This is a genomic window from Rhizobium ecuadorense (assembly GCF_001187535.1).
In the GTDB taxonomy this organism is placed as follows: domain Bacteria; phylum Pseudomonadota; class Alphaproteobacteria; order Rhizobiales; family Rhizobiaceae; genus Rhizobium; species Rhizobium ecuadorense.
On sequence record NZ_LFIO01001480.1, the window covers coordinates 1 to 56,066 of the forward strand.

General features: G+C 62.5%; 57 protein-coding genes, 1 pseudogene and 1 riboswitch (1 of these 59 running past the window's edge). Of the genes and pseudogenes, 27 read left to right on the forward strand and 31 right to left on the reverse strand.

Annotated features, from left to right (window positions below; all coding sequences use genetic code 11):
* Positions 1–120: 120 nt before the first annotated feature.
* From AF337_RS30680 to AF337_RS30715, 8 genes and pseudogenes are all read right to left on the reverse strand, one after another.
* Positions 121–684 carry a hypothetical protein gene (locus tag AF337_RS30680; protein ID WP_049735116.1) on the reverse strand — a complete coding sequence of 188 codons (564 nt, stop codon included), beginning with the start codon at positions 682–684 and terminating at the stop codon, positions 121–123.
* Between the two features lie 71 nt (positions 685–755).
* Entirely contained in the window at positions 756–1,520 is a 765-nt protein-coding gene (locus AF337_RS30685) for an ABC transporter ATP-binding protein (RefSeq protein ID WP_049735117.1), read from the reverse strand.
* Positions 1,517–2,557 (reverse strand): FecCD family ABC transporter permease, encoded by a 1,041-nt coding sequence (locus AF337_RS30690; RefSeq protein ID WP_049735118.1) that lies wholly within the window; start codon positions 2,555–2,557, stop codon positions 1,517–1,519. The genes AF337_RS30685 and AF337_RS30690 overlap by 4 nt, the downstream gene beginning before the upstream one ends.
* Positions 2,554–3,570 (reverse strand): ABC transporter substrate-binding protein, encoded by a 1,017-nt coding sequence (locus tag AF337_RS30695; protein ID WP_049735119.1) that lies wholly within the window; start codon positions 3,568–3,570, stop codon positions 2,554–2,556. The genes AF337_RS30690 and AF337_RS30695 overlap by 4 nt, the downstream gene beginning before the upstream one ends.
* Positions 3,571–3,744: 174 nt before the next feature.
* A riboswitch (cobalamin riboswitch) is annotated at positions 3,745–4,000 on the reverse strand.
* A 236-nt stretch (positions 4,001–4,236) separates the two neighbouring features.
* Positions 4,237–5,517 (reverse strand): bifunctional sulfur transferase/dioxygenase Blh, encoded by a 1,281-nt coding sequence (gene blh, locus AF337_RS30700; protein WP_049735120.1) that lies wholly within the window; start codon positions 5,515–5,517, stop codon positions 4,237–4,239.
* A gap of 169 nt (positions 5,518–5,686) precedes the next feature.
* Positions 5,687–5,899, reverse strand: a pseudogene (locus tag AF337_RS30705) (DsrE family protein); the annotation flags it as partial.
* Positions 5,900–6,138: 239 nt separating this feature from the next.
* Positions 6,139–7,851 (reverse strand): biosynthetic-type acetolactate synthase large subunit, encoded by a 1,713-nt coding sequence (gene ilvB / locus AF337_RS30710; RefSeq protein ID WP_244471347.1) that lies wholly within the window; start codon positions 7,849–7,851, stop codon positions 6,139–6,141.
* 344 nt (positions 7,852–8,195) lie between these two features.
* Entirely contained in the window at positions 8,196–8,663 is a 468-nt protein-coding gene (locus tag AF337_RS30715; RefSeq protein ID WP_049735121.1) for a hypothetical protein, read from the reverse strand.
* Between the two features lie 252 nt (positions 8,664–8,915).
* Here AF337_RS30715 and ftsZ point away from each other — a divergent pair, with 252 nt between their 5' ends.
* Positions 8,916–9,938, forward strand: coding sequence for a cell division protein FtsZ (ftsZ, locus tag AF337_RS30720; RefSeq protein WP_049735122.1), 1,023 nt, complete (start codon positions 8,916–8,918; stop codon positions 9,936–9,938).
* A 290-nt stretch (positions 9,939–10,228) separates the two neighbouring features.
* Positions 10,229–10,459 carry a hypothetical protein gene (locus tag AF337_RS30725; protein WP_244471345.1) on the forward strand — a complete coding sequence of 77 codons (231 nt, stop codon included), beginning with the start codon at positions 10,229–10,231 and terminating at the stop codon, positions 10,457–10,459.
* A 48-nt stretch (positions 10,460–10,507) separates the two neighbouring features.
* On the opposite strand, the gene AF337_RS30730 is transcribed toward AF337_RS30725, so the two are convergent.
* On the reverse strand, positions 10,508–10,825 hold the full coding sequence (locus tag AF337_RS30730) for a hypothetical protein (protein ID WP_010065491.1): 318 nt from the start codon (positions 10,823–10,825) through the stop codon (positions 10,508–10,510).
* Between AF337_RS30730 and AF337_RS45790 the strand changes: the two genes are divergently transcribed.
* A complete protein-coding gene (locus tag AF337_RS45790) occupies positions 10,824–11,051 on the forward strand; it encodes a hypothetical protein (protein ID WP_116429616.1) in 228 nt (75 codons plus the stop codon). The genes AF337_RS30730 and AF337_RS45790 overlap by 2 nt on opposite strands.
* A gap of 88 nt (positions 11,052–11,139) precedes the next feature.
* On the opposite strand, the gene AF337_RS30735 is transcribed toward AF337_RS45790, so the two are convergent.
* Positions 11,140–11,964: a helix-turn-helix transcriptional regulator gene (locus tag AF337_RS30735; RefSeq protein WP_049735125.1), complete on the reverse strand. Its 825-nt coding sequence runs from the start codon at positions 11,962–11,964 to the stop codon at positions 11,140–11,142.
* 91 nt (positions 11,965–12,055) lie between these two features.
* Here AF337_RS30735 and AF337_RS30740 point away from each other — a divergent pair, with 91 nt between their 5' ends.
* Positions 12,056–12,946 carry an SDR family oxidoreductase gene (locus tag AF337_RS30740; RefSeq protein WP_049735126.1) on the forward strand — a complete coding sequence of 297 codons (891 nt, stop codon included), beginning with the start codon at positions 12,056–12,058 and terminating at the stop codon, positions 12,944–12,946.
* 72 nt (positions 12,947–13,018) lie between these two features.
* Here the strand turns inward: AF337_RS30740 and AF337_RS30745 are convergent, their stop codons facing one another.
* Positions 13,019–13,228, reverse strand: coding sequence for a hypothetical protein (locus AF337_RS30745; protein WP_049735127.1), 210 nt, complete (start codon positions 13,226–13,228; stop codon positions 13,019–13,021).
* Between the two features lies 1 nt (position 13,229).
* Positions 13,230–13,430, reverse strand: a complete 201-nt coding sequence (locus AF337_RS30750; RefSeq protein WP_049735128.1) for a hypothetical protein — start codon at positions 13,428–13,430, stop codon at positions 13,230–13,232.
* A gap of 124 nt (positions 13,431–13,554) precedes the next feature.
* Here AF337_RS30750 and AF337_RS43840 point away from each other — a divergent pair, with 124 nt between their 5' ends.
* Positions 13,555–13,728, forward strand: a complete 174-nt coding sequence (locus tag AF337_RS43840) for a hypothetical protein (protein ID WP_167347820.1) — start codon at positions 13,555–13,557, stop codon at positions 13,726–13,728.
* A 167-nt stretch (positions 13,729–13,895) separates the two neighbouring features.
* On the opposite strand, the gene AF337_RS30755 is transcribed toward AF337_RS43840, so the two are convergent.
* The 3 genes from AF337_RS30755 to AF337_RS30765 all read right to left on the reverse strand — a co-directional run bounded on the left by AF337_RS30755 (position 13,896) and on the right by AF337_RS30765 (position 15,606).
* Positions 13,896–14,339: an SRPBCC family protein gene (locus tag AF337_RS30755; RefSeq protein WP_049735129.1), complete on the reverse strand. Its 444-nt coding sequence runs from the start codon at positions 14,337–14,339 to the stop codon at positions 13,896–13,898.
* 116 nt (positions 14,340–14,455) lie between these two features.
* Positions 14,456–14,869 carry a GFA family protein gene (locus AF337_RS30760; RefSeq protein ID WP_049735130.1) on the reverse strand — a complete coding sequence of 138 codons (414 nt, stop codon included), beginning with the start codon at positions 14,867–14,869 and terminating at the stop codon, positions 14,456–14,458.
* Positions 14,870–14,913: 44 nt separating this feature from the next.
* Complete coding sequence (locus AF337_RS30765) at positions 14,914–15,606, reverse strand: type 1 glutamine amidotransferase domain-containing protein (protein ID WP_049735131.1); 693 nt, start codon at positions 15,604–15,606, stop codon at positions 14,914–14,916.
* A 224-nt stretch (positions 15,607–15,830) separates the two neighbouring features.
* Here AF337_RS30765 and AF337_RS30770 point away from each other — a divergent pair, with 224 nt between their 5' ends.
* The 13 genes from AF337_RS30770 (at position 15,831) to AF337_RS30830 (ending at position 29,402) form a co-directional block, all read left to right on the forward strand.
* Positions 15,831–16,832, forward strand: a complete 1,002-nt coding sequence (locus tag AF337_RS30770) for a LacI family DNA-binding transcriptional regulator (RefSeq protein ID WP_049735132.1) — start codon at positions 15,831–15,833, stop codon at positions 16,830–16,832.
* Between the two features lie 109 nt (positions 16,833–16,941).
* A complete protein-coding gene (locus AF337_RS30775; protein WP_049735133.1) occupies positions 16,942–17,976 on the forward strand; it encodes a sterol desaturase family protein in 1,035 nt (344 codons plus the stop codon).
* Positions 17,973–18,284 carry a MocE family 2Fe-2S type ferredoxin gene (locus AF337_RS30780; RefSeq protein WP_049735134.1) on the forward strand — a complete coding sequence of 104 codons (312 nt, stop codon included), beginning with the start codon at positions 17,973–17,975 and terminating at the stop codon, positions 18,282–18,284. The genes AF337_RS30775 and AF337_RS30780 overlap by 4 nt, the downstream gene beginning before the upstream one ends.
* 72 nt (positions 18,285–18,356) lie before the next feature.
* The gene (locus AF337_RS30785) at positions 18,357–19,301 is read left to right on the forward strand and encodes a substrate-binding domain-containing protein (RefSeq protein ID WP_049735135.1); all 945 of its coding nucleotides are present in this window, start codon (positions 18,357–18,359) and stop codon (positions 19,299–19,301) included.
* Positions 19,302–19,360: 59 nt separating this feature from the next.
* Positions 19,361–20,566, forward strand: a complete 1,206-nt coding sequence (locus AF337_RS30790) for an NAD(P)/FAD-dependent oxidoreductase (RefSeq protein ID WP_049735136.1) — start codon at positions 19,361–19,363, stop codon at positions 20,564–20,566.
* A complete protein-coding gene (locus AF337_RS30795; RefSeq protein WP_049735137.1) occupies positions 20,563–21,396 on the forward strand; it encodes a sugar phosphate isomerase/epimerase family protein in 834 nt (277 codons plus the stop codon). Before AF337_RS30790 ends, AF337_RS30795 begins: the two co-directional genes overlap by 4 nt.
* A gap of 198 nt (positions 21,397–21,594) precedes the next feature.
* Entirely contained in the window at positions 21,595–23,247 is a 1,653-nt protein-coding gene (locus AF337_RS30800) for a putative bifunctional diguanylate cyclase/phosphodiesterase (RefSeq protein WP_049735138.1), read from the forward strand.
* Between the two features lie 45 nt (positions 23,248–23,292).
* Positions 23,293–23,784 (forward strand): hypothetical protein, encoded by a 492-nt coding sequence (locus AF337_RS30805; protein WP_049735139.1) that lies wholly within the window; start codon positions 23,293–23,295, stop codon positions 23,782–23,784.
* The gene (locus AF337_RS30810) at positions 23,781–24,953 is read left to right on the forward strand and encodes a methyltransferase domain-containing protein (RefSeq protein WP_049735140.1); all 1,173 of its coding nucleotides are present in this window, start codon (positions 23,781–23,783) and stop codon (positions 24,951–24,953) included. The genes AF337_RS30805 and AF337_RS30810 overlap by 4 nt, the downstream gene beginning before the upstream one ends.
* On the forward strand, positions 24,953–27,307 hold the full coding sequence (locus tag AF337_RS30815; RefSeq protein WP_152971249.1) for a SpoIIE family protein phosphatase: 2,355 nt from the start codon (positions 24,953–24,955) through the stop codon (positions 27,305–27,307). The genes AF337_RS30810 and AF337_RS30815 overlap by 1 nt, the downstream gene beginning before the upstream one ends.
* 3 nt (positions 27,308–27,310) lie before the next feature.
* The gene (locus AF337_RS30820) at positions 27,311–27,871 is read left to right on the forward strand and encodes a slr1658 superfamily regulator (RefSeq protein WP_049735142.1); all 561 of its coding nucleotides are present in this window, start codon (positions 27,311–27,313) and stop codon (positions 27,869–27,871) included.
* 7 nt (positions 27,872–27,878) lie between these two features.
* Positions 27,879–28,217: a slr1659 superfamily regulator gene (locus tag AF337_RS30825; RefSeq protein WP_049735143.1), complete on the forward strand. Its 339-nt coding sequence runs from the start codon at positions 27,879–27,881 to the stop codon at positions 28,215–28,217.
* A 528-nt stretch (positions 28,218–28,745) separates the two neighbouring features.
* On the forward strand, positions 28,746–29,402 hold the full coding sequence (locus tag AF337_RS30830) for a hypothetical protein (protein ID WP_049735144.1): 657 nt from the start codon (positions 28,746–28,748) through the stop codon (positions 29,400–29,402).
* A 271-nt stretch (positions 29,403–29,673) separates the two neighbouring features.
* Here AF337_RS30830 and AF337_RS30835 read toward each other — a convergent pair whose 3' ends face one another.
* Positions 29,674–32,457, reverse strand: a complete 2,784-nt coding sequence (locus AF337_RS30835; protein WP_049735145.1) for a bifunctional diguanylate cyclase/phosphodiesterase — start codon at positions 32,455–32,457, stop codon at positions 29,674–29,676.
* Positions 32,458–33,009: 552 nt separating this feature from the next.
* Between AF337_RS30835 and AF337_RS46140 the strand changes: the two genes are divergently transcribed.
* On the forward strand, positions 33,010–33,138 hold the full coding sequence (locus AF337_RS46140; RefSeq protein WP_280138877.1) for a hypothetical protein: 129 nt from the start codon (positions 33,010–33,012) through the stop codon (positions 33,136–33,138).
* A complete protein-coding gene (locus AF337_RS30840; RefSeq protein WP_082336892.1) occupies positions 33,120–33,815 on the forward strand; it encodes a class I SAM-dependent methyltransferase in 696 nt (231 codons plus the stop codon). Before AF337_RS46140 ends, AF337_RS30840 begins: the two co-directional genes overlap by 19 nt.
* A 187-nt stretch (positions 33,816–34,002) precedes the next feature.
* Here AF337_RS30840 and AF337_RS30845 read toward each other — a convergent pair whose 3' ends face one another.
* Positions 34,003–34,503, reverse strand: a complete 501-nt coding sequence (locus AF337_RS30845; RefSeq protein WP_049735146.1) for a GFA family protein — start codon at positions 34,501–34,503, stop codon at positions 34,003–34,005.
* 134 nt (positions 34,504–34,637) lie between these two features.
* Entirely contained in the window at positions 34,638–35,534 is an 897-nt protein-coding gene (locus AF337_RS30850) for a LysR family transcriptional regulator (protein ID WP_049735147.1), read from the reverse strand.
* 230 nt (positions 35,535–35,764) lie between these two features.
* Between AF337_RS30850 and AF337_RS30855 the strand changes: the two genes are divergently transcribed.
* Positions 35,765–36,961 carry an MFS transporter gene (locus AF337_RS30855; RefSeq protein ID WP_049735148.1) on the forward strand — a complete coding sequence of 399 codons (1,197 nt, stop codon included), beginning with the start codon at positions 35,765–35,767 and terminating at the stop codon, positions 36,959–36,961.
* A 274-nt stretch (positions 36,962–37,235) separates the two neighbouring features.
* Here the strand turns inward: AF337_RS30855 and AF337_RS30860 are convergent, their stop codons facing one another.
* The 5 genes from AF337_RS30860 to AF337_RS30880 all read right to left on the reverse strand — a co-directional run bounded on the left by AF337_RS30860 (position 37,236) and on the right by AF337_RS30880 (position 43,775).
* Positions 37,236–39,368, reverse strand: a complete 2,133-nt coding sequence (locus tag AF337_RS30860) for a beta-galactosidase (RefSeq protein ID WP_049735149.1) — start codon at positions 39,366–39,368, stop codon at positions 37,236–37,238.
* 13 nt (positions 39,369–39,381) lie between these two features.
* On the reverse strand, positions 39,382–40,527 hold the full coding sequence (locus tag AF337_RS30865) for an ABC transporter ATP-binding protein (RefSeq protein ID WP_049735150.1): 1,146 nt from the start codon (positions 40,525–40,527) through the stop codon (positions 39,382–39,384).
* Positions 40,528–40,564: 37 nt separating this feature from the next.
* On the reverse strand, positions 40,565–41,416 hold the full coding sequence (locus tag AF337_RS30870) for a carbohydrate ABC transporter permease (RefSeq protein ID WP_049735151.1): 852 nt from the start codon (positions 41,414–41,416) through the stop codon (positions 40,565–40,567).
* Positions 41,416–42,300 carry a carbohydrate ABC transporter permease gene (locus AF337_RS30875; protein ID WP_049735152.1) on the reverse strand — a complete coding sequence of 295 codons (885 nt, stop codon included), beginning with the start codon at positions 42,298–42,300 and terminating at the stop codon, positions 41,416–41,418. Before AF337_RS30875 ends, AF337_RS30870 begins: the two co-directional genes overlap by 1 nt.
* Positions 42,301–42,500: 200 nt before the next feature.
* Positions 42,501–43,775: an ABC transporter substrate-binding protein gene (locus tag AF337_RS30880; RefSeq protein WP_049735153.1), complete on the reverse strand. Its 1,275-nt coding sequence runs from the start codon at positions 43,773–43,775 to the stop codon at positions 42,501–42,503.
* A 193-nt stretch (positions 43,776–43,968) separates the two neighbouring features.
* Between AF337_RS30880 and AF337_RS30885 the strand changes: the two genes are divergently transcribed.
* Positions 43,969–45,180, forward strand: coding sequence for an ROK family protein (locus AF337_RS30885; RefSeq protein ID WP_049735154.1), 1,212 nt, complete (start codon positions 43,969–43,971; stop codon positions 45,178–45,180).
* A gap of 179 nt (positions 45,181–45,359) precedes the next feature.
* Complete coding sequence (locus AF337_RS30890; RefSeq protein ID WP_049735155.1) at positions 45,360–45,746, forward strand: cupin domain-containing protein; 387 nt, start codon at positions 45,360–45,362, stop codon at positions 45,744–45,746.
* An 83-nt stretch (positions 45,747–45,829) separates the two neighbouring features.
* Here the strand turns inward: AF337_RS30890 and AF337_RS30895 are convergent, their stop codons facing one another.
* On the reverse strand, positions 45,830–46,279 hold the full coding sequence (locus AF337_RS30895) for a DUF4168 domain-containing protein (RefSeq protein ID WP_049735156.1): 450 nt from the start codon (positions 46,277–46,279) through the stop codon (positions 45,830–45,832).
* A gap of 301 nt (positions 46,280–46,580) precedes the next feature.
* On the opposite strand from AF337_RS30895, the gene AF337_RS30900 reads away from it, so the two are divergent.
* On the forward strand, positions 46,581–46,916 hold the full coding sequence (locus AF337_RS30900) for an antibiotic biosynthesis monooxygenase family protein (protein WP_049735157.1): 336 nt from the start codon (positions 46,581–46,583) through the stop codon (positions 46,914–46,916).
* Positions 46,917–46,970: 54 nt separating this feature from the next.
* Here AF337_RS30900 and AF337_RS30905 read toward each other — a convergent pair whose 3' ends face one another.
* Complete coding sequence (locus AF337_RS30905; protein ID WP_049735158.1) at positions 46,971–47,834, reverse strand: DMT family transporter; 864 nt, start codon at positions 47,832–47,834, stop codon at positions 46,971–46,973.
* A 90-nt stretch (positions 47,835–47,924) separates the two neighbouring features.
* Between AF337_RS30905 and AF337_RS30910 the strand changes: the two genes are divergently transcribed.
* On the forward strand, positions 47,925–49,337 hold the full coding sequence (locus tag AF337_RS30910) for an aminotransferase-like domain-containing protein (RefSeq protein ID WP_049735159.1): 1,413 nt from the start codon (positions 47,925–47,927) through the stop codon (positions 49,335–49,337).
* 150 nt (positions 49,338–49,487) lie between these two features.
* Here AF337_RS30910 and AF337_RS30915 read toward each other — a convergent pair whose 3' ends face one another.
* The 4 genes from AF337_RS30915 to AF337_RS30930 all read right to left on the reverse strand — a co-directional run bounded on the left by AF337_RS30915 (position 49,488) and on the right by AF337_RS30930 (position 53,733).
* Positions 49,488–49,889, reverse strand: coding sequence for a response regulator (locus AF337_RS30915; protein WP_049735160.1), 402 nt, complete (start codon positions 49,887–49,889; stop codon positions 49,488–49,490).
* Between the two features lie 10 nt (positions 49,890–49,899).
* Complete coding sequence (locus tag AF337_RS30920; protein ID WP_244471346.1) at positions 49,900–51,645, reverse strand: sensor histidine kinase; 1,746 nt, start codon at positions 51,643–51,645, stop codon at positions 49,900–49,902.
* A 190-nt stretch (positions 51,646–51,835) separates the two neighbouring features.
* The gene (locus AF337_RS30925; RefSeq protein WP_049735161.1) at positions 51,836–52,468 is read right to left on the reverse strand and encodes a Vgb family protein; all 633 of its coding nucleotides are present in this window, start codon (positions 52,466–52,468) and stop codon (positions 51,836–51,838) included.
* A 44-nt stretch (positions 52,469–52,512) separates the two neighbouring features.
* A complete protein-coding gene (locus AF337_RS30930; RefSeq protein WP_049735162.1) occupies positions 52,513–53,733 on the reverse strand; it encodes a hypothetical protein in 1,221 nt (406 codons plus the stop codon).
* A gap of 119 nt (positions 53,734–53,852) precedes the next feature.
* Between AF337_RS30930 and AF337_RS30935 the strand changes: the two genes are divergently transcribed.
* Complete coding sequence (locus AF337_RS30935) at positions 53,853–54,650, forward strand: DUF899 domain-containing protein (RefSeq protein ID WP_049735163.1); 798 nt, start codon at positions 53,853–53,855, stop codon at positions 54,648–54,650.
* Positions 54,651–54,655: 5 nt separating this feature from the next.
* Complete coding sequence (locus AF337_RS30940) at positions 54,656–55,012, forward strand: hypothetical protein (protein ID WP_049735164.1); 357 nt, start codon at positions 54,656–54,658, stop codon at positions 55,010–55,012.
* A 188-nt stretch (positions 55,013–55,200) separates the two neighbouring features.
* Here the strand turns inward: AF337_RS30940 and AF337_RS30945 are convergent, their stop codons facing one another.
* Together AF337_RS30945 and AF337_RS30950 are read right to left on the reverse strand one after the other, a co-directional pair.
* Positions 55,201–55,842, reverse strand: coding sequence for a metallophosphoesterase family protein (locus AF337_RS30945; protein WP_049735165.1), 642 nt, complete (start codon positions 55,840–55,842; stop codon positions 55,201–55,203).
* 183 nt (positions 55,843–56,025) lie between these two features.
* Positions 56,026–56,066, reverse strand: partial view of an ADP-ribosylglycohydrolase family protein gene (locus tag AF337_RS30950; RefSeq protein ID WP_049735166.1) — the final stretch only. 913 nt of this gene lie beyond the right edge of the window; only the last 41 of its 954 coding nucleotides appear in the window; its start codon lies off the right edge, out of view; the stop codon is at positions 56,026–56,028.

A 56,066-nucleotide genomic window follows, 5' to 3' on the forward strand; every position in this document is an offset into this window, starting at 1 on the left:
TCGAAACTACAAAGCCATGATCGCTCTGGCCGCAACAATCCTATGGCTCAGATAAGTGTCCACAGCTCCTAGCCTACACCGCGCAGCGGTTTGGCAGGACGACGTGCATCAAGACAAAGGCTAAGGCAGCATCGGTCCCGGCTGACTTGCAACGAGCGCCCGGCTGGCCGCCGCGCTGGCATGGAGGCAGACAAGCCCGATCGCGGCCAGAGAATTGATCAGCAGGACATTCGCCACGACCGACGCCGAAAATGCGCCCTCACCCGACGGAAGCAGCGCCGTTGCGGCAAAGAGCACGCCTTCATAGGCAACGAAGCCGGCCATGAAGGCGCCAGCCATAGTGACGGTGAGGTCGGCCGCAAGACGAAGCACGCCGAGCGCTGCGGCCAGGGATGCGAATGCGGCAATGCCGATCGCCAGACCCCAGGCATAGCTGTCCCAAGTCTGGGGATAGCCGAGCACGACATACCCGACCATCTGGTTGGCGAGCCAAGCCAGCAGAACCGCCGTCACTGCCATCCGCCGGGGAAGAATGACCGCCGCTACCGCCGCCAGGGCCACGAAGGGCGTCACGCAGGCAAAAAGCAGGCTGAGAGCGACGCTCGCACTTGAAATGATGACGACCCAGGCGACCGCGAAACCGGGAACGACCGGGCGCAGGGGAAACTGATTTCGTTCGAGCATCTCGAAACTCCGTTCGACCGGGCGCAAGCGCCCTCGGAAATCATACGCCAGTCCAGGAAAAAGGCCATTCCTCAATCCAGGACGTATTGGATGTGGTGCCGGCCATGCACGGCCGATTTCTGGACATGGGCGCGAACGCCGAAAACCCGGCCGATCATATCCTCCGTCAGCACATCCTCTGGCGCGCCCGCGGCGACGACCTCGCCCTTCTGAAGCACCGCCAGGCTGTCGCAGAACATCGCCGCCAGGTTGAGATCGTGCAGCGCGACAATGCAGGTGATGCCGAGCTTCGAGATCAGCCGGAGGATGTCGAGCTGGTGCTGGATATCGAGATGATTGGTCGGCTCGTCGAGCAGCAGCTCACCCGGCGCCTGCGCCAGCGACCGCGCAATATGGACACGCTGACGCTCGCCGCCCGATAGCGTCTGCCAGAGCTGACCCGCCCGCTCTCGCATGGCGACCCGCAACAAGGCCTCGTCGACCGCGGCATCGTCCTCCGCGCCCCAGGGTGAGAGCAGCCCGCGATGCGGCGTGCGGCCGAGCCGCACCACGTCGCGCACGGTCAGCTGCGTCTCGGTCGTCGATTGCTGCTCGACGAAGGCGATGCGCCGCGCAAGGGCTGCGCGCGACAGTGAGGCGATATCGTCTTCGCCCAGCCGGATAACGCCGCTGCGGACCTTGCGCAGCCGGCAGATCAGCCTGAGCAGGCTCGATTTGCCGGAACCGTTCGGCCCGAGCAGGCCGAGCACCTTGCCCTTTGCCACCGTCAGGCTGACCCCGTTGACGATGATCGTGTCGCCGGCGGCGAAACTCACCGCGTCGATGGTAATGCTCATGCGCTCCTCCGCACGCGATAGAGGATGACGGCGAAGGCCGGCGCGCCGAAGAGCGCGGTGACGACGCCGATCGGCAGGACCTGCTGCGGGATGATGATGCGTGAGACGATATCGGCGCCGACCATGTAGATCGCGCCGCCGAGTGCCGTTGCCGGCAGCAGCCGCCGATGGCCCGGTCCGACGAGGAAGCGGGCGGCATGCGGAATGACCAGGCCGACGAAGCCGATCGAGCCGACCATGCTGACGACGCTTGCCGTCATCGCCGCCGTCAGGGCAAAGAGCAGGATCTGAACGCGGCGCACGGCAATGCCGAGCGAGGCGGCCGCATCCGTGCCGAAGGCGAAGGCATCGAGCGCCCGGACATGGGCCATGCAGACGAGGAAACCGGCAAGCGCGATCGGCACCGAGAGATAGACATCCGGCCAGCGCACGCCGCTGAGCGAGCCCAGCAGCCAGAACAACACGCCGCGCGCCTGCTCGGCATTGGCCGAGGTCGTGACGATATAGGAGGTGAGCGCATTGAAGAGCTGCGAACCGGCGACACCGCAGAGAATGATGCGCTCGCCGGTTCCGCCCGCCCCCGTGGCGAGAAAGCCGACCAGCAGAAAAGCGACGACCGCGCCGAGAAAGGCGCCGCCCGAAAGCCCGAGAACGCCGTAGCCGAAGCCGAGGATCATCACCGAGACCGCCCCGGTCGAAGCCCCGGCGGAAATGCCGAGCACATAGGGTTCGGCCAGCGGATTGCGCAGCAGCGCCTGCAGGATCGCGCCCGAGAGCGACAGCGAGGCGCCGGCGCTCGCCGCGACCAGCGCCCGGCTGAGGCGATAATCCCAGACGATGCCCTGATGGATGCGGCTGAGCTCGAAATCCGTGCCGAACAGCCGGTTCGACACCGTCTCCGCCGTGGTCGCCAGCGGAATGGCGATCTCGCCGATCGAAACGGCAAGGCTGATCATCAGCCCGAGAAGAAGGAAGGCGGCAATGGTGAGCGCGGCAAGCGCCCACCATCCCGGCTCTCTGGCCGTTGCTGCCGTCACTGGGTCAGGCCGAAGGACTTGATGCCCTTCGCCAGCGTCTCGATGCCGTCGATGGTGCGTATCGTCGGGTTCATCGATTGCGCGTCCATCATCACGAAGCGCCTGTTCTTCACCGCGTCCAGCTCCTTGGTGACGGGATCCTTCTCGAGGAAATCGATCTTCACCTCGGGATCGTCGGCGGCGTAGCGGCGCCGGTCCATGGTGGCGAGCACGATGACGGCGGGGTTCGCCTCAGAAATGGTTTCCCAGCCGACCAGCGGCCATTCCTCTTCGGTGGTGACGACATTCCTGGCGCCGATCGTCTTCAGGATATAGGCAGGCGCGCTGTTCTTGCCGGCAATGAAGGCGTCGCCATTGGCCTCCTTGCTGGAGAACCAGAAGACGACCGGCAGGTTCTTGCCCGCTGCGCCCGATATCGAAGCCACCGCATCGGCCTCGCGCTTCTTCAGCTCGGAGATCAGTGCATCGCCGCGCTCCTTCACGTCGAAAATTTCAGAGAGTTCGGCGATTTCACGATAGATCAGCTCCATCGTGAACAGTTCCCTGCGCACGCCGTCGCCGCCATCGGTGTTGACCTTGGCGACGCAATCGGCCGGCGCGAGATAGGTGTTGATGCCGACATCCTCGAACTGCTCGCGCTTGCCGACCGAGCCCTGCGCGCCGACATGCCATTCGAACTCGGCCGCCACCAGGTCGGGCTCTTGCCCGACGACGGATTCGAAGCTCGGATCATTGTCGGCGAGACGCTTTATCTTGCTGTTGGCCTCGGCATATTGCGGCAGCATGGGACCGACCCAGACGGCCGTGCCTGCGATCTTGTCGGCAAGGCCGAGCGAGAAGAGAATTTCGGTCATGCCCTGGCCGATCGAAACGATCTTCGACGGGGCCTTCTGGAACGTCACCTGCTCACCGCAATTGGTGATGGTCAAAGGATATTGAGTGGCGGCAAGGCTCGGTGCCGCAAGGCCGATCAGCCCGAAGGCAAATGTCATGGTGGCGAGAATCTGACGCATGAAAAACCTCGATTGAAGGGAAAAAGCACGGTTATGCCGCACGCGCGGCCGAAGGCACGCTGAGACGTGCGCTAACCGCAGGAGGCCCAATCGAGACGGATGTATGCCGGAATTCGGCGAAGGTTCAGAAGGTCAATCATGTCTGTTCCTTGTCCGGGCATCCCCGCCCGGTTGATTGGATCGTGATTGACGGCAGGTCTCCTGGCTTGCGGATATCCATCGGTTCATCCACCTTCCCGCGATATATCGCAGTGGCGAGGCCATAAGCCCTTCAGAGATGGCCGGTCGCTGGCCATAGCTGAGATGATCGACAATCCGCTTACAGTTGCGGGGGCAGCCACGGTCTCGGTCCCTACTGGGTCGTCCTCACCGTGTTCCCTATTAATCCCCTTGGAGTCATCTTCAGGGAACCGTCGCCCCCCAGTTACGTCGCCTGCCCGGGCGACGTCAATGATTATTGCGGGGGACGGGGTTTGGGTGGGTGAAAAATGGAGACTGAAAGGAGCATCCTCGCCTCCTCAGGATACGGCGCTCGTAAGCGTTGGCGCCGCCTTCTCAGTTCCCGCTGTCGTGGGCGCGGCATCTTCCGACCTCCCTCATGCTGAGGTGCGCAGCCCGAGAGGGCGGAGCCTCGAAGCACGCGCCGCAACGCTGCTCCCTGCGTCCCTACAACGCATCCAGCGGTATCTTCAGATACCGCCGGCCGTTCTCCTCGGGCTCGGGCAATCTGCCTCCCCGAATATTCACCTGCAGCGCGTGCAGCATCAGCTTCGGTTTCGGCAGCGTGCGGTCGCGCGCCTGGCGCAGCGCCACGAAGCCGGCCTCGTCGATGGCTGATATATGCGGATTACCGCTTTTCTGGGCGGCTATCGTGCTTTCCCAGCGCGGGTGACGGCCGCCAGGTTGATAGTCGTGGCCGGAAAAGAGCCGGGTCTCCTCGGGCAGCGACAGGATGGCCTGGATCGAGTGCCAGAGGGCGCTGGCGCTGCCGCCGGGAAAATCCGTGCGCGCCGTGCCGGAATCCGGTGTGAACACGGTGTCATGCACGAAGGCGGCGTCGCCGATCACATAGGTCACCGAGGCAAGGGTATGGCCGGGCGAGAACATCACGCGGGCTTTGAGCCCGCCGATCTCGAAGGTGTCGCCATCGGCAAACAACCGGTCCCATTGCGAGCCGTCGGTTTCGAGTGCCGGCCAGTTGTAGATCTCCTTCCAGAGCACCTGCACGTCAGTGACATGGGCGCCGATGGCCGTCGGCGCGCCGGTCTTTCCTTTGAGGTAATGCGCGGCGGAGAAATGATCGGCATGCGGATGCGTGTCGAGGATCCACTCGACCGTCAGCCCCTCGCTGTCGATATGCGCGAGGATGGCGTCGGCATTGGCCGTCCCCGTTGCACCCGACATCTCGTCGAAATCGAGCACCGGGTCGATGATGGCGCAGCGTTTCGTCACCGGGTCGGCAACGACATATTGCACACTGCAGGTGCGGGGCTCGAAGAAGGCCTTCACACGAGCCGGCTGCCCTGCCCGTTTTTCCAGCCAGCGGCACGCGCCGGCAAGATCGAAGCCGAGGTTTTGACCGAAGGCCTCGACCTCCTTGGGCTGCATCCGCCCGTCGAGCACCTCTCCCAGCGCATAGAGCGTCAGCGCCCGTGTGCCGCTCTTGCAATGAGCGACGACCGGCCCCTTCGCCTGCGTCATCGCCAGCTGAAAGGCGCGGATATCGGCCTCTGTGATCTCGGCCCCTTTCACCGGCACGAAGCTGTAGGCGAGCCCCGCGGCGGCAGCGGAAGCCTTTTCCGCCGCATTGCCGGGCTGCCCCGGCTCCTCGCCATCCGGCCGGGCATTGATGACGCCGGCAAAGCCGTCTGCCGCAAAAGCGGCAAAGCCGGCGGCATCGGGCTGCCCCGCCACCGATATCAGCTCATTGACCCTCACGGATGTCATCGAAGCCCCCGCGCCGCCTGCATCGGCAGTATCGCATGTATATCAATACAATCTCACAAGTATATTGCCGAGCGCAAGAATAGTCGCTTCACACTTCTGCGCGCCTGCTGCGGGCCGGCAAATGCAGAGGCAAGACACTCCCGATCCTCGCCCGGCCCGGCGCAGCCAGTCAAAACGACAGCGTCGCTGCCCCCTGTTTGATTTCCGCATGCATGGCGCTGGCGCCGACGATGACGACGCCGTCGAGCATGTCTTCCTGCGTATAACCGCGCGAGGTGACGCAGGGCGGGCAGGCCCAGATCGTGCCGCCGCGCTGCTGGAAATTCTCGATCAACGTCGACAGCGGATCGAGCGGCGGCACATGCGTCATCCGCTGGCCGCCCGCCGTTGCCCCCGTCGAGGCTCCCGCCTTTGGCGCCTGCGCACCTCAGATGAGGGCTGATCGGTGTACCGTGTCGCTGGGTAGGTTGACGTTGTGCCATGCCGGTGGGCTCTGGCCCGCCGTTCGGCTCTCCGGTGCGTCGCGCCGCGACCTCCCTCCATCCTCCTCCTGAGGTGTCCCGCAGGGGCCTCGAAGGACGAGGGTGGCCACTGACAGTTCATCTGGCGACGGATACCGGCTTAAGCGCCGAGCCACCCGCCCTCGTCCATCGAGGCTCCGGCCTTTGGTCTGCGCACCTCAGAATGAGGGCTGATCGGTGTGTCGCTAGGGTAGGTTGACGGCGTACCATGCCAGTGAGCATTGTCGGCGACGCGGCAGTCGAACAGAACAGGCATGTTCACCTCGATCATCTCCCGGATCGCATCGTCGAGTTCGGCCGGCCTCTCGCAGCGAATGCCGTGTCCACCATAGGCTTCGGCAAGTTTGACGAAATCCGGGTTTCCGTGCTGCCGCTGCGTTCCCTGATTGCCGCCGTTGAGAATGAAGATCTTGATCGGCGCATTGTGCTGCACGGCGGCCGACATTTCCTTCATCGTCATCTGCACGGAGACATCGCCGGCTATGTCGATAACGAGGCTGCCGGGATTGGCGATCTGCACGCCGAGCGCGGCGGGCAGCCCGTATCCCATCGTCCCCAGGCCGCCTGACGTCATCCAGTGGTTCGGCTGCTCGAAGTCGTAGTGCTGCGCCGCCCAGATCTGATGCCGGCCGACCTCCGTCGTGATGTAGGTATCCCGATCCTTCGTCAGTTCGTAAAGCCGCTCGATGGCATATTGCGGCATGATGACGTCGTCGCGCATCGCATAGGAAAACGATCGCCGTGCCCGCCAGCCCGCAATCGTGCTCCACCACCCGGCCAGTCCAGCCCGGTCAGGCGCCTGCGGTAGCGCCCGCCAGAGACGAACGAGTTCGGCAAGCACGCCGGCGGCATCGCCCCGGATACCGATATCGGCGCGCACGGTCTTGTTGAGCGAGGAAGCATCGATATCGATCTGAATCTTCCGGGAATTCGGTGAGAAACCATCGACGCCGGAGGCGAGCCCGCCTTCGAAGCGTGCCCCGATGCAGAGCATGAGGTCGCAGTCGTGCATTGCCATGTTGGCCTCATGGGAGCCGTGAAGCCCGGCCATCTTCAGCCAGTTCGGGCTGGAAGCCGGATAGGCGCCAAGCCCCATCAGCGTCGCCGTGACGGGAAAGCCAGTGAGATCGACCAGCTCGTGCAGCTGCTTTACCGCTTCGGGGCCGGAATTGATGACGCCGCCGCCCACGCAGATAACCGGCCTGCGTGCCGTCGCCATCAGACCGATGGCAGCCTCGATCTCCCTGATGGCGCCGCGGCCGTCCGGCTGGCAGCTCGGTCTCGGGACGACAGCCTCTGGCGGTGTATAATTTCCGCTGGCAAACAGCACGTCCTTCGGCATGTCGACCAGAACGGGCCCGGGCCGGCCTGATCCGGCGATGCGAAAGGCCTCGTGGATAACAGCCGCGAGGTCATTGACATCGCCGACCAGCCGATTGTGTTTCGTGCAGGCTCGGGTGATGCCGACGGTATCGCATTCCTGAAACGCGTCGGACCCGATCAGCGTCGTCGGCACCTGGCCGGACAGGCAGACGAGCGGCACGGAATCCATCAAGGCATCCTGAAGAGGAGTGATCGCATTGGTGACGCCGGGTCCCGAGGTCACCAGCATGACGCCGACCTTGCCCGTCGAGCGGGCATAGCCCTCCGCGGCATGGCCGGCTCCCTGTTCGTGGCGAACCAGAATGTGCCTGATGTCTTCCTGCTGGAAAAGCTCGTCATAGATCGGCAGCACGGCAGCGCCGGGATAGCCGAATATATGCTTGACGCCATTGTCTCTCAGCGCCTGGAGAACGATTTCCGCACCGGTCATATGCGCGCGCGGGGTGTCGATGGAATGACGGGATCTCATGGTTCCGTTCCTTGATCAGTGTGACGAAGTTTGGAAAGTCCGACGAGGCGCGCCCGGATTCAGGGCATAAAAAAAGGCCCCGTCAGGAGCCTGCTTACCGCGCATGGGTGCTTTCGCCGGATGGTTACACCATCCTGCCCATGCGCCCGATCACCACTGCAAGAACCATTGCGATTTTCATGGCGTCACAGCTAAAGGCAAATGGGCGCCTCGTCAATGTTTCCGAAGGAGACGAAACCGCCCGCGCGAGAATGCGGGCGATCGCATCATCGTCCAACATCTCGGCTATGCCGGAATGTCCAAGGTCAATCCTCCCCCTGCAGGCGGTCCATGACCTGGAGCAGCAGGTCGGCGCAGGCCTTCATCGGTTCGTCCTCGGCGCATTTCAGATCAATCCGGGTGTCCCCGTCCTCGATCCGGAAATGGGCGGCCTTGGACGGCGGCGGCGGGCGATGACCGTGGAAACCACGGAAGCCCCTATCGCCACGGAAGCCCCTGTCGTCGCGGAAGCCCCTATCGTAGCGAAAACCCATGTCGCCCCTCGATCTATGCCACCGGTCATCGGGGCGATCGCTTGGCCGCGCATCCGGCTCGACCGTCATCCGCTCGTCATCACCGGAGGCAGACGGGTTCGGTGGCGGCGGTGGCGGTGGCGAGGCCGGATCGGCCGCGGCAGGCGGAGTCTCGGCGGCTGGCGGGGCCGGCGGCTGTTGGGCGAAGGCGGTGCCGGCCAGTGCGGCAAGAGCAAGGCCCGAGAGGAGAAGTCTTTGCATGGAAATGTTCCTTTACCGGAAATAACAAGCATGTCTGTAAACACCGCAGCGCGGCTTTGGTTCATGCCCGATCGGCTCGTGAGCGAAATCCCCAAAGGCCATGGCCACGATCCCGACGATGGGGGCAATCACAGGAGTGTCGCCACGAGACGTCTTTCGCCTCGCCTCTGCCTTCTTGGACGGCTATCCTGTGCGCCGATTCGCTATCCGCAACGAGGGCGTGGCGTGAACGAAGCATCAAAGGAGAGCGCGATGACGGACGCCAAGAGCGGCATTTCGGGACTGCGGCCGCACATTACTGTGATTGGCGTCGGCGGTGGTGGTGGCAATGCGATCAACAATATGATCGCGGAAAACCTGGCAGGCGTCGAATTCGTCGCCGCAAATACCGATGCTCAGGTGCTCGCCACATCCAAGGCGACGCGCCGCATCCAGCTCGGCGCCAATGTGACCGAGGGTCTCGGCGCCGGCTCCCTGCCGGAGGTCGGTCATGCGGCGGCTGAAGAATCGATCGATGAGATCATGGATCACCTGGCCGGCTCGCACATGTGCTTCGTCACCGCCGGCATGGGCGGCGGAACGGGCACGGGCGCAGCACCCGTCATCGCCCGCGCCGCGCGTGCCGCCGGCATCCTGACGGTCGGCGTCGTCACCAAACCCTTTACCTTCGAAGGCAACCGCCGCATGCGAATGGCGGAAATCGGCATCGAGGCGCTTCGCCAGGCAGCCGATACGGTCATCGTCATCCCCAACCAGAACCTCTTCCGCATCGCCGATGCGAAAACTACTTTCGCCGATGCCTTCATGACCGCCGACCGCGTGCTCTATGCCGGCGTTGGCTGCATCACCGATCTGATCGTCAAGGAAGGCCTGATCAACCTCGATTTCGCCGACGTGAAATCGGTCATGCGCGGCATGGGCCGCGCCATGATGGGCACTGGCGAAGCCTCCGGTGAAAGCCGCGCGATGAAGGCCGCGGAAGCGGCAATTGCCAACCCGCTTCTCGACGACATCTCGATGAAGGGCGCCAGGGGCGTGCTGATCTCGATCTCCGGCGGCTCGGATATGACGCTGTTCGAAGTCGACGAGGCGGCAAGCCGGATTCGCGACGAAGTGCAGGACGACGCCGATATCGTCGTCGGAGCCATCTTCGACCGCAGCCTCGACGGCAGGTTCCGCGTCTCGGTCGTGGCGACCGGCCTGGAAGGCGGCGCCGTGCCCGCCTCCGCTTCTCAACCAGCCGCAGAGCAGATCCAGACGCGCACGCTGCAATAACCGCAGCCGTATCGTGGCTAAACGTCTGACCGGCTGAAACCCGGTCGGACGAAGAGTATGTCCGAGACATCCCAAACACGGAGATTTCGATGGTCTACCTGTTTGGGATGTAGAGAGCATGCGCTGCGGCATCATAGACAACGTTCGAGATGAATCGTCTCCGCTTGAGAGAGCCTCGAAGGACGAGGCAGGCGTGCCGGCGCTCAGCGCCTGCAAGAAGCGGCGTCAGAACGCTGATAGCCAAGAACTGGCACATCGACGACGACTGCCGCCATATCGACTACCCCGCCATGAATATCGTCGCGCAGCCCAAGCATGGACGCCTCGAAATCGTCCACGAACCACTCTTCCCCAAGCTCGACGGAAAAGTGTCGAAATGCGAAACGGTCAAGGTTAACGGCGTCGTTGGCTACTACACATCCGATCCCGGCTACACCGGCACCGACCGGCTCGTCATCCGCTCCCCCTACGAAGAAGGAAAGACGGAAGAAGGCGTGCTGAGCGTGAAGGTGCTGAGATAACTGCCGGTCACGGGTCTGCACCGAGCACGGCAATCTCGGTCAGCGCGCCTACTCTTGGCCGTCCTTCGGACCCTTCGCGTATTCACAGATCGACGTAGAATAGAACGTCTGGCCGGCAAATTCGTGCTTTGACAAGCCGAATTCGAACACGCCGAATTTCTTGTCACGATAATAAAACGCTGACGTAAGGAATTCACTCAACCGTCCGCAGTCTCCCATGCCGGCGCCGGTATAAACCGATAGAGTTTTGCCCTTGAAGGTTCCCTTCACCACCTTGTCGACCTCAAAGTCGCCGCGCGTCACCCGTAGCGGCTCGCGGTCGGATGGAGAATCCGGTAGCTCGACGCCAAAGGTCACGAGCTTCATGCGGCCTTTCACGATCAAGTCCGCTTCCGCAAACTTCTCCTTCGCAGACGATCGTCCGCAACTACAGGCAGATGCTGCCGAAGCCGACAACACCATGAAAACCGAAGCGGCGACCAAGGCCGCGGCACGATATGACCTCATTGAATCCCCCACCCGCGCGGCTCAAATCCTTGCGCGCGTCGGTCCACAGCATGACGGCAGGTTTGTCCGGATTGAGGCGATATGATCGGTTGGCACAGCTAATAGGTGAAAAATTCCCGGCCGCGATAGCCATGAATAGATTCAAGCAGGCAGACAAAGAACCGAATAGATCCTCATCCCACCACCCGCCTGATCTTCTCCGCATCCTCCGCCGTCGCCGGATTATACACCACCATGCTGAGGTCCGGCCGGCCGTCCACCTGAAATGCCGAATATTCGAAGGAGAGCAGCCCGAGTATCGGGTGCCTGATGTGTTTGGCGCCCTCACCGTGGGTGCGCACGTCGTTGTCGCGCCACATGGCCAGGAATTCCGGGCTTTTCCGGCAGAGTTCGTCGACCAGGGGCTCGACCTCGGCGGCCGCACCGGCGCGAGCCGCGTCCACCCGGAAGGCGGCAACGACGAAGCGGGCGACGCTTTCCCAATCATATTGAGTGGCGCGCACGCGCGGATCGAGGAAGATGAAGCGCAGCACATTGCGCTCTTCCGGCGGCAGTGCGCCGTAATCGGTGAGCAGCACAGTCGCCGCGCGATTCCAGGCGACAACATCCCAGATGGCGTTGCGGATCAGCGCCGGGCTCGGGTCCAGCGCATCGAGCACGCCCTGCAGCCTGGGCGTCACCCCCTCTTGTCTGCGGTAGCGCACTTCGGGCGGCCGGCCGAGGCCGATGAGGAATAGATGCTCGCGCTCGACATCGGTCAGCATCAGCGCCCGCGAGATCCGCTCGAGCACATCTGATGACGGCGCCCCGCCGCGCCCCTGCTCCAGCCAGGTGTACCAGGTGGGGCTGATATTGGCGCGGCTCGCCACCTCCTCGCGGCGCAGCCCCGGTGTGCGGCGACGCTCGCCGGCAAAGCCGAGGGCGGCCGGGTCGAGCTTGGCGCGGCGGCCTTTGAGATAGGCGCCCAGCCGGTTTTCGGAGGTGACGAATTCACTCATCCTGTTAGCCATTATACCATGATAAGATCACTACTTTACCATGATAGCGCCTTGCCCGATATCTGTCTCCAGCCAAAACGGAGATATCGACATGCGCATATTCGTCACCGGGGCCACCGGCTGGGTCGGCTCTGCCGTCGTCAACGAATTGATCGCCGCCGGCCATCAGGTGCTCGGCCTCACCCGCTCGGACAAGGGTGCTGAAGAGCTGGCGGCCGCCGGCGCTGTCGTCCATCGCGGCTCGCTCGAGGATCTGGAAAGCTTGAAGCGCGGCGCGGCCGAGGCCGACGGCGTCATCCATACCGGCTTCAACCATGATTTCTCGAAATTCGCCGAAAACTGCGCCCTCGACCGGCGCGCCATCGAGGCGCTCGGCGAATCCCTTCGGGGTTCCGGCCGTCCGCTGCTGGTCACATCAGGCCTCGGCCATGCGCCGGGCCGCGTCGGCACCGAGAAGGACCCGCCCATGCCGACCTCTGAGACCTACCCCCGCGCTTCCGAAATCACCGCTATATCGCTTGTCGCGCGAGGCGTGCGCGCCTCCACGGTCCGCCTTCCGCCGTCGGTGCACGGCCATGGCGACCACGGCTTCGTGCCGATCCTGATCGATTTCGCCCGGCGAACAGGTGTTTCTGCCTATATCGGCGAAGGGCAGAACCGCTGGCCGGCCGTACATCGGCTCGATGCCGCCCGCCTCTACCGCCTGGCGCTGGAACACGGCGCCGTGGGCGGCCCTTTCCTGGCGGTCGCCGAAGAGGGCGTACCGTTCAGGGAGATCGCCGAGGTGATCGGGCGGCGGCTCGATGTTCCGGTGGTCTCGAAGTCGCGCGAAGAAGCGGCAGAGCATTTCGGCTGGTTCGCCATGTTCGCTGGCTTCGACGTGCCAACGTCGAGCGAGCGCACCCGCGCACTCCTCGGTTGGCAGCCGGCCCAGCCCGGCCTGCTGGCCGATATCGACCATCCGGCCTATTTCGGCGGGTGAGGCTCAGATGCCGGCGCCCGTGGTTGATTAATGTAGGGAGCAAGGCTGGGAACGCCCTCTGGCGACTTCGATCTACCGCATCCGGCCTTCATTCATATCGGCGGGATCGTAGTTGATGTCCCAATCCTTCTCCGGCTTCTTCGTGCCGGGCAGGCCCTTGTTCACGGTCGCATCTTCGGAACCGGTGATGACGGTCGGTTTTGCGCTGGCCACGCCAGTGCTTTTCCTGTCGGCCCGGGATTTGGCGAACTGGCCGGCGGCGTCTTTTTCGGGGTTGGCCATCTCATTCGCCCTTCTGCTTCATCGCGTCACCGATAGTCTGCGTTTCGGGATCGCGGTTGTTTTCGTCGTGCGCGTCGCGGTTTCTGTCCGGATCGTCCTTGGCTTTCAGGTAGCCGCGCGGGGTATTTCCCTTCGGCCCTTCCCAGCGGGGGGATTGGTCGGTGGTGCCGGGGGCGCCGTCCTTGGGGGTCGTCATGCCCATCGTCGTTTCTCCTTGGTTGAGTAGGAAAAACCGGGAAAGGCGGCAAGTGTTCCCGCAGAAAATATGGAACAGCGTCGTCCCCCATCGGTTTTCCGAGGTCGCAACCTCAAACAGGGAGCCGAAAATGAGCAAGACCAACGTCCGTGAAATTCAAAAACGCGCCGAACAGCAGGTCAGAAACACCAGCGCCGGCGGCCACCTCGGCGGCACCTATTTCGGTCAGCAGCCCGACGGCAAAACCGCCTCGGACAGCAGCAACGACAGCGCCAAAGCCAGGCCCAACGACGGGAGCAATTAAGCGGCGCATATGCGTCCTCTGTCCCATTATCAGGGTCGGAGCATCTCCAAATACCTGTTGGGCCCCCACCTCCCTCCATCATTGGATGGTCGCGCACCCGCCTCGCCCTTCGGCCCCCTTTCGCGGGGCGCCTCGGGGTGAGGCTCTCTTGGGTGGCGGCGCCAGCCCTATTGCTGGATATCGGGTTCCACCACCCTCGCGAGGTTTTTCAGCGACTCCTGCCAGCCGAGATAACAGGCTTCGGGCGGGATGACGTCGGGCACGCCTGCCTGGACGATATCCACCTCGGTGCCGACCGAGACCTTTTTCAGCGTCACGGTGACTTCCATTTCCCCCGGAAGATTGGGGTCGTCGAATTTGTCGGTATAGCGAACGAGTTCGCCCGGGACGAGTTCGCGGAATTCGCCGCCGAAGGCATGGCTGCTGCCGGTGGTGAAGTTGCGGAAGGACATTCTGAACGTGCCGCCGACAACAGGCTCAAGATGGTGCACGGTGCAGAGGAAGCCGTTCGGCGGCAGCCACTTGGCAAGCGCATCCGCTTCGATGAATGCGCGATAGACCTTCTCCGGGCTGGTCGCGAGAACGCGGTGCAGGCGTATGGTGTTCGGCATGGTCGTGATCCTTTTGAATGGATGGAATGGACGAGCTAAGGACGGATCGGGTTTGACCGATCCGACATGGGAACGATCTTTTCTTCAGGAAAAATCGCTCGGAGCCGGATCGCCCGTCAGCTCGGCATGCCTTCGAACTGCGGAAGATGGAGCGGCGTCGCCCAAGCAAGCCGCCGTTTGATAAACATCTCGACCCCCGGCTGTATCAACTCGGGCCGATCCAGGCTGCCAAGGGTGACGAAGACGAGGCCGGGGAAGCTCTCCAGATTGCTGCTGAACAACCTCGCGCCGCAATCCGGGCAGAAATTGCGGTCGAGGCCCTTGCCGGAATCGGCGATATAATGAAACGCCTTCGGACTGCCGGCAGTCAGGGTGAAATCGTCCTGCGGCACGGCAAAGAAGGTCGCGGCCTCGCCGCCCGAGGCTTTCTTGCAATCCAGACAATGGCAGTCTGCGACGAAGGTCGGATCTGTGTCGAAGCCGAACTGCACCGCACCGCAAGCACATTTTCCCGTATATTTCCTGCTCATGCCGGGGGTCCTTCAGCTGTTTCAAGATCTGCGATCGGTGCACGTCAGGCAGCGGCCTGCTCGCCCAGCGCATGCAGCAGCAGGCGGGCGGCCTGCTTCGATGAGGCTGGGTTCTGCCCGGTGATCAACTGATCGTCCTGGACGACGTGGACGGCCCAGTCTTCCGTCGCAGAAAACTTCGCCCCCTGCTCCTTCAGCACGTCTTCGAGCAGATAGGGCACGACCTCGACGAGCTGCACGGCCGCCTCCTCGGAATTGGTAAAGCCGGTCACCGTCCGCCCCTTGGCGATCGGCCCACCGTCCGCCGCCTTGACCTTGGTCAGGATTCCCGGCGCGTGACAGACGAGCGCCAGCGGCTTTCCCGCGGCGAGCGTCTCCTCGATCAGCGCGTGCGCATTGCGGTCGTTCGTCAGGTCCCAGAGCGGCCCGTGGCCGCCGGGGAAAAACACGGTGTCATAATCCGCCTGGTCGACGTCGGACAGCCTCAACGTGTTGGCGAGCGCAGCCGTCGCGGCCGGGTCTCGTTCAAATCGCCTCGTATCTTCCGTCTGGAACGCCGGCTCGTTGCTCTTCGGATCGAGCGGAGGCTGGCCGCCTTTTGGCGATGCGAGCGCGATCTCGGCGCCGGCGTCGCGGAAGACGAAATAAGGGGCAGCGAGTTCCTCGAGCCAGAAGCCCGTTTTCCTGCCGGTATGTCCCAGTTGATCATGCGATGTGAGAACCATGAGAATTTTCATTTTGCCCAGCTCCTTCGGTCCGGCCGGAGGACAAAACCTTCCGCGTCCGGTTTACGGTGAAATCTGCCTGCAATCTCATGTTGAACTCAAGAAATCATAGATCGGCCGCCGCCGCGAGACAAGTCGGAGCTCTCCAAATACCAACTGTGAGATTTGAGGCGAAGATGTATGAAGAGAAGATCTGACGCGCAGAGATCAACGAAGGCGCGCAAGGGATCTGGAACGTGAGCAAGCCGAATTATCGGGACATCGCCCGCCATGCCGGTGTGGGAACCGCGACGGTCGAGCGGGTGCTGAACGGGCGTGGGGGTGTTCGCCCCGAACTGGTGGAGAAGGTCATATCCGCCGCGCGTCGCCTGGATTACCCGCGCAAGCTTCCCGAGACCCATCGCGGCCTCCTCAGGATAGAAGTGCTGATGGTTCGCCCGGAAACGAGTTTCTACCGTCGTCTTTCCCATGCTTTCGAGAGAATTGCGGCCACCCTCGATCCTTTGGTCGTCGTACATCGCAGCTTCACCGACGAAATGAACGCCGAGGCAATCGCGCGACGTATCCTGTCCACCGACCTTTCCCGCGCCGGGCTGATCCTGGCGGTGCCGAGCAGCCCGGTGATCGGCGCCGCGGTGGAAAAGGTCAATGCGCAAGGCCTGCCGGTCGTCCATGTCGTCACCCGCGCCTCCGAGCGCGTCGGAGAATTCATCGGCATCGACAATGTTGCCGCCGGCCGGACGGCGGCACTCTATATCAGCCGGATGGCGCCGCGGAGCGGGCCTGTCGTGGCAATCTGCCATCCCATCTATCAGGTGCATCGCGATCGGATCCGCGGCTTTTCGGCCTATTTCCAGGACTATCCCGGCGCCTCCAGTTTCGAATGGCTGGGATTTGGCGGCGATGAGGAGCGGCCGAGCGCCGAGCTCCTGTGGGCGGCACTGGAAATCTATCCCGGCCTTGCCGGGCTCTACAATGCCGGCGGCGCCAACGCCGCGCTGATCGAGGTGCTTCGCCGGCATCCGCGCGGCCGCGACGTCTTTTTCGTCGGGCACGAATTGACCGATTACACCCGGGCGGCGCTGCAGGACGGCATCATGGATGTGGTGCTGGATCAGGCGCCGGAGGCGCAGGCGCGGCGCGCGCTCGATCTCGTTCTGAACAGGATAGGCTTGACCGATATCAAACCGGACCAGGCACCGATCCGTTTCATCACCATCACCAAGGAAGCGCTTTGATCTAATCAGATCAAGGAAGGCTTCGGCATTCGCCAGCGCCCCTGCTAATTTCCCGCCAGCAGAGATGTGGGCGACGCGGAGACATCCGGCGCGCCGTAAGGAGATGCCAATGGATGATCTGAAATTCGGCAAGCGCAACAAGCGCGGCGACTGGGCGCCGGACCAGCCGGCCGAGACCGCGCCGCTTTTCGCCTTTCCGCCGCGGCTGACGGCGGTCCTCAAATGGCTGCCGCATTATTTCCTTCCCTGGAATGCGATTTTTGCCGCCTCGGCCGTCGCTTATTGGGCCTGGGTCATTCCGCCCGTGGAGACGATGACATCGCCGCGCCTTGGCTGGATCGCCTGGCTCTATGCGATAAACGCCATCGCGGTCTTCCTGTTCTACGGCGCCTTCGAACTGCATCTCTACGTGTTGAAGCGGCAGCAAAACCGCTTCAAGTACAATGGCAAGTTCCCGGCCGACCACAAGAGCACCGCCTTCTGGTTCGGAAGCCAGAACCTCGACAATATCCTGCGCACCTTCCTGTCAGGCGTGACTATCTGGACCGCCGTCGAAGTCGGCATGCTCTGGGCCTATGCCAATGGCTACGCGCCGTGGCTGAGTTTTGCGGAAAATCCATGGACGCTGGCGCTCGTCGCGCTCGTGGTGCCGATCATTCACGAGTTCCATTTCTTCTGCATACACCGGCTGATCCATACGCCCTTGCTGTACAAATGGGTGCACTCGGTCCACCACAATTCGGTGAACCCGTCGCCCTGGTCGTCGCTGTCGATGCATCCGATCGAGCACCTGCTCTATTTCGGCACGGCGTTCTACCATCTGTTCCTGCCCTCCAACCCGATCATCATGCTCTACCAGCTGCATTATGCAGGTTTCGGGGCCATTCCCGGCCATGTCGGCTTCGACAAGGTCGAGATCGGTAAGGAGAGGCTGGTCGATAGCCACGCCTATGCGCATTACCTCCACCACAAATATTTCGAGGTGAACTACGGCGACGCGCTGATCCCGCTCGATAAATGGTTCGGCACCTGGCACGACGGCTCGCCCGAAGGCGAGGCGCAGATGCAGGAGCGCTACCGCCAGCGGAAGGAAAAACTGGCGGCCCGCAAGGCCCGCCTGGAAGTCGGGGGCGCTGCCGAATGACCTGGGTTTCAGCTGGCAAACTCGACGACATCGAACAGGAAGGCGCCATCCGCTTCGACCATGGCGGGCGCACCTATGCGATCTACCGTGGCCCGGACGACAGCGTCTATTGCACCGCCGGGCTCTGCACCCACGAGGCGATCCATCTCGCCGACGGACTGGTCATGGATTTCGAGGTGGAATGTCCGAAGCATTCGGGCGCCTTCGACTATCGCACCGGCGAGGCCCTCAGGCTTCCCGCCTGCGAAAACCTGAAAACCTATAGGGCCGAAGTGGTCGATGGGGAGGTTCGCGTGGCTCTGATCTGAGCCCGCGACATAGGCCGGCCTGAACGGCCTCCGGAACGGATCGGGCGGCCCGGCGCCCTTTGGGAGGATGAGATGAAATCAATCTGTGTGGCGGCCGTCCTGGCCGCCCTGACGACGACTGCTGCCTCGGCCGAGACGATCGGCGTGTCGATGCAGAGTTTCGACAATAATTTTCAGACGCTGCTGCGCGAGGGGCTTCAGGCAAGGGCGTCGAAGCTCACCGGCGTCAACCTTCAGATCGAGGACGCGCAGACCGACGTTTCCAAACAGCGCAGCCAGGTGGACAATTTCATCGCTTCGGGCGTCGACGCGATCATCATGACGCTCGCCGATACCTCGGCCGCCACCGGCATCAGCGAGGCGGCCCGAAAGGCGGGCATTCCGCTCGTCTATCTCAATCTCGAACCGGAAAATATCGCCAAGCTGCCGGAGAAGCAGGCCTATGTCGGGTCGAAGGAAACCGACTCCGGAAGGCTCGGCGCCGAGGCCGCCTGTGAGCTCCTGAAGAAAAACGGCAAGGCGAACAACGCGCAGGCCTATATCCTGATGGGCGATCTGGCGCATCAGGCATCGCGCGACCGCACTTCGTCGGTCAAGGCGACGCTGGCGGCAGGCGATTGCAAGGGCGTGACCATCGCCGACGAGCAGACCGCCGCCTGGACGCGCACCAATGCAATGGATCTGACCACCAACTGGCTCACCGCGGGCCGGCCGATCGACGTGATCTTCGCCAATAATGACGAGATGGCGCTTGGCGCGATCCAGGCGCTCAAGGCATGCGGCGTGTCGATGGACGATGTGATCGTCGTCGGCATCGATGCAACACAGGATGCTCTGGCCGCCATGGCCGCGGGCGATCTCGATGTGACGGTGTTCCAGAACGCCAAGCAACAGGCGGCCAGCGCCGTCGATGCGGCCGTCGCGCTCGCGCACGGCAACAGCGTCGACAAGGAGGTCTGGGTGCCGTTCAAATTGGTCACGCCCAAGAACATGACCGAATACGCCAGGAAGAACTGATCCTCCCCGGCCGGCGTCTCCTCCTCACGAGCGCCGGCCGCCTTTTCCACGGAGAAACCATGGACGGTATGGTCATCATCGGCGCCGGCGAATCCGGCACCCGCGCGGCCTTCGCGCTACGCGAGGCAGGCTATTCCGGACCGGTCACGCTGGTCGGGGCCGAGCCCCACCTGCCCTATGAACGGCCGCCTTTGTCGAAGACCGTGAACGGTGCGGTACAGATGAAGCCGATCTGCGCGGCAGAAGCGCTTGATGCGGCCGGCATCACCTATCTCAAGGGCTTATCCGCAGCCAAGCTGGATACCGGCGCCGGAACGGTTGGTTTGAGCGACGGGCGGGCGCTGCACTACGAAAGGCTGCTTCTGGCCACCGGCGCGCGGCCGAGACGGCTCACATGTCCCGGCGCAGCGCGTGCGCTCGACCTCCGCACCCACACTGAGGCCGAAGCGATCTTTTCCCGGGTTGCTCCGGGCCGGAGCGTGGCGATCATCGGCGCCGGTCTGATCGGGATGGAACTTGCATCGGTCCTTCGCGGAAAGGACGTTTCGGTCAACGTGATCGAAGCCGCACCGAGACCTTTGGGCCGCGCCGTCCCTGCCCGCTTTGCCGAAAAGCTGCACGCCAGGCATGCTGCCGAAGGTGTGCGCTTTCACCTTGACCGGGGCGTGGCGGCGATCAGCGACGACGGCGTCACCCTGACCGATGGCAGCCTGGTGCATGCCGATCTCGTCGTCAGCGCCATCGGGGTCCTGCCTGATATCGCTTTGGCGCAAGCAGCCGGACTGGCCACCGGCAACGGCATTCTGACGGACGCCTGTCTTCGCACCAGTGCGCCGAACATCTTTGCCTCAGGCGATTGCGCGGCGGTGGCTGAGCCCGGCGGAGGACATGTTCGCTATGAAAGCTGGCGGAACGCCAGGACGCAGGCCGAGACCGCGGCTCGGAACATGGCCGGAGCCGCCGAGACCTTCGGCGCCCTCCCCTGGTTCTGGTCCGACCAGTATGATCTTGGCTTGCAGGTGGCGGGGCTGCCGCGGCCCGCCCATCGGATCGTCCTGCGTTCGGCCGCGGAGGGTGAACTGGAATTTTATCTCGATAACGGACGCCTCGCGGCGGCCGCGGGCCTGGGCAACGGCAATGGCCTGGCCAAAGACATCAAGCTCGCCGAGATGCTGATTGCCGCAGGCATCAGCCCCAGCCTCACGGAACTGGCCGACCCGAGTGTGAACCTCAAAACCCTGCTGAAGAGCGCAAGGGCCGCGTGATGCAGAAGCTGCTGATCTTCCAGTCGCTCTGGGCCATGGAGCGCCGGCACACGGATGGGTTCGAGCGCACACTCGACGAGAACATCGCGATGATCTCCGAGGCCGGCTTCGACGGCATCAGCGCGCATTACACCAACCGCCCGGATGTCGTTGCCCTCAACGAGGCCATCCGGGGCACCGGCTTGAAGATCGAGGCGGTCTGCTTCCCTCGCTGCGTCGAGGATCTACGTCTGCCGCTGGAACTGGCCGCGGAATTTCCGGTCAGCCACATCAATCTGCAACCCGATATCCGCCCGCGGCGCATCGATGCCTGCCTGCCGCTTCTCGACGGCTGGATGCGGCTCGCTGAAGATGCCGGCATTCCCGCGTTCATCGAAACGCATCGCGACAGGATGACCGCGGACCTGTTCTTTACGCTGGATCTGCTGGATCAGCGTCCCGAACTCCCGTTGCTGGCCGACCTGTCGCATTTCCTGGTCGGCCGCGAATTCGCCTTTCCGGTCGATGAGGAGAATCACGCGCTGATTCGGCGCATCCTGCATAACGCCCAGGCATTTCACGGCCGGGTTGGCTCGCGCGAGCAGGTGCAGATCGAGATCTCCTTCCCGCATCACCGGCCATGGGTCGATCTCTTCCTCGAGTGGTGGGAGTATGGTTTTCGCCACTGGCGATCGCGCGCCGCCGATGATGCCGAGCTTGTTTTTACCTGCGAGCTCGGTCCCAAACCCTATGCGATCACGGGCAGGGATAACAACGACCAGACCGACCGGTGGGCAGAGGCGCTGGCGCTTCGGCAGATGGTGCTCGCGCTGTGGGCTGCCACGGCCTGAATTCGCTGACACCAGCCTCCCAATCGTGCAATTCCCCCTTTTGGATCAGTGTAGTGCGCCCTACATCGTAAGCGTGTGGGCAGCGGTTTGGGATTGTTAATCAGGCATGCCTAATGTAAATCTTGACGTGCACAAGTTGTGCGTCGATTTATTTGCTACGATATCTGGTTCTGACGTCCGACTGGGAGAGGCTCGAAGATGCGGAAAATTCGTGCGGCCAGCTCGGCCCTCGGACAAACACAGGCAGAAGCTTCGAGTTCGATCGACCGGCTTTTGTTCTTTGACCGCGACTTCAATCCCGTCGAGAATTTGCTGGGCAACGAGCTGCCTGCATCCGTCAAACCGGCAGCGTCCCTTTGGGAACACTTTCCACAGCTGGACAAATCGGCGATCACGCTCGCTTTCCGCTCACTGGATGACAGTGCCCAGCCGTTGCGGATATCGGGCGATCTGGGCGGGCCCGCGTCGCACGGGCTGACGATCTATCGGATCGGAGAGCTGTTTGCCGTGGTTCGCTCCGAAGAGCTTGTTGACGACGAACGTGCGACCCTTCTGCATCTGGCGACCCACGACCCTCTGACGGGACTGCCGAACCGACGCCAGTTCAGCGACGACCTTGCTGTGCTGCTGCAGGAGGCCGCAAGCTCGAACGAGACCCTGTCGCTGATGCAGCTCGACCTTGACGATTTCAAGCCCGTCAACGACACGCTCGGGCATCCGGCCGGTGACACGCTTCTTCAATCTGCCGCAAGGCGTATTCAAGACTGCCTGAGCAGCGATGACAGAGCCTATCGCCTGGCTGGCGACGAATTCACCGTCATTTCCAGGGGACCGGGACATCCGGCCAAAGCGCACCGGTTGGCGGACGCTTTGGTCGCGGCATTCAAAAAGCCCTTCACGATCGACGGCATTGCCCTCTTTGTCGGCACCAGCATCGGCATATCCACATCTCCTCCGGACGGGACAAGTCCTGAGGCGCTTATGAAGGCGTCCGACCTCGCGCTCTATGCCGCCAAGCAAGAAGGGCGCGGCCGGGCAAAAGCCTTCGATCCCGCAATGCTTGAATTACTGGAGCAACGCGAATTGCTGCGCCGCAGCCTCCGCATGGCCTTGGACCAACAGCAATTCTTCGTCGAGTACCAACCCCTTGCCGAAGGCGGCTGCATCGTCGGGTTCGAAGCGCTGCTGAGATGGCACCACCCGCTGCTTGGAAAAATTCCACCGGCGGCATTCATTCCGATGGCCGAGGCCGATGGAATGATGCCTGACATCGGCGCATGGGTTTTGGAGCAGGCATGCCGCGAAGCGATGAAGTGGCCTGAGAATTACATCGTGGCCGTCAATGTCTCGGCGGCGGAATTCTTGACGAGCGGCCTCACCGATCGCATTTCGCAGACGCTGGACCTGGTCGGACTTCCGCCCGAGCGTCTGGAGCTTGAGATCACCGAAAGCGTGCTGCTCGAGCGGACCGTCAACAACATCGATACCCTGAATACACTCAACGTGCTGGGGATACGGATCTCGCTGGATGATTTCGGGACCGAATATTCTTCGCTGAGCTACCTCAAGACATTCCCTTTCGACACGATCAAAATCGACAAATATTTCATCACCGATCTGGAAAGCGATCCGAAAAGCCAGACGATCGTCCGCTGCATCGTCAACCTCGCACATGGTCTCGACATGCAGGTGACGGCCGAAGGGGTCGAGACGCCGGCTCAGGCCGAATGGCTGCACAGCGTGGGCTGCGACAGGCTTCAGGGCTATCTGGTAAGCAGGCCGCTTCCGGTCGAGGCGATCGGCGAGTTTATCACCCGGGCTGAGACATCCGTGAGCCACGCGCTGGTATAGCAAACGACCGATTTTCGCCGTGCTTTTTGACTGATGGAGGCTGTATTGGAAGAGGAAGCATCTGGCTTCGATGACCATGCATTGGCGCCGATGGTGTCGCTGGAACTGAATGTTGCGATGTTCAAGTCTCAATGGCAGTTTTGCGACAGGATTACCGAATATCTCGCCGACATTCTCGGCCAGGGTCACAGCGATCCGGCTCGATATTCGAATTTTCTTTCCGTCGCGGCCAACGAGCTCATTGAACTTGCTTTCCGTTCGACCGATGAGCCGGGAAGGATAAGTTTCAGCCTCTATCGGAGCGCGACGTCCAACCGGCTGCGAATTGCCTTTGCCCGCGAGGACCGCGAGAGCACCGGTCTGCGGTCAAGTGAACGCCAGTCTCGCCTCAGCGCCGGATCCGACCTGAAGCCCGATGGGGCGATTTTGCTCAGCGATCTGGCAACCATATTCCGCGCCGCTATCCGAATTGAGAAGAACGGCGCCCAAGGGATTCAAATCATCGCGGATTTCCCCTCCGCCGAGGATTTCCAATGAATGTGCTTCCGCTGCCCTTCACCGTCCATTTTGATCCGACAAATCAGGAGCTGCTGCTGTCCGGCAAGATGCGGCCCGAAAGTGCAAACGAGATTGGCGACGCCCTCAAGCTGGTGCGGCAAAGCTTGGAAAAATACAGCGGCGTCATCTACCTGAACGTCAAACGTCTGACGCACATCAACATGACCGCTTTCTCAGCCCTGTCCGATATTCTGACGGCACACTGCCGGACCAGGCCGGAGCGGAAGATTGTCATCATTACGTCGAGCGTCGTCGCCTGGTCGACTTCGCTGTTCCAGACCCTGGCGGCATCGCAGCCGAACCTGGCGGTTGAAGTCTACGATTCGGCTTTTTATCCGGGCCAGAGCTTTGTCGAGGATGAGAGTTTCATTCCCATTCTGCGCACCCAGACGAAAATGACATGGAGGCACGAACGCGAGTTACTGCCGCGCCACGGACTGCGCAACGGTCTTATCATGGCGGATATCTGTTGCGGAATTGGTGATTTCGCCGCCCTGGTTCAACGGGAATTCAAACCGGAACGGCTTGTGGCGCTTGATCATTCCGTGCGCAGCCTCGACTATGCCCGCAAGGTCGCTGCCGACTTCGACCTGCAGGGGATAGAGTACACCTATGGCGACGCCTCCCAGATGCTGCTTCGGGACAATCAGTTCGACTTCGTCACCTGCCGGCATTCGCTGCAGATTTTCAACCGTCCCGAGATGCTGCTGCGCGAGCTTTACCGCATCTGCAAGCCCGGCGGCCGGGTCTACATCACCAACGAAAAAAATTCGCATTGCCTGGGCGAGCCGCATGCGGAAACGATCAAATGGACCTACGAGGAGGTCGCCAAACTGTTCAAGCACTTCGACATGGATGTCGAGATGGGGCCGAAAAGCCGCCATCTCCTTGCCGATGCGGGATTCGACAATATCAAGGTCGATTGCTTCATGGTGACGAACCTCGATGGGGATCCTCAGGATTTCGCCGACATCATCGAAGCCTGGGAAAATGTCTATGCCGGCGAGATGGCGGTGCGGCGCGGCGACTCCGTGGATTTTATCCGCAGGTTCCGGCAAGGATTCAAGGATCACGTCTTTGCCGCCCTTCACCCCAAAGGTTATGCAGGCTGGCCGATCTGGGCAGCTTCCGGGCGAAAGCCACTGTGATGGACGCGAGATCACCGAAGACCCCGGCAGGAATAGGCTTTCGGGCAAAGTTCATCCTGGTCGTCGGCGGAGCAGTCCTCTTCGACCTGCTGGTCAGCGGCGGGCTGGCGCTTTGGAACGTTCAGAGGCTGTCGCGCGACGCAACGCTCGAGGTCGGCCAGGGTCTTGAAGCGGCAAGCCAGGAATATATCCGCACCTATGCTGACTCGACCGCGGCACAGGTGAGTTTGCTGCTGCGGCAGGTTCATAGCGACGTCAGCACGCTGGCAGGCGTGCTCCAGGCGCAGATCGACGATCCCGCGCGCAATTCGGACGTCGGCGCGGCAATCGCCCGCACATCGCCCGGCAGCGTCAGCCTTTCCTACGATCAGCAGGGCAAGTGGTCTCAGAACGCTCCGGGCTCGGTCTCGGTCGTGAGCGTCTGGGGTTACCTGCTCGGACAAGACCAGAAGCCAAGACCCGACGTCGAGAACGATATTCGCACCAGCGCGGTTCTGGATCTTGTTGCGCCGAGCCTGCTGCAGCACGGTGCCTCGAAGCTGCAGATGTATTACATCGGCTCGAAAGAACGGCCGATCTTCCGAACGGCGCCCTATACAGACCAGGCCCAGACCTTCGACCGCCTTTATCCGGGCCATAACGAGGCCAATTTCTGGGACTTCTTTTTCCCGGGACTTTACGAGTCCTGGCAGGGCTGGGCCAAGGATATGCAGACGCGGCCGGTCGCTGGCGACATCACCCAGACAGCGCCCTATACGGATGCCATTACCGGCAAGCTGATCGTCAGTTTCTTTCATCCGCTATGGACAGCCGACAGAAAGGATGTCGCAGGCACCGCCGGCGCCGATATCACGCTCGACCAGCTGGCGCAGACGGTCGAAAATGTCAAAGTGGCGCAATCCGGCTTTGGGTTTCTGGCAATGTCCGACGGCAATGTCGTCGCGATCAACAGCACCGGCGAACAAACGCTCGGCCTGCGTTCCGCCAGCGATGCGAGCGGAACCGGTGTGACCGGCCTCGAGCGCTCGCTGAAGGGAAGCTCTCAGCCTGCGATCGCCAAACTGGCGCTGGACCGCGAACAGGGCATTCAGCATTTGCTGTTGCAGCAGGACGGCAGCGAGGTCCCCTATATCGTCATCGTCAAGAAACTGCCTGCGACCAATCTCTGGTCCAGCGGCCCGGTTCGGCAGGAGGCGATGCTGCTCGGGGTTGTTGTGCCCGAGCGCGAAATCGATGCCTCGCTCTATGCCGCCCAGGCCAAGATCTCAGAGGCGACGAACCGGATCGTGCTCTACCAGATTCTGGCGATCCTGATGTCCCTCTTGATCGTGACGATCGCGGTATTTGCCGCCTCGAAACGAATAACCAGCGGAATCAGCGCATTGGCAGGTGCTGCCAAACGCATTCAAACGAAGGATTATTCGGTCAGGGTGGCCATCTCGAGCAGGGATGAAGTCGGCGAGGCCGGTGAAGCGTTCAATCGCATGGCCGAAGAGATCAGCTATCACACCGAAAATCTCGAGCAGCTGGTCGAAGAGCGAACCGCTCAAATTGAAGATGCCAAGGAAGAGATCTCGACGCTGAACGCCCAGCTGCAGCGAGAAAACAGACGTCTTGGAACGGAACTCGCGGTCGCAGAGCGAATCCAGCTGATGGTTCTTCCGCTCGATCAGGAACTCGAGGACTTTCAGGCGCTCGAGATCGCGGCCTATATGAGACCGGCTGAGGAAGTCGGCGGCGATTATTACGACGTCTTGAAGAACGGAAGCCGCTTGAAGATCGGCATCGGCGACGTCACCGGGCACGGGCTGGAAAGCGGCGTGCTGATGCTGATGGTTCAGTCCGTCGCCCGCGCCCTGCAGGAAGCCGGCAACACCGATGCCGTGCAATTTCTGACGAATCTGAACAGCGCCCTGTTTAAGAATATCGTCAGGACGAAAATCGATAAGCACCTCACTCTGGCGTTTCTTGACTACGACGGAAAAGAGATGATCCTGTCGGGACAACACGAGGAAGTTGTCGTCGTCAGGGCAAACGGCGAGGTCGAACGCATCGACACCATGGATCTGGGCATACCGATCGGGCTGGAGGCCGATATCTCAACCTTCATCAAAACCCGTCAAATCGCCTTCGAAAAGGGGGATCTCATCCTCCTGCATACCGATGGGGTAACCGAGGCCGAAAATGATGCCGGAGAATTGTTTGGCATGGAACGCCTGTGCCGCGAAGCCGTTCGCTTGAAGGATCTGAGCGCTGAGAAAATCGTTGCCGAAATTGTCGCGACGCTGATGCTCTTCATCGGATCGCAGAAGATTTACGACGACATCACGCTTCTCGCAGTCCGGCACAGGTGAGACATGAGGGCAACGGTATACGGCATTGAATCTCTGACAGAGATAAGCCTGGATTCGGGCACGCGCCTCACCTTGACCGATGGACCGCTTCAGCTTGGATGGAAGCACTCCGGAATGACGGCCGACTTCATAGCCGAGGTCATGGCCCTGCCCTTCTCACGGTCGAGAAAAGCCTACATGCAGGCGCATCATGACATCGGCTATCTCAGCAACGAGCTGATCGAAAACGCCGTCAAGTTTCGCCAGCCCGGCGAGATCCTCATCGAAGCCGGCATATCCGAGGGACGCTTTTTGATACGGGTAAGGAATACCATCGATGGCGCAACAGCCTCGCGCTTTCAGCAACTGCTGCATCGCCTGCAATCGAAGGATCCCGGGGAACTTCTCCTTGAGCAAATCGAAACCAACGCCATATCGTCTGCAAGCGGTTCGGGCTTGGGTTTGCTGACCCTTCTCAGCGACTACGACGCAAAAATGGCATGGGCATTCGAAGAAAATAATGCTGAACATATCATACTGACGACGACTGCAGCCGTGGCAATGCCGCCCTCCTCCAATCCGTGAGCGAAGAATGGAAATCAGCGACGAAAACTTCCGTGTATGGGCGGAACAAAACGAAGTCTATTTCGACGGCGTCTTCCGCCTGGCCGGACCGGACGCCTATGCGCCGATCTACTCATTGATAACAGGCCTGCTCCACGACGGGCACAAACAGGTGACGTTCAATCTGACCGGCCTCGAATTCCTCAATTCCTCCGGCATCAATCTCCTGGCCAAGCTGACCATCGAAGCCAGGAAAATGGGCGACCTGCTGCTCGTCGTCAAAGGCACGCACCAATATCCCTGGCAGGCGAAGTCGTTGCCGAACCTGAAGAAGCTGCATCCGCTTCTTGATTTGCGCTTGGCGTGAGCGGGGGCGAGGAACTATTTGCGGCGCGGGGGCCGGTTCTCGTCTGCCTGCTGGCGGCCATCGTCACGGCCAATCTGGTGGAGTCAAAACGATAGGATCGATTTGGGGGGCGTGGCTGCAGGTCGTTCGTAATATCGCGCGCTCCTCCCTCATTCCTGTGCTCGTCACAGGAATCCAGCCACGGCGCGTCCGCGCCGTGAATGAATCATGTCGCGCCGAAAAAGTCTTTCGCGCCCAAGGACTTGGGCGCACTGGATTCCTGTGACGAGCACAGGAATGAGGGAGTGTGAGGTGGCGTCTCCGCCCAATCCTCCGCTCATATCGGTGTAGAACATACCACCTCCTCCTCCTCAACCCTCCAGCGGACGAAGCCGCACCCATCGTGCCCAGCGCTTCCTCTAAGACCATAGGCCGGGGCCTCTCACTGGACCTCAGTCCGATGTGCAATGCGCGATCCGCGGTTAATCTTTCACAACTGCTTACGTCGTGAACTGCACGACGCCTATTGATCTCATTCGGAGGAAAACCATGCGGATAGCAACCTTAGCGTCCCTGACTGTGCTCTCGCTGGCTCTTGCCGCAGGCCCGGTCACGATTGCAGGTCACGACATGGCCGCACTGGCAAAGGACGGTGGTAACGGTGGTGGCAATGGCGGTGGTAACGGCGGCGGCAACGGTGGTGGCAATGGAGGCGGCAATGGAAACAGCGGCAGCCATGGCAGCGGCAACCACGGCAGCGGCTCGACCCATGGCAACTCCAACTCTCAAGGCTTCAAAGGCAAATCCTCGGAAGCGGCAGGCAAGTCCAAATCGGCCAAAACAGACAGGGTCGCCGCCACAAAAGAGAAAAACCTGTCGGCGCAGCTTGCGGGCCTGAACTCCTTGAAGCGGAATTACAGGGCGTTGATGCATACGTCGGACCCCCGCATGGCGGCCATCTCGGCCTATGCCCTGGCTTACGCCCAATATGAAATCGACAACGGAATCGAGCCCGCAGCGACCGACCCTCTGCTGGGGGACGCGGCGCTGGAGGACGCATTGGCTTCCGCAACGAAATCCGGTCAGGTGAGCCCAGCGGTCCTGGCAGAAGCCAAAAACATTCTCGGCGTGGGCGAAGCGAACGGCAAGATCGATCAGATCCGCACCTCACTTGAGGACGCCGCGCCGGCGACGTCAGATGAATAGCCACGAGTGGGTTGCGTGAGGTGCGCCGCCGATTCGGTTACAGCTGCGCACCAGACTATGAGAGCATTTCCGTCTCTGTCTGAGTAACGGAATGCTCTCTTTTTTTGAGCAATTTTCGGGGCGCAAAACGTGCTCTGAGAGATCGGTAGGGATGCCCCTCATCCACCTGCCGGCACCGACCGGAGTCGAGCCACCGGCCTCGACTCCGGTCGGGTTAGGGTAACGGGCAGCCACCTGACGCGCCGTCCGGCGCGCAAGGCGGGGTCGCGCCTCAGGCCGCCTTCTCGACCGCCGGCTCGCCCATCGCCTGCGGCTTGCCGAGTAGATAGCCCTGCGCCTCGTCGCATTGTTCTTCAGAGAGCGTATCCAACTGCGCCTGCGTTTCCACGCCTTCCGCCAGCACCGGCACCTCCAGGCTGCGGCCGAGCGCCAGGATGGCGCGGACGATGGCCTTCGACTGCGGGCTGGTCTCGACCTCGGCCATGAAGCTCTTGTCGAGCTTGATCTTGTCGAAGGGGAAGGAACGCAGCGTCTCCAGCGACGAATAACCGGTGCCGAAATCGTCGATGGCGATCGAGACGCCGAGCCCCTTGATCTCCCGCATCGTCCGCAAGGCCTTGTCCTTGTCGACGATGATCGAGCTTTCGGTGATCTCGATTTCGAGACGCCGCGGGTTCAGGCCGGTTTCCGCAAGGATCTCTGAGATGACGGCCGCCATATCGGCATGGCCGAGCTGGATCGGCGACAGATTGACGGCGATCTTGTGGCTGTTGTTCCAGCTCGCCGCCTCCCGGCAGGCTTCTCTCAGCACCCATTCGCCGATCGGCAGGATCGCGCCACATTCCTCGGCAAGGCCGATGAAATCCATCGGCGGGATGTTGCCGCGTTCGTGATGGCGCCAGCGCAGCAGAACCTCGTAGCCGGTGATCTCGCCGGTGCGCACCGATTTCTGCACCTGATAGTGCAGATGCAGCTGGGTGCGGTCGATCGAGGCCCAGAGATCCTTGGCGAGCGCGCGGCGGCGGCGCGCATGCTCGTCCATGGCAGCCTCGTAGAAGCAGACCTTCTGCAGCAGGGAATGCTTGGCGCGGTACATGGCAAGGTCGGCATTGGCGAGCAGCCCGTCGACGCTTGCCGCGTCGCTCGGATAGATCGCAACGCCGAGGCTGGCGCCGGTCTTGATCTCGAAGCCATCGATGGCGACCGTCCCGGTGAGAGCGCTTTCCAGCCGCGCGATGAAATCGTGCAACGCGCTCAACTCGTCGAAGCGCTTGGTCGCGGCAAACTCGTCCCCGCCGAAGCGGGCGATGAACTCGCCCTCCTGCCGCGCCTCGTCGAGACGCCGCGCCAGTTCGACCAGCACCTTGTCACCCGTGCCGTGGCCGTGCTGGTCGTTGATCTCCTTGAACTTGTCGAGATCGATGCCGATGACGGCGACATTGCCCCTCACCCGGTCGGCGATCATCATTTCCTCCGAGACGCTGTCGCCGAACTGCAGCCGGTTCGGCATGCCGGTCAGGCCATCATGCTTGGCAAGGAAGGCCACCTGCTCCTCGGATTTCAGGCGATCGGTGATGTCTTCGAAGGTAACGACCCAGCCGCCATTGGCGAGCATGTTGACATTCTGCTGAATGCATATGCCGCTCGGATATTTGTGAACCGCGCTGCCGGCGCCCGATCTGATCAGCGCCATGTTCCTGAGATAATGCGCCTCGGCCTGCGTGGCCGCCTCGGCCGCGTCCTCCGCATGGGCGGCATAGCCGACGTCGACAATCTCACGGTAGCCCATGCCGGGTCGCACCGAGCCCTCAGGAAATTTGAAGATCTCGAGATAGCGCTTGTTGCAGAGCAACAGGCGCTCATTCCTATCGAACATGCAGATGCCCTGCCCGATATTTTCCAGCGCGACGTCGAGATTGCGGGTGACCTCCTCGATCCGATCGGCATCCGCCTTCTGCTTGCTGTTGTCCTTGGTGATCTTGGCATAGCCGATCAGTTCGCCGGTCTCGTCATAGATCGGGTCGATGACGACATGGGCCCAGAAGGAGGAGCCGTCCTTGCGGTAGCGCCACCCTTGCGCTTCGAACTTGCCCTCGCTGCGCGCAGTCTGAAGCGCCCGCTGCGGCAGGCCGTTTCGGCGGTCTTCCGCAGAATAGAACAGCGAGAAATCCTTACCGACGATCTCATCGGCGCGATAGCCCTTGGCGCGCTCGGCGCCGGCATTCCAGTTGCTGACCTTGCCATCCGGATCGAGCATGTAGATCGCGTAGTCGGTCACCCCCTGCACCAGCAGCTTGAAGTTGCGCTCCGCCCCGGCGGTTTTGGCCTGCGAGCGCACGGCGAAGATGGCGGCCGCAAAACCCGCCGCCAGCAGCGAAAAGGTGACGGCGGCGATCGTGACTGCCATCAGCGCCGGCGAAAGCAGCATGGCGGGATCAAGCACGGTGATCCCGGGAGTGACCGTCACCCCCGCCGTTGCGGTGAAATGCAGGGCGACGACGCCTGATGTCAGCAGAACCGTCGGCACCAGCCGGCCGAACGTCGACCGGCCGCTTCTGTCGGCACATCGAAAAGCAGCGATGGAAAAGGCGACGCCGAGAGCAATCGAGGCCGTCACGTAGCCCACGTCCCACGAAATCTCACCGGGGAATTCGATAGCCAGCATGCCGCTGAAATGCATCAGACCGATGCCGGCGCCGAAAAACACGCCGGCCAGCATATTTGCCACCCACCTGCCATAGGCAATCTTGGCCGCGACCGCCACCGTCGTCGCCACGATCGCCACCAGCAGCGAGACCAGCGTCAAGCCGGCATGATACCCGACGACGACACCGGGGTCATAGGCCAGCATGGCGATGAAATGTGTGGCCCAGATGCCAAAACCGCCCGCCGCCCCCGCCGTCACCAGCCACACCCACCGAACCGCGCCCTCGGACAATGTCGCCCGATTGAGCAGAACGAGCGCGCAATGGCTGGCGAGAAAGCAGATCAGACCGGCAAGCCCGACCAGCGTGAGATCATGCTGCTCGGTGATGCATGTCAGAACGGTAAACATGGAACAGGCCCTCGATTTGAGGGGGCACGCTAATCAGCGGTCGCTTAAGGAAGGTTGAAATGGGTGGGGTGTGGGGGTGGGAAATGAGGTGGTTCGGGCGGGTTAGTCAGGGCGTTGTGGGATTAGGGTTTATGGTGGGTATTTGGGTATGGTGAATGGATTAGTGAGATGGGCATCGAGGTGGTCATGAGTAATGTCGTTTGAGGTTCTCACCACGGGTGACAGCAAGACCGATCGTTCGCGGCAAAGCCTCCAAGAGAGCCTCATCCTGAGGTGCCCCGCAGGGCCTCGAAGGACGAGGCGGGCGCTCGGCGGCAGATGGACGCAACACGCAGCGTTGCGGCGTGCTTCGAGGCTCTCTCGGGCTTCGCACCTCAGCATGAGGGATGTTGGAGGGTGCCGCGCTGTCGTCGCGGCGCAAGTAGACCTGTCGTGACCGCCTCTCACCTGGGTCGCAGCAAGACCAATCGCTGGCAGCTTTGCGCCAGATTGCGGACATTGCGTCGACTGATCTACAGTCATCAAACCCGCCACTATAAGACGGACCAATGGATGACGGAAACGATCACCATCGACAGCAACGCACGGCAACTGCACGCCAAGGCCTGGGCCGAAGAGTACGAATTGATCGACCGCAGCTTTCTCCTCTTGGCTTACGAGCTATGGAGGAATTGCGCTTAGGTTCTGCGGAAGCCGTGATCGACGTCGGTTGCGGGACGGGTCAAACGCTCTTGCAGTTGGCGGAGCGGGTCGGTCGGCAGGGAGTGATCGTCGGCGTAGATATTGCAGAACAGCTTCTGAGGATCGCCGGTCAGCGTACGAGCGGACTTGAATGCGTACGGTTGATTGAAGCTGATGCTGAGCTGCTGGATTTGCCATCCGGCAGCGTGGATGCGATTTTCTCACGTTTCGGCGTGATGTCATTCGGTGATCCCGATGCCGCCTTCTCCAATTTCCATCGTTTGTTGAAGCCAGAGGGCAGGCTGGCATTCTGTTGTTGGCGGCCCCTTCGAGACAATGAACTGGACAGATTCCCATTACATTCGGCGGGATTTCAATCGCCAGCCGACGAAACCCCGTTCAGCTTTTCAGACGCCGACTATGTCCGCACCGTTCTTGCGTCTGCGGGATTCAAGGATATCGCAATTACGCCTTACGACGAGGCGGTTACGAGCGGTGATGTTGTTGCGATGACGCGCGTGCTGCTGAGCGTCGGCCCGCTTGGCAAAATCGCTCGCGAAAACGTATCGATCAAGTCTGCGGTCGAACCGAAATTGCGAGAAGCCCTCGCCGGTCTTGGCGATCCGTCCAGAGTGGAATTGGTCGCCTCGGTGTGGATCGTAACAGCGAGGGCATGAAAGCCGGTTGGCGGGTGCCGACGCCGGATGGAGGCAAGGAGCGGCGTTGGAGCGTGTCCTTCGAGGCTCCGCCCTTTCGGGCTGCGCGCCTCAGGATGAGGGAGGTTGGAGGATACCGCGCCCACCAACGGGGCGGTTGCGATGGCGTGGTTTTGCTTCCGCCTGCTGTTGTACCGCCGCAATGGACTCAGCCGTCACGTCCCCTCACCGCCCATGCGCCGGTATCGTGATCGGGGTGCTGGTTGTTGCTCTCCTTGATTGCCGCAGCCCAGTCGGCGCCGTTGGTTTCGGTCGCGCCGGTATTTTCTATGCCCGTGATCGTATCGAACCATGCCACCATGTTCTCGGTGCAGGTATTGGCATGCGGCGGGAAGGCGTTGGGATCGTCGAGCGAGCCGATCATCAGGTTGGTGCGGCCGTTTTCGAGGTGGTGGAAAAACAAGGGCGTGCCGCAATTGGTGCAGAAGCCGCGCGCGACAAGCTCCGAACTCTTCCAGATGCCAGGCTTGCCGCGTGTCCAGGTGAGCGCATCATCGGGTGCGGCGACGAGCGCGGCAAAGAGGTTGCCCGAGGCTTTCTGGCACATGCGGCAATGGCAGAGATGCGAATTGTCGAACATCGCGGTTGCGCGGTAGCGCACGGCACCGCACTGGCAGCCGCCGCTCACCTCCATCTCGATGCGTTTCATGTTTCTCCTCCTTCGAGAGGTGGGTTGGGCTTCATCTCTTTTAGGTTGTTGTTTTTTGATCGTCCAGCTCCCCAGAGGGCCTCATCCTGAAGCGCCCGGCAGGGGCCTCGAAGGACGAGGCGGGTGCTCCGGCATCAGGGATTTCTCTGTCGAAGCGCATCGGCGATGACTGAGAAGGCCGGGAGGTTTTGGCGGCGGCTGGGATAGTAGAGGTAATAGCCGGCGAATTTGGGGGTCCAGTCGTCGAGGAAGAGTTGGAGGCGCCGTTCGGCAATGTGGGTTTCGACGTAGCTCTCCGGGACGAAGGCGATGCCGTAGCCTTGGAGGGCAGCGTGGACCATTTCGCGATCGGTGTTGAAGGTGAGCTGTCCTTCCACCCTCACCCGGACCTCCTCGCTGTTCTTTTCGAATTCCCAGGCGTAGAGGCCGCCGATCCTGTCGAGACGCCTGTTGATGCAATTGTGCTGCATCAGCTCCTGCGGCATCGTCGGCACCGGTCGGCTCTTGAAATAATCCGGGGACGCGACGGCCACCAGGCGCCAGTCCGGCCCGATCCGCACCGCGACCATGTCCTTCTCCAGGCTTTCGCCGAGGCGCACGCCGGCATCGAAGCCGTCTTCGACGATGTTGCGGAAGCTGTTGTCGACGCTGAGCTCCAACTTGATGTCAGGATATTCGCCGAGGACGGGGGCGAGCTTCGGCCAGACCACGCTTTCCATCGCGTGGTTCGAAAGGGTAATCCTGACGGTGCCGGCCGGTTTGTCGCGATAGGCCATCAATGCCGCGATATCGGCTTCGATTTCGGAAATGCGCGGCGCAAGCGATTGCCGCAGACGCTCGCCGGCCTCCGTCGTCGCCACGCTGCGCGTCGTGCGCGTAAGAAGCCGCAGCCCCATGCGCGCTTCGAGCTCCTTGACGGCGTAGCTGAGCGTCGATTGCGCGACGCCCAATTTCGCCGCGGCCCGGGTGAAGCTGCGCTCTTCCGCGACCGCCAGGAAAAGCAGCAGTTCGTTGAAATTCTCGCGTGCCACGGGCGATATCTCCAGTCATTCCGATCCAGCCTCATTAATAGCCGATTTCGATAAGTCCATGCAAATTGCAACGGCTAATCCGATCTATCGAAGGGTGCTATCTGTCTCCCGCAACAATGAGGCGGGCATTCCGCGCGATTCGCCTTCCGGTTCACCGAGGGAATGGCGACGCCGGCTTGGTTCGGCCGTCGCCCGTTTCCACGCACAGCCCCTTTTGAGGTGAAAGCCCGATGGACACGATCCACGACATGAGAATGCAAACCAGGACGACGCCGTGGAGCGCCGTCATCTGCATGATGCTGACCTCCTTCGTGCTCGTCGCGTCGGAATTCATGCCGGTGAGCCTGCTGACGCCGATCGCCGACGAACTGGCGAGCACCGCAGGCCAGGCGGGCCAGGCGATCTCGATCTCGGGCTTCTTCGCCGTCATCACCGCCTTGTTCAGCAATGTGGTCTTCGCGCGCTTCGACCGGCGCCGGGTGATCCTCTCCTATACCGTCGTGCTGGTGGCATCGGGCCTGGCGGTCACCTTTGCCCCGAACTATCTGGTGTTCATGATCGGCCGCGCCCTCATCGGCGTGTCGATCGGCGGCTACTGGTCGCTCGCGACGGCGATCATCGCCCGCCTCGCCGCCGGTCCCGACGTGCCGAAGGCGCTTGCCATGCTTCAAGGCGGCAGTGCGCTTGCCGCCGTGATCGCCGCACCGCTCGGCAGTTTTCTCGGCGGTCTCGTGGGATGGCGCGGCGCCTTCTTCGTCGTCGTGCCGATCGGCATCGTCGCCTTCATCTGGCAGGCGATCGCCCTGCCGCGGATGCCGGGCGGCAAGAGCGCGTCGCTCCGCAGGACCTTCAGCCTGATGAGCAATCGCACCTTCGCCCTCGGCATGACGGCGATGATCCTGTTCTTCATCGGGCAGTTCGCGCTCTCGACCTATCTCAGGCCGTTTCTCGAAGACATCACCCATCTCGGCGTCAACACGCTCTCGCTGGTGCTGCTCGGCATCGGCCTTGCCGGCCTCGCCGCAACCTCGCTGATCCCCGCCATCCTACGCGCGCATATGGCGCATGTGCTGATCGGCTTTCCGGCGGTGCTGGTGACGGTCGCCCTGGCGCTTACCGGCCTCGGTCCCTTCGCCCTGGCGACGGCCGGCCTGCTGCTTCTCTGGGGCCTGCTGACAACGCCGATGCCGGCCGCCTGGACGACCTGGATGACCCGGACGATCCCGCACCATCTGGAGGAAGGCGGCGCCTGGTTCGTCGCCCTCATCCAGTTTGCCATCACTTCAGGCGCATTTGCCGGCGGGTTGTTGTTCGATCATGTCGGCTGGTGGAGCCCGTTCGTGTTGAGCGCTGTGGCGATGGCGGGGTCGGCGGTGACTGCGGTCGGTGTGACGCGGGGGTTGAGGCGGCAGGTGGTGGCGGCTTGAAGCACGTCGCGATGAAAGCATGTTGGCCGTCGGTAAAGCCCGGCAACGGCCAACGTTATGCCGAGTCCTGCCCCTCATCCGGCTGCCGCCACCTTCTCCCCGTAAACGGGGCGAAGGGGATTTGCCGCGACCTCTCCGCCCCTCGCCAACCTCTCGCAGGGCACGTCCCCTCGCCCCGTTTTTACGGGGGTCCGAAGGACGGGTCGAGACCAGTGGCTCGACCCCGGCAAGGGTTAGGGTGAGGGGCAGTTTTCGGGCTCGCTGAGCCTTAGCCTCACCCTTCTAACTCCACAATCGCACAGCCATAACCGCCAAGCTCCAGCGTGCCCCTCACCGGCTTCTCCCCATCCAGCAGATCCCGCCCGGCCGGCACGCCGCCGATCGACGTCGGCTGGTCGGTATAGTTCTGCACAAACAGCAGCCGCCGCGCGTCGTTCATCCGCATCGTCACCTCCACACCTTCAGGCAACCCGCCGACCAGCGGTTCGATGCCGGCCTGGGGGAAGAGGCGTTCGGTGAGCGCCTCGGTCAGTTCAGGCGTGAGATAGGTGCCGAGATAGACCACCTGCCCCTTGCCGACCATGCGGGAAGTTGCCATCGCCTGTCCCTCGGCATAGCGGTTGGACCAGGCGGCGATCACTTCGACATCGCTGTCGATGGTCAGGTTTTCGTAGAAATGGCCGGCGGTGATTTCGCGGTTGCCGACCTTGAAACGGCGCTGGCGGCGCTGGGATTCGGCCGGTTTGTTCGGCGGGATGACGAGGCCGCCGGAGCGCTCCATGACGTCGAACAGGCCGTTGGCGCCCGGCGCTGTCAGACGGCCGAAATCCTCGACGCGTACGCCCGTCAGCTTCGACAGTGCTGTGCCCGGCGCGGTCTCGCGGATGACGTGATTATCCTCGTTGCGGGTGCCGGTGCGGGCGCCGATGACGACGGTGCCGCCTGCTTCAGCGAAGGCTTCGAGCCTGGCCGTCCATTCGTCCTTCCACATCACCCAATGCGGGACATAGAAGAGCTTCAGCTTCGAGAGATCGTCCTCGGGATGGATGAAGCCGCAGGCGATGCCGCGGTCATAACAATATTGATGCATGAGGATCGCATCGTCCTGCGGGCTCGGCAGGCCGATCGGATAGGTCTTGTGGGCTTCCTGATTGTCGAAATCGGAGCCGGCGATGCCGACATCCATGCGCACATAGGTGCCGAGGATTTTCGGCTGCAGCGCGATCATCTCGGTCGCGAAGCGCTTGGCCTCCTCATAACGGTGGCGGCCGATATCGTCATGGTCGATGATGCCCATCCAATAGATCTCGGCGCCGAAATGGGCCGGGCGCCAGCGGAAGAACATCAGGCCGTCGGCACCGTGGGCGACCGAGGAAAGCGCCATGCGCCGCAGTTCCCCCGGCTCCGGCGTCAGCGTGCAGAAGCCCGGCTGGCTGCCGAAGCCCGACTGCTGCTCGGGCACGATGTAATTGCCGGAGAAGCCGCGGCAGATATCGAGATGCAGCGCCTGCACCTTGGCGTGGTTGCCGAGCCGCATGAACTCGTCATAGAGCATGGGATAGATGTCATAGCCGACGAAATCGAGATCCTTGCTGAACTGGCCGCGGAAATCGATATCCCTCAAGCCCCCGAGATTGTGGAAGACGAACCAGGAAGGTTTGACCGCGCGCAGGATCTCCACCTGGTCGTGCTGGAAGCGCGCGGTGGAGAAGGCGAGGAAGCGGTGATAATCCTGCAGGTGGCCGGGGCTCGGGAAGGTCGGGCCGAACTCGATCGGCAGCACCACCTGATCGAAACCGTCATAGGCGGTCGCCCAGAAATCGCCGCCCCAGGCGCGGTTGAGCTTGCTGATTTCGCCGTAGGTGTCGGCAAGGTAAGTCTGGAATTCGCTGAGCGTCGCCTGGGAAAAGCTCTCCGGCATGCTGGTGTTCAGCTCATTGTCGGTCTGCCATCCCACAACATGCGGATTGCCGCGATAATGCTCGGCCATCGCCCGGGTGATGCGCTTGCTGTGCTCGCGAAACACCGGGCTTGCCGTATCGCAATGCTGGCGTGAGCCGTGGCTCATCGGCCGGCCCTTGCCGTCGACCCTTAAAATTTCAGGGTGGGCCGCGGTCAGCCAGCGCGGCGGCGTCGCCGTCGGCGTGCAGAGGATCGTATCGATGCCGTGGCGCGCGAGGATTGATATGGCGCGGTCGAACAGATCGAAATCGAAGGTGCCGAGCTTCGGCTCGAGAATGTGCCAGGCGAATTCGGCCATGCGCACCACATTGAAGCCGGCCTTGGCCATGCGCTCGGCATCGCGCTCCCAATAGCTTTCATCGACATGCTCGGGATAATGCGGCGCGCCGACCAGGAAGCGGTCGGTCTTGACGGGGTTCCATACGGAGAGGGTCTTGTCGGACACGGGATGGTCTTTCCTATCTGTCGAGAATGGTCTTGCGGGCGCTGATCGTGCGGCCGCCATCTGGGGAAAAGAGATAGAGTTCGCGGGCGTCGAGCGTCAGCGCCACCTTCTGCCCGGCGGCAAAGGGCGCGACGTAGCTGAGCTGCACGGTGATGTTGCCGGTGCCGCTTTCCGAGGCGATGGTCTGGAGATTGCCGGCATCGACATAGAGAATGGTTTCGCGGCCGAGATGCTCGACGAGCCGCACCTCCCCCTCGATCGCCCCGCCCTGCCCGCCGTCGGCGACCATCGATATGTTCTCCGGGCGAACACCGAGCGTCAGGCCGGCGCCCTTGGCGAGCGTCGTCGGCTCGGCCAATTCCACCGTCACCGGCACGAGGCCGGGCGCCGAGACGGTGATGTGGCGGCCGGAGACCTCGTCGATGGTGACGCCGAGGAAATTCATTCGGGGCGCGCCGAGAAAGCCGGCAACGAAGAGATTGTCGGGATTGCGGTAGAGTTCCAGCGGCGAGCCGACCTGCTCGATGATCCCCTGGTTGAGGACGACGATGCGGCTTGCCATGGTCATCGCCTCCACCTGATCGTGGGTGACATAGACCATGGTGGCGCCGAGTGCGGCATGCAGGCTGCTGAGTTCGACGCGCATCTGGGTTCTGAGCGCCGCATCGAGGTTCGACAGCGGCTCGTCGAACAGGAAAACTTCAGGCGAGCGGGTGATCGCCCGGCCGATCGCCACACGCTGGCGCTGGCCGCCGGAAAGCTGCTTCGGCCGCTTATCCAACTGATCGGTGATCCGCAGGATCTTGGCGGCGCGCGCCACGGCCGCGTCGATCTCTGCCTTCGGGCGCTTGGCCATGCGCAGGCCGAAGCCCATATTCTCCGCCACCGTCATATGCGGATAAAGCGCATAGGACTGGAAGACCATGGCGATGCCGCGATCGCCCGGCTCCTCGCGGCTGACGTCGCGGCCATTGATCAGGATCTGGCCGGACGAGATCGTCTCCAGGCCGGCGATCGACTTCAGAAGCGTGGACTTGCCGCAGCCCGACGGGCCGACCATGACGATGAACTCGCCTTGCGCGACGGAAAGGTCGATGCCGCGCAGCGCATGATAGCTGCCGTAATTCTTGTTGATCTCACGCAGTTCGAGACTGGTCATGTCCTGGCCCTCTCTTGTTGAAATAAAAGATGCGCGTTCATCCCTTCACCGCCCCCATGGTCAGGCCGGCGATGAAGTGCCGCTGCATCAGGAAGAACATCACGACGGGCGGCACGGCGACGACGATCGTGCCCGCGGAGATGAGGTTCCAGGCCGAGACCCATTCGCCGCGCAGATTGGCAAGGCCTGCCGTCACCGGCTTGACGCTGTCGCTGACGGTCAGCACCACGGCCCAGAAATAATCGTTCCAGATGAAGGTGAAGATCAGGATGGCGAGGGCGGCGAGCGCCGGCCGCACCAGCGGGATCGCCACATGCACCAGCGTCTGGAACGGAGAGGCGCCTTCGGCGCGGGCCGCCTGGAACAGCTCGTCCGGGAGGGCTGCGATGAAATTGCGCATGAACAGCGTCGCAAAGCCGGTCTGGAAGGCGACGTGGAAGATGATCAGCGCCGCCGTCGTGTCGATCAGGTCGAGCCGCACCATCAGATCGCGCACCGGGATCATCATGATCTGATGCGGCAGGAAATTGCCGCCGACGAACAGCGCGAAGATCAGCATGTTGCCGCGAAAGCGGTAGCGCGACAGCACGTAGCCGGCGAGCGTCGAGAGAACAAGCACGCCGATCACCGAGGGAATGGTAATGATCAGGCTGTTGAGGAAATAGCGGGCCATCGGCGTCTGGGTGAAGACCGCGGTATAATTGTCGATGACGCCGATGCCGGTCGGCCAGCCCCACAGATTGCCGCCCATGACATCCTCGGTCGAGCGGAAGGAGGTGAGAACGATGGCAAACAGCGGGCAGAGCCACAGCAGCAGCACGATGACGACGGCAAGCACATAAAGACGGCGCTGCCAGACTGCGGTCTCGGGAATGGGACGAGGATACATCAGCCTCCCCTCTCTTCGGTTCGGATGATGCGGCTGAGATACCAGACGATGAAGACGGCCATGATCACGAACAGCACCGAGGCGATCGCCGCGCCATAACCGAAGCGGTAGGAGAAGATCGACTGCTCGAACATCTGGTAGGCGAGGACCGAGGACGAGCCGAACGGCCCGCCCGAGGTCATCACCGACACCATGTCGAAGGAGCGGAGCGCCCCGACGACGGTGACGGCAATGGCGATGAAGGTGACCTGCGTCAGCTGCGGCAGCACGATGTGCCACAGCATGTTCCAGCCGCGCGCCCCATCGACCCGGCCGGCACCGATCAGCTCTTCGCTCAGATTGTTGAGGCCGGCGAGATAGAGCACCATGCAGAAGGTGACCTGCGGCCACAGCGCTGCGATGACGATGGCGAAGGTGACGAAATGCTCATCGGACAGCACCGCCGGCGCCACCGCCCCGAACGCCTTGAAGATCAGCGCGAGCAGGCCGAATTCCGGCGTATAGACCCAGGTGAAGACGACGCCGACGGTCACCGAAGCGAGCACCAGCGGAATGAAGAACAGCGACTTCAGGAAGCGCATGCCGCGGATTTTCTGGTTGACCAGCAGCGCGATGGCAAGCCCGATCGGCGGCGCCGCCATGAACATGACGAGCCAGATCAGATTGTTCTTCAGCGACACGTAGAATTGCGGATCGTTGTAGAGCTCGACGTAATTGCCGAGGCCGATCCACACCATCGGGCCGAAGCCGTCCCACTCGTGCAGGCTGATCCAGACGCTGCGGACCGCCGACAGCAGGATGACGGTGGAAAACAGCGCGATCGCAGGCGCGATGAGCAGAGTCGGGGTAAGCCACCACCGTTGGCGGCGCCATAATGTCTGCATGTTCAGGACCTCAATTACGACAGAGCAAGCGGCGAAGTCGGCCCCTCATCCGGCTGCCGCCACCTTCTCCCCGCTCGCGGGGCGAAGGGGACAAGCCGCGACCTCTCCGTCCCTCGCCGATGTCTCGCGGGGCAAGTCCCCTCTCCCCGCGAGCGGGGAGAGGGTTAGGGTGAGGGGCAAACGCCAAACACGTTCCGGACCTAGATCTTATAAATCCGCTTCCGCGTCCCCTCGAGCCGCGTCAGGATGGCCTTGCGCCGGTCGGGCTTGGCCATGAACTCCTGGAAGCCGACGAGGCCGGCCTGGGCCATGTCCGGATCGCTGTCGCGGTCGTAATATTGCGACGTGCCCTGCACCGTTTTCATCGTCTCCACGGCGACGTTGACGAGGTCGTCCTTGCTCGGCGGCAGGTCGTTGCGCGGCGGCACGTTGCCGCCGGGCTCCAGATAGGCGGCCAGGTTTTCCGGCCTGTAGAAATAGGCGAGGAAGTCGCGCGCGCCTTGCTTATTCTTGGCCTTGGCGGGAATGTGGATCGAATTGACCGAGAACTCTTCGAAATGGCCGACCTTGGGATCCAGCACCGGGAAGGTCGCATAGGCGAGCTGCGGCAGATCCTCGGCGGTGAAGGCCGAGCGCAGGAAGGCGCCGAGGTTCATCATGCCGGCCTTCTTCTGCGCCAGAAGGGCCGCAGCCTCCTGCCAGCCGAAGGAGGTGTGGTTCGGGGTGAAGAAGCCCTTCGATATCATCGCTTCCCACTGGTCGAAAACCGCCGTCAGCGACGGATCGAGATAGCTCATCTCGCCGTTCATCAGCGCCATATGCTTGTCGAGCCCGTTGATGCGCAGGTTCATCTGGTCGAACCAGCCGGCCGCCGGCCACAATTCCTTGGTGCCGATCGCAATCGGGGTCAGACCTGCGGCCTTGCACTTGTCGCCATAGGCCATGAACTCCTCGACCGTCTTCGGCACCGTCAGACCATGCTCTGCGAAGACGTCCTTGCGATAGAACATGCCCCAGAGCGTGCCGCCTGTCGGAAGGCCATACTGCTTGCCGTCTTCGGTGACGGCGCCGGCCGTCGCACCCAGCACGTCCTTGTATTTTTCCTTCTCGAACAGATCGGAGATATCGTCGAACAGGCCGCGCTTGACGAAGGCGCGCATGCGGTTGCCCGAAAACCAGGAGCAGACATCCGGGGCGCCGGCGACCAGATAATTGCGGATTGCCGTCTTGTGGGCCTCATGATCCATATTGTTGATGACGACGTTGACCCCGGCTTCCTTGCTGAAGCCGGCAGCGATTGCCTTCAGCGCGTCAAGCGCTGCCGCATTGTTTTCGGCCGAGATCATCGTGACTTCCTGCGCCTGCGCGATCGCCGGGATCGGGAAGCTGCCGGTCACGGCCGCGGCGGAGACCAGGCCCGCGCCCTTCAGAAAGCGCCTGCGGGTGGTCGACGGAAATTGCTTCAAAAATGCCATTGAATTCCTCCCAGTTGATCGATCGACATCGCCCGACCGCCGCCTCCCCATGAAACGTCCGACCCGGCTTCAACACTGCGATCCACCCGCGATTTCAGCGATAATCCCGCTTGGCTGAGTTGATCGGCGGCCGAACTTATGCATAGATTATTCCAGCCCGCAATAATTAATTTACAAAATTAAGGAATGCATCGTGAAGCTCAAAGGCGACCAGACCACGGCGAGAGCCATGAACCGACGCCTCATTCTCAACCTTCTCCGGCGCGAAGGGCCGCGGAGCCGTGCCGATATCGCCACGGTGATCGGTCTCAGCCCGGCCGCCGTCACCTTCGTCGTGGCCGACCTCTTGGAAGAAGGCATCGTCATCGAAGGCCAGGCCGTGCCCGGCCCCGCCGGCCGCCGGCCGATCCCGGTCGAGATCAATTACCAGCATGCGCTCGCCGTCGGGTTCAAGCTGATGGTGGATTCGGTGGAATGCGTGGCGACCGACCTTGCCACCAACCCGGTCGCCGCCATGCGGGTCGGCCTCACCGGCCACGATCCGAACGATGTCGCCGATCTCCTGGCCGGCACCGTGCCCGAGCTGGTGAAGCTCGCCGGCCGACCGGATGCCAGGCTCGCCGGCATCGGCATCTCCATGCCCGGCGTCATCAACCACGAGCAGACCGCCTGCGTGCGCAGCCACCGCTTCCAATGGGACAACGTGCCGCTGGCCTCGCTGCTGGCTGCCCGCGTCCACGTGCCGGTCTGGCTGGAGGACGACACCAATGCCTATGCGATCGCCCAGCAGCTCTTCGGCCTCGGCCGCCAGCACCGCAACATGGCGGTGCTCGCCGTCGGCGTCGGCATCAGCTGCGCCCTCGTCATCGACGGCAAGCTCTATCGCGGCGCCAATGGCGCTGCCGGCAAATTCGGCCACACGCTGTTCGAGGAAGGCGGCCGGCTCTGCGAATGCGGCAAACGCGGCTGCCTGATGGCCTATCACTCCGAACTGTCGATGCTGCGCCGCTGGCGCGAGGCGACCGGCCGCGATGAACTGGGATTGCCGGAACTCGGCGAAGCCCTCGCCTCAGGCGACGCGACCGCCACCGCCCTCGTCGCCGCTTCCGGCCGCGGCATCGGCACCGCACTCGCCAACCTCGTCAACATCACCGACCCCGAAGTCATCGTCGCCGGCGGCGAAGCCGTCTCCCTCGGCGACCATTTCCTGACGCCGCTGCGCCAGGCGCTCGCCGCCCGCACCTTCCGCACCGCTCCGCCGCTTTTGCCCGACTGGGAGGACAATTCCTGGGCCCGGGGTGCTGCCGCGCTCGTCACCCAGAAGATCTTCGACTTCGAATCCTCGGGCGGAGTGACGGATATTGCGACGCTGGGGAGTGTCCGAGGCTCGACGTCGGCGGCTTGAACGTGAAGCGCGTCGGTGGGATTGCCGTTGCCGGTCAAGTCGTGCCTGCAAGCCCCCGTGTTCTGGATACACTCGCTTACAAAAATGCAGGTTTCCAGACACATCCCAGGTTCAATCATCGACTGAAATACCGGTGCGGCCAACGAGCCGGCAATGGTCAATTCAGGAAGGATGACAAAATGAAAATGATCCAGGCTATGGCACTCGCCTTCGCTCTCGGCACCGCGGCGACAGCGCACGCAGAACAACCACTCCAGCGCACCGATCTCGTCAGGAACGATATCGACGTGCCCGGCCACGAGGCCGTTCAGGTGCGCGTCGATTTCGCCCCTGGCGTTCTCGCACCCAATCATTCACACCCCGGCGAAGAGATCGCCTTCGTGCTTCAGGGAACACTGGAATACCGGCTCGAAGGCAGGGAGCCGGTGACGCTCAAGGCCGGCCAATCCCTGTTCATTCCCTCCGGCGTAGTGCACTCGGCCAAGAACGTCGGCAACGGCAAGGCTTCGGAGCTGGCGACCTATATCGTGCGCAAGGGCGAGGCGCTGGTCGTGCCCGCCAAGTGAGGTTATGTCAGGATTGGGGCGGGCCGCGGGAAGCGTTCGCCGTGTGGATTTCCAGCCCGCCCGCCCTTCGTTTCGGTTTAAGCCTATTGCTGCGGTTGAGCCGGCGGCGGCGTGCCGATCTTTTCCAGCACCTTCTTGGCGAGAGCCGGGTCGCTCTGCGCGGCCGTCAGGATCGAGGAATATTCCTCGACGGAGATGCCGTTCGAGGCTTCGACGGTATCGACCATCTGCTTCTTGGCTTCTTCCTGCAGCTTTTGCTTGCCAGCCTCGTCCTTCGTCGCGCCGATTTTGGCCGAATATTCCTGCCTGACCTTGTCGACCTGCAGATAGGCAACGGCAAAAGCCTCGAGTTTCTGATCGCTGACGGCTGCGGGTGCCGCCGTGCCGCCGCTCTGGCCCTGCATCGGCGCCTGACCTTGTGCAGCTGGCTGCTGCTGCGCCTGGGCCATCTCCGCAGCCGATGCCGGGCTGAAAGCCAGCAGGCTGAAGACAGCAGCGGTCATCATTGCCAGGGATGTGTCACGAGTGATCATATTCGTTCCTTTTCACGTGCATGATTGATCGGCAGCAAAACCGCCTCGGTCGATCGCTCAGCCGCTCAAGGGCCGGCGAGGTCGCGACCATGGAGCCCTTAAGAGGGCACGGTGCGGCGGTAACGGGGCGATTTGCTGACGATTGAGCGGCGGCTTTGTGACGTAGGACTGGCCCGGCAGCGCCGATGCCGACGGCGCCCACCTCGCCTAAGGGTGGAATTATCGCCGCAGCGAGAGGCGAAGTTGTGCGAACCGTGCGGCGATCGTATGGTCCCATACTACGCCAAACGGAGGAGCCGAAATGCCCATCGCCGCTTTACCTGAACCGCCCTATTACATGGTCAGTTTTTCCTCTCAACGAACCAAGGTCGACGATGGCTACGGCGAGATGGGGTATGCGATGACGGAACTTGCAAAACTGCAGCCCGGATATCTCGGCTTCGAAAGCGCGCGCGGCGCAGACGGTTTCGGCATACTCATCTCCTATTGGAAGGATGAGGACAGCATTCGAGCCTGGAAATCAGTCGTCGACCATATCGAGGCGCAAAATCGTGGCCGGTCGGATTGGTACAGCCGCTACGAAATTCGCGTTGGGCTCGTCGAGCGAGCCTATGGCTTCAACATTCAAGAGGCGTGAGCAGGCTCGGTTAAGAAACTCTGCGACGGCCCCGTCCGTCAGGGGATTCTTTCCTTACCGCGCAAACCTCTTTGCACCGGCGACACACAGAATAACGGCAACCGTCACAGCCAGCATGCTCCATGTCACGGACTCATGCAGCAGGGTGGCAGCGAGCGCCAGGCCGAAGAACGGCTGAAGCAGCTGCAGCTGGCCGACGGCGGCGATGCCGCCCTGCGACAGGCCGCGATACCAGAAGATGAAGCCGATCAGCATGGAGAACAGCGAGACATAGGCAAGGCCGATCAGCGCCGGCGTTTCGATGCCGGAAAATGTCGCCGGCCGATGGAAAAACCCGACCGCGACCGTCAGCGGCAGCGACAGAACCAGCGCCCAGGAAATCACCTGCCAGCCGCCGAGCGTGCGCGAAAGCCGGCCGCCCTCGGCATAACCGAGGCCGCAGACGACGATCGCCGCCAGCATCAGCAGGTCACCGACCGGTGACGCCGTCAGGCCCTGCATCAATGCGAACCCCGCCACCAGCGCACTGCCGAGAACGGAGAAGAGCCAGAAGGCCGGCTTCGGCCGCTCGCCGCCGCGGATCACCCCGAAGATCGCCGTCGAGAGCGGCAGCAGGCCGATGAAGACGATGGAATGGGCCGAGGTGACGTGCTGCAGCGCCAACGCCGTCAGTAGCGGGAAACCGACCACGACGCCGAGGGCAACGACGGCAAGCGAGAGGATATCGCGCCGGCTCGGCCGCTTCTCTCTGAAAACGATCAGCAGCCCAAGCGCTAGAATGCCGGCAATCGCCGCGCGCGCAACGGTCAAGAAGACGGGATCGAACTGCATCACCGCCACGCGGGTGGCCGGCAGCGAGCCGCTGAAGATCACCACCCCCATAAAACCATTGATCCATCCCGATGCCATGCGGTCCATGATGCCTTGCACTCCATTATTGCCGTCCCTTTATCGGCCGACACGGATGGTCAGGACAGTGACAGTCTGATACGGTTTTGCAAAACTGTTATGGTGCAGAAAGCAATACGGATGAACGAAGCACGCACACGCGTGGAGACGGTCGTCGCGACGATCCGGCAGCGCATCGCCGGTCGCAGCTTGACGCCCGGCGCAAAGCTGCCCTCCGTGCGGGGGCTGGCGGCGACATTGAAGCTGTCGACCTCGACCGTGGTCGACGCTTATGAGCGCCTGGTCGCCGAAGGCGCGATCCTGGCAAGACCCGGCTCGGGATTCTACGTCGCCAACCAGGCCGCTCCCTTTGCCCTTGCCGAGACCGGACCGAAACTCGACCGCGCCGTCGATCCCTTCTGGATATCGCGGCAATCGCTGGAGGCCGGCGAGCGTGACCTGAAGCCCGGCTGCGGCTGGCTGCCGCCCTCCTGGCTGCCTGCGGAAGGCATGCGCCGCGGGCTGAGGACGCTTGCCCGCGCCGATGGGCCGGCGCTTGCCGACTACGGTTCGCCGCTCGGCCTGCCGCCGCTGCGCCAGCTGATTTCGCGGCGCATGGGCGAACGGGGGATCGAAGCCTCCCCAGACCAGATCATGCTGGCCGATTCCGGCACCCAGGCTATCGATCTGCTCTGCCGTTTCCTGCTGGAGCCCGGCGACACGGTGCTGGTCGACGACCCCTGCTATTTCAATTTTCACGCGCTCTTGCGCGCCCACCGGGCAAAGATCGTCGGCGTACCCTACACGCCGTCCGGCCCCGATATCGAGCTGTTTGCCCAAGTCGTCGCCGAACATCGGCCGCGGCTCTATATCACCAATTCCGCCATCCACAATCCGACGGGCGCAACGCTGTCCCCGGTGACCGCCCACCGGCTTCTGAAGCTTGCCGATCAGCACGATCTGACCATCATCGAGGACGACATCTTCGCCGATTTCGAATATGCGCCGGCGCCGCGCCTCGCCGCCTTCGATGGGCTCGAGCGGGTCATCCACATCGGCAGCTTCTCGAAAACCCTGTCGGCCTCGGCCCGCTGCGGTTTCGTCGCCGCCAAACCGGAATGGATCGAGGGCCTGAGCGATCTCAAGATCGCCACCTCCTTCGGCGGCGGCCGGTTGACGGCCGAACTGGTGCTGCACGTCTTGAGCGACGGCAGCTACCGCAAACACATGGAGATACTGAGACAGCGGCTCGCCCGGGCGATGGGCGAGGTCTCGGCTAGGCTGAAGGGCTTAGGGATCGTGCCCTGGCTGGAACCCCAGGCTGGCATGTTCCTCTGGTGCTTGCTGCCCGACGGCATCGATGCGGCTGATGTGGCGCGGGGCGCGCTGGAAAGGAAGATCGTGCTGGCCCCCGGCAACGCCTTCAGCCTGTCGCAAACGGCAACGAATTTCATGCGGTTCAATGTGTCGCAGACGCTGGATGCGCGGGTGTTCGAGGTGCTGGGGGATGTGTTGGGGAGGCAAGAGACATAGGAGCCCGGGCCAACTGCTGCCGGCGTTATTGACGGTGCGGCATCCTCCAACCTCCCTCATCCTGAGGCTCTCTTGAAGGCCGCAATCTCCCGAGATGCCCCATAGGATCTCTCGGGGGAGGCTCTGTTGAGCGCTGGCACTCGCCGCACCTCAAAACGACCGATTAACCGCCTTGTCGTTCTCCAGCCGCGTCACGCAGCCTTCGAGTTTGGCGAGCAGCAGGTCGAAGTCGAGCGGCTTGGTCAGGTAGTCCGCCGCCCCGGCGCGAAGGCCGGCGAGCGTGTTTTCCCGGTCGGTCAGCGCCGTCAGCAGGATGAAGGGGATGTTGGAGAGCTCAGGATGATTGATCTGAATTTCGGCCAGCAACTGGTGGCCGTCCATAACAGGCATCGAAATATCGCTGATGACGATGTCGGGCCATTTCGACAGGATCATCTCCAGCCCTTCGGCGCCGTTCGAAGCCTCGAGCGTCCTGTAGCCGGCTTCATTCAACTCTTCGACGAGGAGGTTCCGGATCTCGACTTCATCTTCTATGCACAGGACTGTAACCATAAGCTTTTCCCTAAGCTGCAATGTGTTGGTCTGCCAATAGAAACTCTATTGGCAGAAAAATGGTAAATGATGTGCCCTTGCCGAGTTCGCTCGTCACCTCGACGGTGCCGCCATGCAGTTCGACGACCTGCTTGACGACGTTGAGGCCGATCCCGGTTCCGGCAATGCCCGTGGCGCTGCGGGCGCGATAATAGGGCTGGAACAGTTTCGGCAGATCGTCCGCATCCATGCCGATGCCGCTGTCGGCGATCGAAATCTCCACCGTCTTTTCATCAACCCGGGCGCGAACATGGATATCAGGCGCATTGGGCGAATATTTGACGGCATTCGAAATCAGGTTGGTGAAGACCTGTTCCATCGCGCTGCGATCGAAGGTCAAACGCTCGGGTATGGGTTCGAGATCGAGATGGAACATATGCGAGCGGCTGAGCTGGCGCTGTCTGTCGCAGCACATCACCAGCAAGGCTTTCAGATCACCTTCGCTCCGCTTCAGCGTAATCTGTCCGGTTTCGAGCCGGCCGCTGGCGAGGATGCTCTCCATCAGATCGACCATCCGCACCACCGCGCTGCGGATCACGCCGGCCTTTTCGTGAACATAATCGCCGCTGACATTGGTGGTCGAGCGGCAGAGCCGCTGGGCGGCGGCGTCGATGATTGCGAGCGGCGTGCGAAACTCGTGCGATGCCATGGCGACGAACTGGCGCTGCAGCGCATTCACCTGGCGTTCGTGCGCCAGCAGCCGGTCGAGCTCCTCCCGCTGCCGTTCGATCTCGGCCGTGCGATCGGCCACCATCTCCTCAAGATGATTGCGGTGGTGGGTGAGCTCAGCCTGGCTGTCCAGCAGGATCAGCGAGGTGCGATGCAGACCGCGCCCGAGCCAGAAGACGACAGCGATCAGCAGCGCCAGGCAGCCAAGTCCCGCGGGCGCAATCTGTTGAAGCAGCATGAATCCGGGCAGGATCGGCGGCCATACGAGATAGCCGATCGTGCCGCCATCATGGGACAAGACCGGCACTTGGGCCCGCACGTCCTCACCTTTCGTCGGCGCAAAATGCAACCCTTCGAGCCGTGCATGATGGGCGATGCTTTCGGCGGCTTTTCCATCGATGAACTTGACCGAGACGGCGATGAACTCCTGGCCCGCCTCGACCTGCATTCTGGCCGAGCTCGGCAGAATGGGACGCACGCTGGCGATCGCCGGCCTGTCGCCGATCATGATCATGCGCACCGTCGCCAGTTGGCCAAGCGGTTTGGTGCCGGTCTTTTGAGGCTGATCGACAAGAACTGCGCGCATCTCTCCGGCGAGAGCGGTCATTTCCTGGCCGTCGTCGCTGCCAAGCCGCGGCGGCATGGCATCCGCCCCGTCGCGAAACGCAAACATCAGGCGATTGCTGTCGTCGAAGATATAGGTCCGGTCGTGCCCGAAATACCGGCTGGTCCACAGGCCGACATTGTCGAGCAGCCATTCATGGTTCCGCTGCTTGGCGTAGAGGAAGGCGTCGTCCCATTTGGCGACGCTTTCCTGTTCCCGGGGAAGCGCTGCGATCTGCTCTTCCAATCCTTGGGCGACAAAGTCTGCCTGCCGGCGCAGCGAGAGATCGTCGACCTTCACCGCGGCGAGCCAGGCAAATCCGCACAGCAACACAGCCGCAGCACTGGTGAGCGTCATCAACACGAATGTAATGTGGGATGTTAGCCTGACCTTCAATATCTGCAACCTTTTGACGGCGCCTACCGCCGAGAAATTGACACGCAAAGGTTGACGGACTGTGAATTATGCGCGCCCCTGAGGTCTGCGGCATGTCTATGCCTCCAAGAGAGCCTCATCCTGAGGCGCCCCGCAGGGGCCTCGAAGGACGAGGCGGGTGCTCCGACATCCAACCAATGCAAGGAGTAGCTTTGCGGTGTGCTTCGAGGCTCCACCCTCAGCCCCAATAGCGCCGCTCTCACCCCGGCCGGCGCACCGCGCGAATCTTGCCGCTGCCACCTCCACCGCAGAAGAAGCAGTCGCCGCCGTCGGATTCGAGGCCGGAGACGCCGGTGCCTTCGGGCATGTCGAGCCGCTCCAGCACCTCCCCTGTTTCGGGGTCGATGCGCCTGACGTCGCTGTCGTCGCCCTCCCAGGTGCCGTGCCAGAGCTGGCCGTCGACCCAGGTGACGCCTGTCACGACGCGGTTGGATTCGATGGTGCGCAGGATCGTGCCGCTTTCCGGGTCGATCTGATGGATCCTGCGGCCGCGGTGCTGGCCGACCCAGAGCGTGCCTTCGGCCCAGGCAAGGCCGGAATCGCCGCCATTGCCGGGCGCCGGAATAGTGGAAAGGATACGGCCGGTCTTCGGATCGATCTTGTGAATGACATCCTCGGCGATCTGATAGAGAAACTCGCCGTCGAAAGCCGTCCCGGCATGCGACGCGACCTCGATCGAGCGCACCACCTCGCCGCTTGCGGGATCGAGCGCGTTCAGTTTGTCGCCCGAGGCAAACCAGACATGCTCGCCGTCGAAGGTGACGCCGTTAACGCGCTCGGCGCCGGGAAAGGGTCCATATTCACGCAGGATATTCGCAGCCGATTTCTTCATCTTTTCCATCCCTGTTACCCAGGCTCCTTTTAACTCGTGCCATCCTAATCGCTCGGCAGCGGCCCGGGGAGTAACAAGATCGTCGGGAAACCAGGCAGCGGCGGGCTCATCCAGCGCCGTGCCCGCCCGCGCCCCAGCGATTGCACCTTGCCTTCTCCAGCCAGGGAATCCAGCGCCCGCTGTACTGTGCGCGGGCTGGCGGCAAGCGCGATCGCCAGCGCCGAACTCGACCACGCCTCCCCGTCGGCCAGAAACGCGAGCACCGCCCCGTGAGGACCTTCCACGAGCGGCGCCAGCACGGCAATCTCTAGTGCACCGCGCGGCGAAAGCGCAAAGCCGCGCTTCGTCGCCGAAACTTCCGCCAGCCCGAGCAGTTCGGCGCGCAGCCGGCCGATCTCGACCCGCAGCCGGGCGCGATGCGATTCATCGGCGTGTTTGCCGCGGAAGGCGCGGGCAATCAGCGTGCCCCTTGCCACATCCCCCGGCCAGGCTTCGGCCAGCGTGCGGGCAAGCGCAAACAGCACCGGACGCGTCGCCAGCGAGACGGCGGAGCCCAGGTTCCACACCACATGACGGCAGGCATCGACGACGAGCGTGCCGGAGGAAAGCAGCGCTTCCACCTCGGCCAGCAGCAGCGGCCGTTCCTGGCCGCACGACATCAGCCGCGCCGCGGGAGTGTCGAGCACCAGGGCGGCGGCTTCGACCTCCGCCGTCAAAGCCGGGATATCGGCCGCGCGCGCCGCAAGCCCTGCCCTGTCGAGCGCCAATCGCGCCGCCGAAGTCCGCAGGCGCCGGACGGCGATGCCAGCCGCCACCAGTTCGTGGGCAGCCCGCAGGGCCGGCGGCAGCGGCGTCGGATCGAGTGCTGCGAGCGCGCGTTCAGCCTCGTCGAGGCGGCCGATCAGCACCAGCCGGCGGATCGTGACATTGCCCGCATGGGCGGCATTGACCCTGTCGCCATGCGCTTCCAGCACCCTGCGCGCAGATTCCAACGCCTTCGGCGGCCAGATGAGATCGCGCGAAACGAGCGCGATCTCGGCCTCGGCGACCACGCAGCGCGCCCGCGCCACCGCCTCCCGCGGGCCAAAGGCGCGCGCCGCACTCTTCAAGAGCGCCTTGGCGCGGACGAGATCGCCGAGCTGGGCCATCGCGATACCGCGCAGCGCCAGCGCCGGCGCATCGTCGCGCAACGCCACCCGCTTCAGCGCGCCGAGTGCATCGCCCGTCGCCAGCGCCCGTGCCGCGGCTGTGATCAGCGAGTCCATTCAAATCCCGTCACACTTGTCACTCCCGCCATTTCCCTGCCCGGCCGTAATCTGCGTGAGACCGGCAGGCAACCCTGCGCCGGATGCTACGACGACAGACAGGCAAAGGAGAAGACCCCATGACGGCACAGTTGAACGCAACACGCCAGCAGTGGCTGGCAGCAAGGCTCGATCTGCTCGAGGAGGAAAAGGAGCTGACTAGGCAGAGCGACGCGCTGGCGTTGAAACGCCAGCAATTGCCGCGTGTCGGGATCGATAAGGAATACCGCTTCGACACCGAAGACGGCAACGTCTCGCTGAAAGACCTCTTCGGCGGACGTTCACAGCTTCTCGTCTATCACTTCATGTTCGGCCCCGATTATGCCGCCGGATGCCCGTCCTGCTCCTCGATCGCCGATGGTTTCAACGGCTTCTTCATCCATCTCGAAAACCACGATGTCGCCTTCTGGGCGGTGTCGCGCGCGCCGCTCGCGAAGCTTCAGGCTTTCAGGCGGCGCATGGGCTGGAGCTTCCCCTGGGCCTCGTCCTTCGGCAGCGATTTCAACGGCGATTTTAGCGTCTGGTTCAGCGCCGACGACCAGCGCCGAGGCGATATAGAATACAATTACCGGCGTGAGCCGCCCGCCTCCGAACCGCTCGCCGGCCAAATCGTGCAGCAATGGCAGCAGCCTGAAGGAGAAGGCCCGGTAGGCCAGATTGCCGCCATGACGGGCACCGATGTCATGACCTACACCCGTGACCGGCCCGGCGTCAGCGCCTTCGAACTCATCGACGGCGCCGTCTATCATAGCTATTCCAGCTATGCCCGCGGGCTGGACGGGCTCTGGGGCATGTACCAATGGCTCGACCGGGCACCCAAGGGCCGCAACGAAACCGGCATCTGGTGGCGCCATCACGACCGCTACGGCAAGGAGTAACGGAGATGCTGCTTTCCGCCCACACTCCCAAGAGAGGCGACGGCAATGCTTCTCTCAACGCCGCGGAATGGCTCTCACTGGTCGCCGCCGCAGACGGAACAGCCGTTAAGCCGAGCGGTCCTCGCCCAGGCGGCGGGATCGTCGCCCATGCTGCGGACTGGCTATCACTCGCCGCCGCCCCAACCTTCGCGCTCATGGCGCTGCTGACGGCCGCCACCGGCAGCGCCGACATGATCTGCACCACGACGCAGAATGCCTTCCCGATCGGCGGAATGCTGGTGATGTACCTGTTGATGAGCAGCTTCCACCTGACGCCCTGGCTGCGTCTCGCCGCCGGCCGGCGAGGCTCGAACCGGAGGTGATGGTGCCGGCGCCGCGACATCTCTCCTCCGTCATTCCTGTCTGGCTTCGACCCGAGGACAGGAATGACGGAGATCGGGTGCGTTTTCGCCAAACCTTCTTCTGGCGGGCCAGGGCGGCGATCGATTCCTCGTTCCGTACTGCTCCACTCCGCCGTCTCTGGCTCACCACCTTTACCGACGCGCCGCATTCAGGCCTTCACCTCGATAAAGTCGATCGGCCCGCCGGCAACGTCATCGTCGAACACCGCGCATGATAGCTTGCCGCCGAAGACGCAGCCGCTATCGATGTTGGTGCGGTTTCCTGTCGTCACCGGATTGGACAGTGAAGGCGTATGGCCGTGGACCAGATGTTTGCCCCAATAATCGCCGGTCTCACCGGGAGGAAACCGTAGCCAGAGAAGATCGCGCTTGGTCTGCCGTTGCAGCGGAAATTCCGGAACAACGCCGGCATGGACAAAGATGCGATATCGATCCACATGCATGAGGGGACGATCGTCAGCCCATTGCAAATGCTGAGGCAGAACCCTGCCATCATAGGACATTTCGGTTTCAAGTCCGCCGTTGCTGATCCACACGTCTCTGCTGTCGCTGTCGGCATAGGCGGCAACCATCATGTCCTCATGATTGCCTTTGAGGCAGATCCATCGCCACCGGTCGGACGTGCCTGCAATGACACAGTCGAGGACACTTTTGCTGTCCGGCCCGCGATCGATATAGTCGCCAAGGAAGACGATCGTGCCTTCGGACGCATAAGCCTCGATACGATCGATCATCCTATTCAGTGGATCGATACAGCCGTGGATATCACCGATGGCGAACGTGTAGCGCATGCTTCATTTTTAGAACCTGTTGGGAGCCAGGTGAAGTCCGTATCGCCGCGGCGGATCTGAATACTGCCGACAGAAAATCCGACTCATTTCCTGGCACTTACGGCGATTGCCTCGCCTTTGGCTTGAGTTCACATATTGATCGCCGCATCGGCCATGCCAAATCCGCGGATGGGTACGGCATTGTTAACCAGCCTTCTTCAACAACTGGCTGGCCAGCTCGATGC

Coding starts and splice junctions, on each gene's coding strand:
- AF337_RS30680 (WP_049735116.1), bottom strand. CDS start 684: ATGCTCGAACGAAATCAGTTTCCCCTGCGCCCGGTCGTTCCCGGTTTC.
- AF337_RS30685 (WP_049735117.1), bottom strand. CDS start 1,520: ATGAGCATTACCATCGACGCGGTGAGTTTCGCCGCCGGCGACACGATC.
- AF337_RS30695 (WP_049735119.1), bottom strand. CDS start 3,570: ATGCGTCAGATTCTCGCCACCATGACATTTGCCTTCGGGCTGATCGGC.
- blh (WP_049735120.1), bottom strand. CDS start 5,517: ATGACATCCGTGAGGGTCAATGAGCTGATATCGGTGGCGGGGCAGCCC.
- ilvB (WP_244471347.1), bottom strand. CDS start 7,851: ATGACCGGTGCGGAAATCGTTCTCCAGGCGCTGAGAGACAATGGCGTC.
- AF337_RS30715 (WP_049735121.1), bottom strand. CDS start 8,663: ATGCAAAGACTTCTCCTCTCGGGCCTTGCTCTTGCCGCACTGGCCGGC.
- ftsZ (WP_049735122.1), top strand. CDS start 8,916: ATGACGGACGCCAAGAGCGGCATTTCGGGACTGCGGCCGCACATTACT.
- AF337_RS30725 (WP_244471345.1), top strand. CDS start 10,229: ATGAATATCGTCGCGCAGCCCAAGCATGGACGCCTCGAAATCGTCCAC.
- AF337_RS45790 (WP_116429616.1), top strand. CDS start 10,824: ATGCGGCCTTTCACGATCAAGTCCGCTTCCGCAAACTTCTCCTTCGCA.
- AF337_RS30730 (WP_010065491.1), bottom strand. CDS start 10,825: ATGAAGCTCGTGACCTTTGGCGTCGAGCTACCGGATTCTCCATCCGAC.
- AF337_RS30735 (WP_049735125.1), bottom strand. CDS start 11,964: ATGAGTGAATTCGTCACCTCCGAAAACCGGCTGGGCGCCTATCTCAAA.
- AF337_RS30740 (WP_049735126.1), top strand. CDS start 12,056: ATGCGCATATTCGTCACCGGGGCCACCGGCTGGGTCGGCTCTGCCGTC.
- AF337_RS30745 (WP_049735127.1), bottom strand. CDS start 13,228: ATGGCCAACCCCGAAAAAGACGCCGCCGGCCAGTTCGCCAAATCCCGG.
- AF337_RS30750 (WP_049735128.1), bottom strand. CDS start 13,430: ATGGGCATGACGACCCCCAAGGACGGCGCCCCCGGCACCACCGACCAA.
- AF337_RS43840 (WP_167347820.1), top strand. CDS start 13,555: ATGAGCAAGACCAACGTCCGTGAAATTCAAAAACGCGCCGAACAGCAG.
- AF337_RS30755 (WP_049735129.1), bottom strand. CDS start 14,339: ATGCCGAACACCATACGCCTGCACCGCGTTCTCGCGACCAGCCCGGAG.
- AF337_RS30760 (WP_049735130.1), bottom strand. CDS start 14,869: ATGAGCAGGAAATATACGGGAAAATGTGCTTGCGGTGCGGTGCAGTTC.
- AF337_RS30765 (WP_049735131.1), bottom strand. CDS start 15,606: ATGAAAATTCTCATGGTTCTCACATCGCATGATCAACTGGGACATACC.
- AF337_RS30775 (WP_049735133.1), top strand. CDS start 16,942: ATGGATGATCTGAAATTCGGCAAGCGCAACAAGCGCGGCGACTGGGCG.
- AF337_RS30780 (WP_049735134.1), top strand. CDS start 17,973: ATGACCTGGGTTTCAGCTGGCAAACTCGACGACATCGAACAGGAAGGC.
- AF337_RS30785 (WP_049735135.1), top strand. CDS start 18,357: ATGAAATCAATCTGTGTGGCGGCCGTCCTGGCCGCCCTGACGACGACT.
- AF337_RS30790 (WP_049735136.1), top strand. CDS start 19,361: ATGGACGGTATGGTCATCATCGGCGCCGGCGAATCCGGCACCCGCGCG.
- AF337_RS30800 (WP_049735138.1), top strand. CDS start 21,595: ATGCGGAAAATTCGTGCGGCCAGCTCGGCCCTCGGACAAACACAGGCA.
- AF337_RS30810 (WP_049735140.1), top strand. CDS start 23,781: ATGAATGTGCTTCCGCTGCCCTTCACCGTCCATTTTGATCCGACAAAT.
- AF337_RS30815 (WP_152971249.1), top strand. CDS start 24,953: ATGGACGCGAGATCACCGAAGACCCCGGCAGGAATAGGCTTTCGGGCA.
- AF337_RS30820 (WP_049735142.1), top strand. CDS start 27,311: ATGAGGGCAACGGTATACGGCATTGAATCTCTGACAGAGATAAGCCTG.
- AF337_RS30825 (WP_049735143.1), top strand. CDS start 27,879: ATGGAAATCAGCGACGAAAACTTCCGTGTATGGGCGGAACAAAACGAA.
- AF337_RS30830 (WP_049735144.1), top strand. CDS start 28,746: ATGCGGATAGCAACCTTAGCGTCCCTGACTGTGCTCTCGCTGGCTCTT.
- AF337_RS30835 (WP_049735145.1), bottom strand. CDS start 32,457: ATGTTTACCGTTCTGACATGCATCACCGAGCAGCATGATCTCACGCTG.
- AF337_RS46140 (WP_280138877.1), top strand. CDS start 33,010: ATGACGGAAACGATCACCATCGACAGCAACGCACGGCAACTGCACGCC.
- AF337_RS30840 (WP_082336892.1), top strand. CDS start 33,120: ATGGAGGAATTGCGCTTAGGTTCTGCGGAAGCCGTGATCGACGTCGGT.
- AF337_RS30845 (WP_049735146.1), bottom strand. CDS start 34,503: ATGAAACGCATCGAGATGGAGGTGAGCGGCGGCTGCCAGTGCGGTGCC.
- AF337_RS30855 (WP_049735148.1), top strand. CDS start 35,765: ATGGACACGATCCACGACATGAGAATGCAAACCAGGACGACGCCGTGG.
- AF337_RS30865 (WP_049735150.1), bottom strand. CDS start 40,527: ATGACCAGTCTCGAACTGCGTGAGATCAACAAGAATTACGGCAGCTAT.
- AF337_RS30870 (WP_049735151.1), bottom strand. CDS start 41,416: ATGTATCCTCGTCCCATTCCCGAGACCGCAGTCTGGCAGCGCCGTCTT.
- AF337_RS30875 (WP_049735152.1), bottom strand. CDS start 42,300: ATGCAGACATTATGGCGCCGCCAACGGTGGTGGCTTACCCCGACTCTG.
- AF337_RS30880 (WP_049735153.1), bottom strand. CDS start 43,775: ATGGCATTTTTGAAGCAATTTCCGTCGACCACCCGCAGGCGCTTTCTG.
- AF337_RS30890 (WP_049735155.1), top strand. CDS start 45,360: ATGAAAATGATCCAGGCTATGGCACTCGCCTTCGCTCTCGGCACCGCG.
- AF337_RS30895 (WP_049735156.1), bottom strand. CDS start 46,279: ATGATCACTCGTGACACATCCCTGGCAATGATGACCGCTGCTGTCTTC.
- AF337_RS30900 (WP_049735157.1), top strand. CDS start 46,581: ATGCCCATCGCCGCTTTACCTGAACCGCCCTATTACATGGTCAGTTTT.
- AF337_RS30905 (WP_049735158.1), bottom strand. CDS start 47,834: ATGGACCGCATGGCATCGGGATGGATCAATGGTTTTATGGGGGTGGTG.
- AF337_RS30910 (WP_049735159.1), top strand. CDS start 47,925: ATGGTGCAGAAAGCAATACGGATGAACGAAGCACGCACACGCGTGGAG.
- AF337_RS30915 (WP_049735160.1), bottom strand. CDS start 49,889: ATGGTTACAGTCCTGTGCATAGAAGATGAAGTCGAGATCCGGAACCTC.
- AF337_RS30925 (WP_049735161.1), bottom strand. CDS start 52,468: ATGAAGAAATCGGCTGCGAATATCCTGCGTGAATATGGACCCTTTCCC.
- AF337_RS30930 (WP_049735162.1), bottom strand. CDS start 53,733: ATGGACTCGCTGATCACAGCCGCGGCACGGGCGCTGGCGACGGGCGAT.
- AF337_RS30935 (WP_049735163.1), top strand. CDS start 53,853: ATGACGGCACAGTTGAACGCAACACGCCAGCAGTGGCTGGCAGCAAGG.
- AF337_RS30940 (WP_049735164.1), top strand. CDS start 54,656: ATGCTGCTTTCCGCCCACACTCCCAAGAGAGGCGACGGCAATGCTTCT.
- AF337_RS30945 (WP_049735165.1), bottom strand. CDS start 55,842: ATGCGCTACACGTTCGCCATCGGTGATATCCACGGCTGTATCGATCCA.